Here is a 56,747-nt window from a genome sequence, read left to right as displayed (position 1 = left end):
TGCGCTGGCCCTGCTTCGGAATGTCGCCCAGCTTGGCCATCAGGAGGCCGCCCACGGATTCGACGTCGTCCAGGCCCATTTCCTCGTTGTCGATGTCGATGCCGAGCAGGCGTTCGAGCGAATAGATCGGCAGGCTGGCCTTGCCGATATAAGTGCCGTCGGCCTGCGGCAGCCAGTCGTTTTCGTTCATGCGGAATTCGTCGCGGATTTCGCCGACCATCGCGCCCAGCAGGTTGTCGAGCGTGATGAAGCCGACCGGACGCTTGCCCTTTTCGCCGATCAGCGCGAAGTGGGGCGCGCCGGCGCGGAAACGGCGGAAGATTTCCTGGGCCGGCGTGCGCGCCGAGATCGTCTCGACCGGGCGCAGGTATTGGGTCAGGTCGCTGATGTCCTTGCCCGACTGCTGGGCGAAGAACAGGTCCTTCAGGTGGATCACGCCCAGCACTTCCTCGCCTTCCTCGTCGAAATACGGATAGCGCGAGAAGCGGTTGCGGCGCATGGTGTCGAGGTTTTCCTCGATCGGCAGGTCTTCGTGCAGGGCGATCACTTCGTTGATCGGGCGCATCAGGTCGGACACGGCCATGTCGGAAAACTCGAGCGACTGGGCCAGGATGTGGCGCTCGTCGTGAGTGAATTTTTCCTTGCCGGTGCTGGTATTGGTGCGCAGGATCAGTTTCAGTTCGTCGGTCGAGTAATGCGTGTCATGGCTGCCGGCGCCGGCCAGGCCGGCCAGGCGCAGCACGCCGTTGGCGCTGGCATTGAGCAGCCAGATCGCCGGGTACATCATCCAGTAGAAACCGTACAAAGGCAGCGCGCACCACATCGCGACCACTTCGGGGATCCGGATCGCCAGCGACTTCGGCGCCAGTTCGCCGACCACGATGTGCAGGAAGGAGATGACGCTGAAGGCGACGATGAAGGACACGCCGTGGATCACCTGCGGCGAGGTCACGCCCAGCATGGCGAACACCGGTTCGAGCAGGCTGGCGAAAGCCGGTTCGCCGACCCAGCCGAGGCCGAGGGAGGCGAGGGTGATGCCGAGCTGGCAGGCCGAGAGGTATTCGTCGAGCTGGCCGTGGACCTTGGCCAGGATGCGCCCGCGCAGGCCGCTGGTCTTGGCGATGGCCCGCACGCGGGTCTTGCGCAGCGTGACGATACTGAATTCCGCTGCGACGAAGAAGCCGTTCAGCGCGACGAGGAACAGCGCCAGAACGACAAAAAGAAGATTTTCCATAGAAAGGGAGAGTTGATAAAAGGCATAGCCGATGTGCATTGTACAACTCAACCGCTGCCGGGCATCCTAACGGGACAGGCTTTGCTGCACCGAGGCGAGGATGGCGGCCACCGCCGGGTGCTGGATCTTGCGCTCGTTCGAGATCGCATAGAACTGTTCGCGCACCTGCGGGACCCGGCCGACGATCACCGCCTGCAGCTGTTCGGCCAGGTCGGCCGCCAGCGCCGCCGGCGCGAAGAACAGGCCCAGCCCACGCCGGCCGAAGGTGTTCAGCAGCGCATTGTCCTCGAACTCGCCGACCACGTCCGGATGCACGCCCTGCAACTCGAACCATTCGTCGATCCGGGTGCGCAAGGCGTTATTCCTGGTCGGCAGCAGGAAGGGGGCGCCGTTCAGTTTCTTTGGAAAATCGTCCGCGTAGGCGCCGGCCAGCCGCGCCGTCCCCACCACCGTCATTTCGCTCTCGAACAGCATGTGGCTGAACACGCGCAGGGTGCTGCCGGTGGACAGGGCGCGTTCGGTCAGCACCACGTCGAGCTTGTGCAGGGCGAGTTCGGCCAGCAGGGCGTCGTGCTGGTCTTCGTAGCAGACCAGGCGCACCGGGATCGCCAGCCGGGTAGTGCTCTCGAGCAAACGGAAGGCCGTCAGCTTCGGCAGCGAGTCGGCAATGCCGACCGTCAGGCGGGTGCGCAGGGTGCCGGACCCGTCGAGCGCTTCCTGCATCTGCTCGCCCAATAGAAAGATCTGGTCGGCATATTTATGGGCCACCTCGCCGGCCTCGGACAGCACCAGGCGCCGGCCCTGCTGGGTGAACAAGACCTTGCCGACCGACTGCTCGAGCAGGCTGATCTGGCTGCTGACGGTCTGGACGGCCAGGCCCAGGCGTTCGGCCGCGCGCGTGATGCTGCCTTCCTTGGCGACCACCCAGAAGTAATATAGATGCCGAAAATTCGTGCTGGCGTTTTTCATCTCTTCCGTTTTTCCGAAGTAACTCTTCGATTATCTTCGCTTTTTCAATGGTTGTGCGGGGTATACACTCCGTTGTGGCAAATTTCATATAAAGGAAAAACAACATGAAGCACTTTAGAGGATCCTTCCTCGTCACGGTCGTCTGTCTCTCCCTGGCAGCCTGGTGGGGTTATGAGCACGGCGGCCTGTCCGGCGCGCTGACAGCGCTCGGTATTGCCACCATCCTGTCGGTGATGGAAGTGTCGCTCTCGTTCGACAACGCCGTCGTCAACGCCTCGGTCCTGAAAGGCTGGAACGAATTCTGGCTCAAGCTGTTCCTGGGCCTGGGCATGATCATCGCCGTGTTCGGTATGCGCCTGGTCTTCCCGCTGGTCATCGTCGCCGTGGCGGCCGACCTGGGCATGACCGAGGTCTGGAACCTGGCGCTGAACGATCCGAAGTCGTTCTCCGGCCACCTGACGGCGCACCACGCCGAAGTGGCAGCCTTTGGCGGCATGTTCCTGCTGCTGGTCTTCCTGAACTTCCTGCTCGATGACGAGAAGGAAACCCACTGGCTGGGCAACTTCGAGAAGAAGCTCGGCGCGCTCGGCCGCGTCTCCTCGATCGCGGTGATGGTGTCGCTGGCGGCGCTGCTGTTCGCCTCGACCTTCGTCGACGAAGCGCAGCGGATGATCGTCCTGATCGCCGGTATCTGGGGCATCCTGGTCTATGTCGGCGTGGACATGATCAGTGGCCTGCTCGAGAAGAGCGAGGCCGATGAAAACAGCAACGTGGGCGACATGGTCAAGCGCGGCGGTATCGGCGGTTTCCTGTACCTCGAAGTGCTCGACGCCTCGTTCAGCTTCGACGGTGTGATCGGCGCCTTCGCGATCACCAGCGACGTCGTGATCATCATGCTGGGCCTGGCCATCGGCGCGATGTTCGTGCGTTCGATGACGGTCTACCTGGTCCGCAAGGGCACGCTCGACGAGTTCGTCTACCTGGAGCACGGCGCGCACTATGCGATCGGTATCCTGGCCGTGATCATGCTCGCCAGCATGAAGTTCCACGTGCCCGAGCTGGTGACCGGCCTGACCGGCGTGGCCTTCATTGCCGCGTCGCTGTGGTCGTCGATCCGCTACAAGAAGAAGCATGCGGCGCTGGAAGGGCATGAGAAGCAGATAGCGTAAGCAGCAGGACGTAGGGTGAGCGGCTCTGCCGCTCACGCGTTCAACGGAAGAATGTCATACCGCGAATGATCACCTGCTGGTTGAACGCGTGGGCGGGAAACCCGCCCACCCTACGGGTCACAAAACAGATTTCGTGGGCGTGCATCGCGCGTCCGCATAAAGAACCGCACGGCGAGCGGCAGAACACCAGCTCGCTGCGCGTGGTTAAACAGGTGTTCAACGATACGTCATCCAAATAGGAGATCCACATCATGGCAATCAGTCTGCAAAAAGGCGGCAACGTCAACCTGTCGAAAGAGGCCCCTGGCCTGACCAACCTGAAGGTCGGCCTCGGCTGGGACACGCGCGCCACCGATGGCGCCGCCTTCGACCTCGACGGCGCGGTGTTCATGCTGAACTCGTCCGGCAAGGTCCGTTCGGACGCCGACTTCATCTTCTACAACAACCTGAAGTCGGCCGACGGCTCGGTCGTGCACTCGGGCGACAACAAGACCGGCGAAGGCGCGGGCGACGACGAAACCGTCAGCGTCGACCTGACCAAGGTCCCGGCCGACGTCGACAAGATCGTGCTGGCCGTGACCATTCACGACGCCGAGAGCCGCCGCCAGAACTTCGGCATGGTCGGCAAGGCCTTCATCCGCTGCGTCAACGCCAACGGCGACGCCGAAATCGCCCGCTACGACCTGTCGGAAGACGGCTCGACGGAAGCTGCAATGATCTTCGGCGAGGTGTATCGTAACGGCGCCGACTGGAAGTTCCGCGCCATCGGCCAGGGTTTCCAGGGCGGCCTGGGGCCACTCGCCAAGAACTACGGCGTCAACGTTTAATCACCAGGTCCACGGTCCCCCGACCGGGGACCGTATTCAATCGATAGGAAGCCACTTCAATGCCTACTTTTACCGTGACCGGGGACGTCGATCCCTTCCTGCATGTGTCGATGCGGCAGGGCGAGACCATCTATTGCGAATCCGACGCGATGGTGATGATGGAATCGACCCTCGACCTGAAAGGCAAGATGCGGGGCGGGCTCGGCAGCGCCCTGATGCGCACCTTCGCCAACGGCGAATCGTTCTTCCAGCAGCACATCGAAGCGACGCGCGGAGCCGGCGACTGCCTGCTCTCGCCGACGCTGCCGGGGGCGATGCAGATCGTCGACGTCGGTCCGAACAACTACATCATCAGCGACGGCGCGTTTGTCGCTGCCTCGTCCGGCGTCGAGCTGAAGGTGCGTACCCAGAATATCGGCAACGCGCTCTTCGCCAATAGCGGCGGCTTCTTCGTCACCGAGACCGGTGGCCAGGGGCAGGTGGTGGTGTCGGGTTTCGGTTCGATGTCGATGCTCGAAGTCGAACCGGGCAAGGACGCGATCATCGACAACTCGCACGTCGTGTGCTGGGACAGCACGCTGCGCTACGAGATCTCGATCACGACCGGCACCAGCGGCGGCTTCCTGGGTAACCTGATCAACAGCCAAACCAGCGGCGAGGGCATGGTCCTGCGCTTTTCGGGCAAGGGCAAGGTCTACGTGTGTTCGCGTAACCGTGCCGCCTTCAAAGCCTGGATGCAAACGCCCGCCAAATAAGGAGTCATACAATGTCAGTCAGTCTGCAAAAAGGCCAGAAAATCTCGCTCTCGAAAGAGGGCGGCGGTTCGCTCACCCGTGTCACCATGGGCCTCGGCTGGGACGCCATCAAGTCGAAGGGCTTCCTCGGCTTCGGCGCCAAGACCGAAAGCGTCGACCTCGACGCCTCGGTCGTGATGTTCGACGAATCGAACCGCGTCGTCGACACGGTCTGGTTCCGCCAGCTCAAAAGCAAGGACGGCAGCATCGTGCACACGGGCGACAACCGCACCGGCGCCGGCGATGGCGACGACGAGCAGATCAATGTTGACCTGTCCGCCGTGCCCGGCAACGTCAAGTCGCTCGTGTTCACCGTGAACAGCTTCACGGGCCAGAACTTCTCGCAAGTGCAAAACGCCTACTGCCGCCTGCTCGACGCAAACGGCAACAAGGAAGTGGCGCGCTACGACCTGTCGGTGCAGGGCGCCCACACCGCCCAGGTGATGGCCAAGCTGTACCGCCACAACGGCGAGTGGAAGATGCACGCCATCGGCGAAAACGCGAGCGGCCGCACCTTCGACGACCTGATGCCGTCGATTACGCCGCACCTTTAATCAAGCAGTTGACAAGCAAGTAAGTTAGCCGAACCGGGGATGCGTCCCCGGTTTTTTTTCGTCTTCGTAGGGTGGACGGGTTTCCCGTCCACGCGTTCAAGCAGCGGATGCCTAACCGCGTTTCTACCAGCACCCGTGCGTTGAACGCGTGGACGGCAGAGCCGTCCACCCTACGTCCCCCCGGTTGACGATGTTGATATTTCTTCTTGACATCACCCGTCTTTACATCTACTGTATTAATCAACTAATACAGTAGACACCATGACCACCCACTCCGCCCAGCTGTTCTCGATCACCACCGGCTCCCCCGAGCCGATCTACCGCCAGCTCGTCGAGCAGGTGCGGCGCCTGGTTGCCGCCGGCCAGATGGCGCCCGGCGACGCGCTGCCTTCGGTGCGCGACGTTGCGCAGGCCCTGGCCCTGAACCCGATGACCGTCTCGAAAGCCTGGAACCTGCTCGAGATGGAAGGGCTGCTGGCGCGCCGGCGCGGGCTGGGCATGATGGTTGCCGAGCGCAGCAAGGCCCAGCCTGCCGACCGCGCCGCGCTGCTGCGCCCGACCCTGGAACGCGCCGCCATCGAGGCGCGCCAGCTCGAGCTCGACCCCGACACCGCCGTTTCCCTCTTCATCCAAATCCTGAAGGAACAAGCATGAACACACCGATCGTCGAACTGTCCTCGATCAGCAAGCATTTCGGCAGCGCGCAGGTATTGAACGGCCTCGACTGGCAGGTACGGCCGGGCCAGGTCATCGGCCTGCTGGGCCGCAACGGCGCCGGCAAGTCGACCCTGCTCGAATGCCTGCTCGGGCTGCGCGAAACGGATGGGGGCAGCGTGCGCCTGTTCGGCGAGGACGTCGGCCACCTGCTTGATGCCACCCGCGCCCGGATCGGCTACGTGCCGCAGAAATCGGAGCTGTTCGACTGGCTCACGCCGCGCCAGATGCTCGACTATTTCAAGGCCCTGTATCCGCGCTGGAACGACGCCAAGGTCGACGCGCTGCTGGACCGCTGGGGCTTCGACGGTTTCATGCAGAACAAGGCGATCGGCAAGCTGTCGGGCGGCGAGCAGCAGCGCCTGTCGATCATCCGCGCGCTCGGGCCCGACCCCGAGCTGCTGATCCTCGACGAGCCGGTCGCGAGCCTCGACCCGGTCGGCCGCCGCGAATTCCTGCGCGAGCTGATCGACGGCGTCATCGAGCACGGCACCACGGTCGTGTTCTCGACGCACATCCTGTCCGACCTGGAGCGGGTCGCGCTCGACATCGCCTTCCTGAAGGACGGCCGCATCGCCTTGCAGGGCCAGCTCGACGAGCTGCTCGAAGGCGCGCGCCGCGTGGTCGGCCCCGGCGCCGTGCTCGACGGCCTGACGCTGGCGGGGGAGGTCAGCCGCCAGCGCGGCGCCGACGGCCTGGTGCGCGTCGTCACGCAGGGCGGGGCAGGCCTCGGCGCGCTCGGCGCGCAACCCGGCGTGCGCGTGGAAGCGCTCGGCCTGGAAGACCTGTTCATCGAGGTGACGCAATGAGCGCGCTGCGCGACTACGGCTTGCTGTGGCGCGCCGCGCTGGCGATCCGGCACCCGCGCGCGAACGCCGTGCTGGGTGGGTTCGCCTCGTTCTGCGCGCTTGCCGTCGGCTTGTTGGTGCTGATGCAGACGGGGGATATCGTCGATACCGTGATCAACGGCGCGCGCGCGGCCTGCGCCGTCCTCGTGTTCGGCTGGCTGATGTATTTCATCCCGGGGGCCATCAAGCTCAACACGCCGGCGAACGCGCAGCTGGTGCCGCGCATGCGGCGCCGCCTGGTGCAACTGACGCTGCTGGCCTGGGCCGGCGCGGTGGGCCTGGCCACGCTGCTGGCAGCCGGCACCCCTCTCGGCGCCCGTGTCGTCTTCGTCTTCGTCGGTGTCTGGCTGATCGCGCTGGGCCTGGCGCGCACCGGCCATCCTGCCGGCAAGGCAATCCAGTTCCTCATGCCGATGCTGATCATCCTCGGCAGCTCGGTCTCGCGCGAGGGGCTGGCGCTGCTGGCCGGCGGGCCGCTGTTTGCGGTGGCGGCGCTGCTCGTGCTGGCGCTGGGCGCGTTCACGCTGGAGGTGATGTTCCCGCATGGCGGCGAGCGCCACTACCGGCTGCATGCGGCCCAGAAGCAGGTCAGCGACCAGATGAGCGCCGCGGGACAGTTCAGGAAAGCACGCGTGCCGCGCGTGGGCCGCGCGGTCTACCTGGCCGCCTTCCGGCGCGACCTCGCCCGGCGCAATGCGGGCGCGCTCCTGATGCACCTGCTGGGACCGGCCGTGCACTGGTCCCAGCGCCTGCTGCCGATGGCCTTCCTGGTCGGGATCGCAGCCGGCGCGATGGCAATCGCGCGCCAGGTCGCCAGCGCGGACACGCTCGAGATGATCGCGGCGAACGGCTGGCTCGCCGCCTCGTCGGTCCTGGTGGTCCAGGTGCTCGACCATGAACGCCGTTTGATGCGCCTGTCGTTCACCCGCGGCGAGCAGAGCCTGGTGCGGCTGGTGCCGTCGCTGCCGGGCATCGCCGGTACTTTCAACCGCTACCTGGTGGCGCGCCTGCTGCTGGCCGGCCTGCGCGACTGGGCGACGGTGTCGGTCGCCGTGCTGTGCGTGGTCGCGCTGACCGGTGCGCCGGCCCCGATCATGTGGATGCAGGCGGCGATCTGCTGCCTGACCCTGCCGCTGCTGGCCTCGCCCGTGCGCGACCATGCGCGCCATGCCGGCGCCGAATGGCGCTTCGTGCTCTGGCAGGGCGCCTCGCTGGGCGCCTGCTTCCTGGCCGGTATCGGCGCACAGCGCGTGCTGGGCACGCCGGTGCTGCCGGTCGCCGCGCTCGCATCGGTGGCCCTGGCCGCCGTCTCGGTCGCCTGGCGCTGGCGCCGCCTGGCGGGCGCGCCGCACGCCTTCCCGGTCGGGCGCCTGGCCTGATCAGTGCCCGCGCTTCTGCACCAGCGCGCTGCCGACGCCGTGGCGCCGTCCTTCGCTGACCGCCGTCACCGTGCCGTCCGGGTTGAACACGAGGGCGTTGGCGGCGCCGATCTCCTCGGGCGGGTCTTCCCACTTGTGGCCGAAGGCTTCCAGCGCCCTGGCCTGGGCGCTGCCGGGAAAGCCCGGCTCGACGGACGTTGCCGCGCCATTGCGCTCGGACAGGCGCGGCGCGTTCAGCGCCTGGTCCATCGGCATGCCGAAGTCGATGTGGTTGACGATGGTCTGCAGCACCGTCGTGATGATGGTCGAGCCGCCCGGGCTGCCGATCGTAAACGCCGGTTTGCCGTCCTTGAAGGCGATGGTCGGCGCCATGCTGCTGCGCGGGCGCTTGCCCGCTTCCGGCACGTTCGGGTGCGGGCCTGAAAAGTCGAAATCGGTCATCTCGTTATTGAGCAGGAAGCCGTAGCCCGGCACCACGATGCCGCTGCCGCCCCAGGACTCGATCGTAAACGTGTAGGAGACCACGTTGCCGTCCTTGTCGGAGACGGTGAAGTGGGTCGTGTGCGGGCTTTCCTGGCCCAGCTTGCGCTGGGCGGCACGCGGTTGCGGGCGCAGCGGCACGCTCGGGTCCTGCTGGTAGGCGTACGGATCGCCGGCGGCGACCTGCAGCGTCGCACGCAGTGGATCGATCGTGGCGCGGCGCTCGGTGGCATAGGCTTTCGACAGCAGGCCGGCGACCGGCGCGTCGACATATTCCGGGTCGGCCAGGTAGGCGTTGCGGTCGGCGAAGGCCAGCCGGCTCGCTTCCAGGTACAGGTGTTCGGCCTGGGCGCGCGGCATCGATCCCAGGTCGTAGCCTTCCAGGATGTTCAGCGCTTCGGCGACCGCGATGCCGCCGCTGCTCGGCAGCGGCATGCCGGCGATTTCGTAGCCGCGATAGGTGCTCAGCACCGGCGGGCGGATGCGCGCCTCGTAGTTGGCCAGGTCGGCCAGCGTCATCTTGCCCGGGCGGACCTGGACACCGCTTGCCGCTGGCGGCCGGTTGACGGCGTCGACGATGGCGCGCGCCATCGGCCCTTCGTAGAAGGCGCGCTGGCCGCGCGCGGCGATCTCGCGGTAGGCCTTGGCCATGTCCGGGTTGCGCAGCAGGGTGCCCGGCCTCAATGCCTTGCCCTCATGCAGGTAGAGCGCGCTGGTGCTGCTGAACTGTTGAAATTTTCTTTCATTTTCCTGCGTTAAATGAGAGAAAGTTTCATTAATCTTAAAACCTTTGGTGGCGACCTCGATGGCCGGCGCCAGCACCGTCCTGAACTTCATCGTGCCGTAGCGCTCCAGCGCTTCGTGCCAGCCGCGCACGGTGCCCGGCACGCCGACGGCCGCGCCGCTGGCGATCGCCTTCTGGTAGTCGATCTCCTTGCCGTTCTCGAGGAACACGGTCGGGGTGAACGAGCTCGGGGCCGTTTCGCGGTGGTCGATCGTGACGACGCGCTTGTCCCCGGCCAGGTAGATCACCATGAAGCCGCCGCCGCCGATGCCGCAGCTGAACGGATCGGTCACGCCCAGCGTGGCGGCCGCCGCCACCGCCGCGTCGATCGCGTTGCCGCCCTTGTTCAAGATGGCGAGGGCCGATTGCGAGGCGTGCTCGCTGATGGTGGCGACGGCGCCGCCGCTGCCGCTGGCGACCGGGGTCCTGGCCAGCGCGAGCGGCGCGTGGAGGACGATGGACAGGGTGAGGCCGCAGGCGAGGGCAGTGGTCGATCGTGTCATGGAGGGCGTTCCCGAGCAGGTTGTCTGCCGAGCATAGCAAAAACGCCAAGGCGGCGGCGCAATGCGCGGTCACACAGCGGTCATCGAGCGGTCATACAGCCGTCATATCGCGTCGCTAGACTGGGTTTGTCACTTAACCAACCCTGAGCCACGACAAAATGAAAATGCAGAACATGTTCAAAACGATGATCGCGGGCGCCGCTGCCGCGATGGTGATGTCTTCCTCGTTCGCCGCGGACGTGACCGGCGCGGGTGCAACCTTCCCGTACCCGATCTACGCCAAGTGGGCGGAAATGTACAAGGGCGCCACCGGCAACAGCATGAACTACCAGTCGGTCGGCTCGGGCGCCGGCATCAAGCAGATCAAGGCGAAGACCGTCGACTTCGGCGCCTCCGACATGCCGCTCAAGGCGGCCGAGCTCGACGAAGCGGGCCTGATGCAGTTCCCGGCCATCATGGGCGGCGTGGTCGCCGTGGTCAACGTGGAAGGCGTGAACCCGGGCCAGCTCAAGCTGAGCGGTCCGGTGCTGGCCGACATCTACCTCGGCAAGATCACCAAGTGGAACGCCCAGCCGATCGCCGCCCTGAACCCGGGCGTCAGACTGCCGGACGCCGACATCACCGTCGTGCACCGCGCCGACAGCTCGGGCACCTCCTTCCTGTTCACCGACTACCTGTCGAAAGTGAACCCTGAATTCAAGGACAAGATCGGCGCCGGCACCTCGGTGAAATGGGCGACCGGCATGGGCGGCAAGGGCAACGAGGGCGTGGCCGCCTATGTCCAGCGCGTCAAGGGCTCGATCGGCTACGTCGAGTGGGCCTATGCCAAGAAGAACAAGCTGTCGCACACCCAGTTGCAGAACAGGGAAGGCCAGTTCCTGCAGCCGGACGACGACGCCTTCAAGGCCGCCGCCGCCAACGCCGAATGGACCAGGACGCCGGGCTTCGCCGTGATCCTGACCGATGCCGCCGGCAAGAACGCCTGGCCGATCACGGGCGTGTCCTACATCCTGATGCACAAGGCACAGGCCGACGCGAACAAGGGCAAGGAAGTGGTGAAATTCTTCGACTACGCGTTCAAGAACGGCGCCGCCGCCGCGGCCGAGCTGGACTACGTGCCGATGCCGGCCTCGGTGGTCAAGCTGGTGCAGGGCGCGTGGAAGGCCCAGCTCAAGGACGGCGCGGGCGCAGCGATCTATTGATGCAGGACGGGCGCAAGCCCTTGGGTTAACGGAAGGTAGTTCTTTGCGGCGGTCTTCGGATCGCCGTTTTTTTTGCGGCCCACGAACGGCCGCGGCAAAAAAAAGCGGCCCTCGCAGGGCCGCTGTGCTCTTGTCACGCCTGGCTTACACGAAGGCTGCCAGCGCGCCTTTCATTTTCTTCAAGGCCGCCGATTCGATCTGGCGGATGCGCTCGGCCGACACGCCGAACTCTTCGGCCAGCGTGTGCAGCGTCGCACCCGAGCCGTCGTCGTTCGCCAGCCAGCGCGCCTCGACGATGCGGCGCGAACGCGGGTCGAGCTTGCCCAGCGCCGTTTCCAGGCCTTCGGACTGCAGGCGCGTGACCTGCTCGGCTTCCAGCACCTTGGTCGGCTCCTGCTGGTCCGACGACAGGTAGGCGATCGGCGAGAACTTGTCGTCTTCGTCGTCGGTGGGCGACTCGAGGGCGATGTCGCGGCCCGAGAGGCGGGTTTCCATCTCGATCACTTCTTCGCGCTTGACGTCGAGCATCTTGGCCAGGTCGTCGACCTGGGTCGGCGTCATCGCGTCCAGGCCCACCTTGTTGCTGCGCAGGTTGAAGAACAGCTTGCGCTGGGCCTTGGTCGTGGCGACCTTCACCAGGCGCCAGTTCTTGAGGATGTATTCATGCATCTCGGCCTTGATCCAGTGCATGGCGTACGACACCAGGCGCACGCCCTGGTTCGGGTCGAAACGCTTGACTGCCTTCATCAGGCCGATATTGCCTTCCTGGATCAGGTCGGCGTGCGGCAGGCCGTAGCCGAGGTAGCCGCGCGCAATCGACACCACCAGGCGCAGGTGCGAGAGCACCAGCTTTTGCGCGGCGTCGAGGTCGTTCGCTTCCCGCAGCCGCTTCGCCAGCGAGACTTCTTCCTCATGGGTCAGCATCGGCAGGCGGTTCACGGCGGAAATATACGCGTCGATGTTACCGAGATTGCCGGTGAAACCGAGTCCCAGAGCACGATTGCTGGTTGGAACCAATGCGGATTGTGCGGACATTATATTTTCCTCGTAGAGTAATCTTTCGCTGCATCGTCAACGCTGCCGGGACACCCCGGGGCGGACTGCACGACATCGTGCTGATGCATGGCAAGCCTTGTATACCTTCACTTGAGGACATATATTAGCACTCTCTCAGGGTGAGTGCTAGCGACCCTCCCATAGGAGGAGGACAGTTTAAGTCTGGCTAAAGTATTGCTTTGAAGTATTTAAAAATGATCAGACTTACTGTAGAGCAGACCCTTGCAAATTTGTTGATAGACCTCAAATGTGTGACTTGTCTCGGCGTTTCAAGACCGCAGGTTAAGGGGACAGCGCGCCCGTTTTCTGTTAGGTGGCGCACCGTGGAGGAAGTTCGGCTGCATTGTGCGACAAATTCCCGCGCCGTCGCGGCGTGGACGCCTACAAAGCCTCCTGTTCATTTTCCAAATCCCCAATAAAAAAACGGGTGAGCAAGCTCACCCGTTTCTTCATGCACTGTGCCCTCAGTTCAGGCGCGCCAGATGCCTCTGCACCGACAGCATCGCGCCGATCAGGCCGAGGCCGGCGCTAATCGCCAGCAAGCCCGCCAGTTCCAGCGGCCCGAGTGCCGCCAGCTGGAATTCCGACGCGTACAGGCGCGCAAACTCCGCGATCGACGCGTTCAGCGGCTGCAAGGCCAGCGCCACCGCGCCCAGCGCCACCACGCCGGCGCACAGGCCGAGCAGGGCGCCCGTGTAATAAAACGGACGGTGGATGAAGTTGTCGGTGGCGCCCAGCAGCTTGGACACCGCGATTTCCTCGCGCTGGGTCAGCACTTGCAGGCGGATCGTGTTGAACACGACGGCGATCACCACCACGCCCAGCGTCAGGGCCAGCAGCAGCAGCGCCAGGCGCAGGATGTCGAGCAGGGCGGCGAGGCGCTTGACCCAGTTCGAATCGACCTGCACCGTGTCGACCTGGGGCAGAGCCGCCATCTGCTCGACGATGCCGTCGATGCGCGCCGCGTCGGCGATATTGCTGAAACCCGCGAGCTTCATCACATAGCTGTCGGGCAGCGGATTTTCGCCCAGGGTGTCGAGCGCACCGGACAGGCCGCTGCGCTCCTTCAGGTCGCCCAGCGCCTGCTCGCGCGGCACGAAGACGATGCGGGCCTGGCTGCCCTGCAGGATCTGGCGCAGCTGCGGCTCGATCGCCTGCGCGTCTTCGCGCGAGGCCTCGGGCTTGACGAACAGGCTCACCTCGGGATCGACCGACAATTGCCCCGTCATGGGGCGGACGTTGTCGAGCAGGGTGATGCCCGCGAACGGCAGGGTCAGCGCGACCGCGACCACCAGCACGTTGAACAGGAAGCTGCCCGGCGCCTTGCGCAGGTGCGCGAGCGCGGCGCCGAAGGCGAAGCGGTGGTGGCGGATCCAGGGGCTCATGCCGCACCTCCGGCCTGGCCTTCGACGGTCGGAGCCTGCGGATCCTGCCGAGGGTGCGCGAGGTGCGGGACGAGCTCGCCGTGTTCGAGGCGGATCACGCGCGTCGCGCCCTCGAGCACCTGGTCGTCGTGGGTCGAAATCAGGCAGGTCACGCCCACCGAATTGAAGGCGCGCAGGGCGTCGAGCACCTTGTCGGCCGCCACGCGGTCGAGGTTGGCCGTCGGTTCGTCGGCCAGGATGATCTGGGGCCGGTTGACGATCGCGCGCGAGACCGCCACGCGCTGCTGCTCGCCGCCGGACAGCTCGAGCGGGTGCGCCCTGGCGCGGTCGAGCAGGCCGACCTTGTCGAGGGCGGCGCGGGCGCGCTGCTCGGCCTGCGCCTTGGGCGCGCCCGAGACCAGCAGCGGCATCATCACGTTGGCCAGGATGTCGCGGTCGTGCAGCAGGCGCTGGTCCTGGAAGATCAAACCGAGCTTGCGGCGCAGGAAGGGAATGCTCGGCTTTTTCAGCTTGCCGATGTCCTGGCCGAAGACGATCACGCGCCCGCTGCTGGGGCGCTCGATGGCGGCCACCATTTTCATCAGCGTCGACTTGCCGGCGCCGGACGGGCCGGCCAGGTACACCAGCTCGCCCTTCTCGATGTTCAGGGAGACGTCGCGCAGGGCGGTCGCCTCGGGGGAATACTGCTTGGAGACGGAGTGGAATTCGATCATCTGGCCTTGGCTCTTTTCTCGCTATGTTCTCTCAGCCCAACAGCGCTTCGACGAATTCTTCCGCATTGAACGGCTGCAGGTCGTCCAGCTTTTCGCCGACGCCGATGAAATACACCGGTATCGGACGCGTCCGGGCGATCGCGGCCAGCACGCCGCCCTTGGCGGTGCCGTCGAGCTTGGTAATTACCAGGCCCGTCAGTTGCAGCGCATCGTCGAAGGCCTTCACCTGGGCCAGCGCGTTCTGGCCGGTATTGCCGTCGATGACGAGCAGGGTTTCGTGCGGGGCGCCATCCATGCCCTTGCCGATCACGCGCTTGATCTTCTTGAGTTCTTCCATCAGGTGTAGCTGGGTCGGCAGGCGGCCGGCGGTATCGACCATGACGACGTCGACGCCGCGCGCCTTGCCCGACTGGACCGCATCGAAGGCGACCGCGGCCGGATCGCCCGACTGCTGGGAAATCACGGTGACGTTGTTGCGCTGGCCCCAGACCATCAGCTGCTCCCTGGCGGCGGCGCGGAAGGTGTCGCCGGCGGCCAGCAACACCGACTGGTCGGAGCGCTGCATGTGCTTGGCCAGCTTGCCGATGGTGGTGGTCTTGCCGGCGCCGTTGACGCCGGAAATCATCATCACCAGCGGCTCGTGGCGGCCCAGTTCGAGCGGCTTCTGCAGCGGCTGCAAGAGCTCGATCATCAGTTCCTTGAGCGCGGTCTTGACGGCGGCGGCATCGAGCAGCTTCTCGTCCTTGACCTTGCGGCGCAGGTTGTCCAGCAGAAACTGGGTCGCGTCCATGCCGGCGTCCGACATCAACAGCGCGGACTCGAGTTCCTCGTACAGGTCCTCGTCGATGCGTGCGCCGACGAACAGCAGCGACAGGTTGCTGGAGGTCTTGGACAGGCCGGCCTTCAGGCGCGTCATCCAGGTTTTTTTCTTCTCGGCCTCGGTCGTCGGACGCTCGGCCGTTTCCTCGATGAAGAGCTCGGCCTCGACCGAGGGGGCCGGCGCGGCCGCGGGTGAAGCCGGGGCGGCGGGGGTGGCGGGGACGGGCAGGGCAGGGGCGGACGCGGCCGCGTCGGACCGCGGCGCAGTGTCGACCGGAGCGGTATCGACCGCCGCGGTATCGACCGCCGCGGCTTCCGGAACGGTCGCGGTATCAGGCGCTTTTTTTCTCTTAAAGAAACTAAACATGGATTGAGTGGTGGCGGGTGGTGCATGCACATGCCGGCGGATGAAGCCGGCACGACGAAAAGGGTCGCGCGTATTCTACCAGAGGGCCGTACTGACGATTCGTCAATACCCGGGCGAGCCCGGCGTGCACAAACGCGACAGTTCCGCCGCCAGGCTCGTGCTCTTCAAGAGGGCGGGCGCAGCGCATGTCGTGCACCTTACGTGCACGCTGGCAGCCCGGGCCCAAGGGCGCTAGATTGGGTTGTCCCCGGCAGATCGACGACAGGATTGCAGATGAAACTTCCACGATTTTTCCGGCGCCTGATCGGCGCCGACAAACCCGGCGGCGCCGCGCTGGGCAACGCCGTCGTCTGGATCTTCATTGCCCTCGTGGCCTTGTTCCTGACCGAGCAGCACAGCCTGTTCGACGGTCCGGTGCCGCTGCCGGCGGAGCTGGGGCTGGAGCCGGCATATCCGCACTGAGCCGTGCTCAGCCGTGCTCAGGACTGCACCTTCTTCCACCAGCCGCCGCGCTTTTCCGGCTGCACGGCCTGGGGCGCCTGCGCCTGCGCGTGCTCGGGTTCGAGGCGCCAGGCGCCGTACGGATTATTGAACAGGGAGTCGGGGCCGTAGTCGCGCGCCGGCACCTTCCGCAGGCGGTAGACCGGCGCGCCCGCGCTGACCGAAAAGGTATGGCCATCCGCGAGCAGCGGCGCCTGTTCCAGCAGGTAGCGCGTGAAGGTGCGCAGCATGTCGGCCGCGGCAGCCTGGTCGACGGCGGTGGTCATCGCATCGGGCAGGCCGAAATTGTGCATCCCGCACGAAAACACGTCCTTGCCCGTCACATACACGACCAGCGCGCGGTGCGCCGTCAGCTGCTCCAGTCCGAAGCACATGTCGAGCCAGTAGGCCGGGCCATGGGCGATGCCGGTACTTTCCACCTTCACGCCCAGGCCGCCGGCCTCGACCAGCGCGCCGGCGGCGCGCATCATCGCCTCGGCTGCTGCGCGCGAGCCGCCCTTGCCGGCGAGGTAGATCACGCAGTCGTGATCGGCCACCGCCGCCATCGCGCTCGACGCCGCCCAATGGGGCCCGGCCTTGGCGAAGGCGGCCGCCAGGTCCGGATCGGAACCTTCGAGCAGGAGGTCGCAGGCAAAGCCGTCGAGCGTATCGCGCAGGACGCCGCCGTCGAGCAGGTAACCGGTGTCGCTGGCGGCGATGCTCTCCGCCAGCTCGGCGCGGTCGCGCCATGGCCCGGGAATACAGAGGACCAGGTCCGGGGTGTCGTTCACGGTAGTACGTCTCCTTGTTTTTTATGACCCATGCGCTTGCCTGTGCGCCGCGTGCCGCGTGATCCCGGCGGTGCGCCGATCAGCATAGCCGGTTCCATCGGGTCTCGCCGTTCGAATGGAAGCGCGGCCCTTGCAGCAGGTGCCATGCTATGCAGGGTGGGCAGCCAGGGGCAGCGTGTACGCGGCCGTGGCGGCGCCGATCGGCCTGCGCTGCCAGCCCTGCATCGCATAAAAACGGTCGGCCCTGGTATGCGCGCCCGTCTCGAGCCGGGCCGATGCATGGCCCAGTTCTGCAATCCAGTCGACCGCCAGGCCCAGCAAGCGCTTGCCCAAGCCTTGTCCTTCGTTCCCCGGCCGCACGAACAGCGCCCAGATCGATCCATCGGCCCGGGCGGCATAACAGAACGCGACGATCTCACCGCCCGACTCCGCCACCCAGCCGCGTCCCGCCGCCTCCAGGTAATCCTCGTACATGGCGGCGGTCACCCGGCCTGGGTCGGACAGCATGTTTTCGGTGACGGACAGGCGGATGCGCGACATGGCGGGGATGTCGGCATGGACTGCCCGGCGAAAAACCGGCGGGCGATCAGGCGCCATGGCGGCGGCAACACATGAGAATCGGGGCCTTCATCGTTTCTCCTGGAGGAAACCGATGAGTATAGTGAATCGGATGCCGCAAAAATGCGTCAAAAGTCACATGCTGGAAACGACGAGGCCCCTGGCATGCAGGGGCCCCGCGCATCGAACCATCCGTCCTCAGCCCGCTTGCGCCGCCTCGGCCGCCTTGCGCATCGCCTCCAGCGTCGCGTTCGGCGTGATCAGGTTGCCGTCGTAGCGCAGTTCGATCAGGGCCGGCAGCTGCTTGCCGTTCGCGTGGGCCAGCGCCCGCGCCAAAGCCGGCGCAAAATCGGCGGTCTTTTCCACGATCTCGCCGTGCCCGCCGTAGGCGCGCGCCAGCGCCGCGAAGTCCGGATTGCGCAGCGTGGTGCCGGAGACGCGGCCCGGATAGGTTTTTTCCTGGTGCATGCGGATGGTGCCGAACATGCTGTTGTTGAAGACGATGATGACCACGCCGGCGCCGTATTGCACGGCGGTCGCCAGTTCCTGCCCGGTCATCATGAATTCGCCGTCGCCGGCAAAGGTGACCACCGTGCGCCCAGGCGCGGCGATCTTGGCCGCCACCCCGGACGGCACCGCATAGCCCATTGCGCCGCTGGTCGGGGCCAGCTGGGTGCGCAGGCCGCCATAGATCCAGAAGCGGTGCGCCCACGAGGCATAGTTGCCGGCGCCGTTGGTGACGATGGTGTCGCGCGGCAGGGCCGCTTGCAGGTCCTGCACCACCTGCCACAGGTCGAGCGGAGCGACGGACGGATCGGCGTCCTTGAAGATCGGCGGCTGCTCCTGCCAGGCCGCCAGTTCCGCCTTCGCTTCGGCCACGCTGCCGCGCCAGGCGCTGGAGTCGACCGGCGCCATCGCCGCCAGCATACTGGTGGCCTGCGGCGCGCCGCTGGCGATCATCAGGTCGGCCTGGTAGACGCTGCCCAGTTCCTCCGGATCGGGGTGGATGTGGACCAGGCGCTGGCTCGGCCTGGGGACGGCCAGCAGGGTGTAGCCGCCGGTCGTCATCTCGCCCAGGCGCGGGCCGATGGCGATGACCAGGTCGGCGTTTTTCAGGCGTGCAGCCAGCTTCGGGTTGATGCCGATGCCGACGTCGCCGATGTAGTTCGGGTGGGCGTTGTCGATCAGGTCCTGGAAGCGGAAGGCGCAGGCCACCGGCAGGGCATTGGCTTCGGCGAAGCGTTGGAGGTCGGCGCAGGCCTGCGCGTTCCAGGTGCCGCCGCCGAGCAGCACCAGCGGGCGCTGGGCCTCGGCCAGCATGGCGCGCAGCGACGCGACCTGGGCGCTCGAGGGCGCGGCCTGCACCGGCACATGGCAGCGGGTGTCAAGCACTTGCGCGGTGTCGACCAGCATGTCCTCGGGCAGGGCCAGCACCACCGGGCCCGGGCGGCCGCTGGTGGCGACCTGGAAGGCGCGCGCGATGTATTCCGGGATGCGGTCGGCGCGGTCGATCTGCGCCACCCATTTCGCCATCTCGCCGAACATGCGGCGGTAGTCGATTTCCTGGAAGGCTTCGCGGTCGGCGAAGTCGGTGCCGACCTGGCCGATGAACAGGATCATGGGCGTGGAATCCTGGTAGGCCGTGTGCACGCCGATCGAGGCGTTGGTGGCGCCGGGGCCGCGCGTGACGAAACAGATGCCCGGCTTGCCGGTGAGCTTGCCGTAGGCCTCGGCCATGAACGCCGCGCCCCCTTCCTGGCGGTTGATGACGAAGCGGATCTGCGAATCGTGCAGCGCGTCGAGCACGTCGAGATAGCTTTCGCCGGGCACGCCGAAGGCGGTGTCGACACCGTGGACGTGCAGCGCGTCGACCAGGATCTGGCCGCCGGTACGGGAAGGGTGCGTCATGTTTCTGTCATCCTCATGGTTGCAGCCGGGCCGCGCCAGGCATCGAGGCATTCTATGTGAGCGCTGCTGCCGAGGCTTTTGAAATGGCGACACGAAATTTCAGAAACGGCAAGCCGCCACTTTCGATGCGGGCGCCAGGCCCGCATCGGTTACAATGCACCCCGTGAAGCAGGCCAGACAGCCGCTGGCTGGCACTGCAAGGTGCCGGCGGGAGGAAGGTCCGGACTCCATAGAGCAGGGTGACGGTTAACGGCCGTCCGCCGAAAGCCCGGTGCAAGCCGGGTATAAGGCGAGGAATAGGGCCACAGAGACGAGCGTATTAAGTTACGGTGAAACGCGGTAACCTCCACTCGGAGCAATTCCAAATAGGCACGCGTTGATGTTGCTCGCGGAGCGTGCGGGTAGGAAGCTTGAGCGCCGGAGTAATTCGGCGCCTAGAGGAATGGCTGTCATAGGGGCGTCCCGCAAGGGAGACCACTACACAGAATCCGGCCTATCGGCCTGCTTTACACTGAATTTCGATTGCCCGGCGCGGCGTGCGGATGACTTGGGTGCACACTAGGCTACAATCCCTGGGGTAGACCGCACGTTGGCCGCTCCCGGAGACCTCGATGCCGCAATACATCCTCGCCCTCGACCAGGGAACGACCAGTTCCCGCGCCATCCTGTTCGACCGCCAGGGCCAGGTGTTCGCCTGCGCCCAGCAGGAATTTCCCCAGCATTTTCCGCAGCCCGGATGGGTCGAGCACGATGCGCTCGACATCTGGGACAGCCAGCTCGCCTGCGCGCGCCGGGTGCTGCGCGAGGCCGGGGTGGCCGCGCGCCAGGTGGCCGCCGTCGGGATTGCCAACCAGCGCGAAACGACCGTGGTCTGGGACCGGGCCACGGGCCTGCCGGTGGCGCGCGCCATCGTCTGGCAGGACCGCCGCACCGCCGGCGCCTGCGACCGCCTGCGCGAGGCGGGCCATGCGCGCACGATTCAACGCAGCACCGGCCTCGAACTCGACGCCTATTTTTCCGCCACCAAGCTGCAATGGCTGCTCGAGAACCTGCCCGGTGCGCGCGAACGGGCCGAGCGCGGCGAACTCTGTTTCGGCACGGTCGACAGCTGGCTCGCCTTCCAGCTGTGCGGGCGCCACGTGACCGACGTCGGCAACGCTTCGCGCACCATGCTCTATAACATCCACTCGATGCGCTGGGACCCGGCGCTGCTCGAGCTGTTCGGGGTGCCGGCCGCGATGCTGCCGGAAGTGGTGAAGAGCTCGGAGCTGGTCGGCCAGGTGCGCCCGGAATGGTTGGGGGCCGCGATTCCCCTGTCCGGCATCGCCGGCGACCAGCAGGCCGCCACCTTCGGCCAGGCCTGCTACGACAAGGGCATGGTGAAAAATACCTATGGCACCGGCTGCTTCATGTTGATGCACGCCGGGTATGTGCCGCCGGTCTCGCGCAACCGCTTGCTGGCCACCGTCGGCTGGAAGATCGACGGCCGCACCGACTACCTGCTCGAGGGCAGCGTGTTCATGGGCGGCGCCACCGTGCAGTGGCTGCGCGACGGGCTCGGCATCATCAAGGAGTCGAGCGAGGTCGAGGCGCTCGCCACCTCGGTGCCGGATGCCGGCGGGGTGATGCTGGTGCCGGCCTTTGCCGGCCTGGGCGCGCCGCACTGGGACCCGTATGCGCGCGGCACCATCGTCGGCATGACGCGCGGGACCACGGCCGCGCACATCGCCCGCGCGGCGGTCGAGGCGATCGCCTACCAGAGCGCGGAACTGCTGGCGGCGATGCAGAAGGACGCCGCCTGTCCCGTCAAGGAAGTGCGCGCCGACGGCGGCGCGGCCCGCAACGACCTGCTCATGCAGTTCCAGGCCGACCTGCTCGGGGTGCCGGTGGTGCGCCCGCTGGTGACCGAGACGACGGCGCTCGGCGCGGCCTATCTCGCCGGGCTGGCCCAGGGTTTCTGGAGCTCGCGCGAGGAAGTCGCTACCCTCTGGCGCCCGCAGCGCCGCTTCGAACCGGCGATGGCCCCTGAGCGGCGCGCCGAACTGCGCGGGCGCTGGGCGCGCGCGGTCGAGCATGCCAAGGGCTGGGCCGAACATTGATCGACATGAACGGGAGCGGCATGGCAGTGGCGATTCCAGCGGTGGACGCGTGGGTGTACTGGGTCTTGTTCGGCATGGCGCTGCTGGTCTGCGCGGCGCCCTTGCTGGTCCTGCGCCGCGATGGGCCGGCGCGCACCTGGCGCAACGTGGCCTTGTCGGCGCTGTTGATCCTGCCGGTGATGGGCGCGCTGGGCTACACGATTTCCGACAATGACTTGCGCGTCGAAGGCGGCAGGATCGTCCTGCGGGCCGCGCATTTTTACGAGCAGAACCGGGCGCTGGCCGACTTCGACCTGGCCCGCGCCCGAGCCGGCAGCTACGCCTCGATCGGCGAGGCCCGGCTCGGGGTGCGCCGCAACGGCGTCGGCTTGCCGGGCTATGCGGCGGGGCGCTTTTCCGGTCCCGGCAAATCGGTGATCTTTGCGCTGCTGACCGACCGCAGCCAGGTGGTGTATCTGCCCGCGCGTACCGGGCCCGACCTGCTGTTCAGCGTCGAGGAGCCGGAGCGCTTCCTGGCGGCCCTGCGCGCGGACGGTCATTAGGCTTCCTTTTCGACGCAGGCCAAGTGCGGGAATATCGAAAATAATGAGGGAATCTCGAATAGTCTTTTTATATGAATTCTCTCCATTTATTTCCGAGTCCTAAAAACAACTGTTGATGCCATTTTCTATTTTGTTTTTTGCAATTCTCCGTGATATGTTGCTAGCCGCTAATGGAACGCCGGCTTTTATTTTATAAACCGCGTTCCATGCGGAGACATTACATTCACTGAGAGAGAAAAAATGAAAAAGGGATTGGCGTGGGCGGTAACGGGTGTTCTGGTGGCCGGTTGCGGCGGCGGGGGAGGCGACGGCCCGGCGCCGACCCCTCCGGTAGGGGCACAGCCTGCGCCGGTGGCGCCGGCGCCACCGCCAGCACCGCCAGCACCGCCGTCGCCACCGCCGCCTCCGCCGCCGCCAACGGTCAGCCTGTTGTCGGGAACGGTGACCCGCCACGTCGCAGCCGATACGGGTATTGCGATGGAGGTCGTCATCAAACCGGACTTCACGCCGGCCGGCACCCTGTATGCCAGCGCTGCTGCTGCCGACGGCGCCCAGCTCGTCCCTGCGGAGGCAGTCAAAGTTACCCCGAACGGCGACGGCAGCTATACGCTTGACATGAACACCATCCCGAACGGGACCGTGGGCACCTATGCGGGCGAATGGACGGTCAAGCTGTGCAGCGACCAGACCTGTGCCACTCCGCAAACAGTGCCGTCGATTAAGGTCCCGTATGCAATCACGGTCGCGGCCGCCGGCAACGCCTGGCCGGGCGACAAGATCACGCCGCTGGCGCCATGGACCGACGTGCCCGACTGGACCACCTTCCAGGGTAATGCTTCGCACACTGGCCATGTGCCCGTCACGCTCAACCCGGACAAGTTCACGCTGCGCTGGAAGAGCGGCAGCATCTATTCGACGGCGTTTCACAGCACGCCGCTGCCGTCGACACTGGCTGCAGCGAATGGCCTGTTCTACGCGTCGAAGGACAAGAAACTCGAGGCCCGCAAGGAACTCGACGGCAGCGTCGTCTGGAGCTATGACGTCAGCACCCTCGCGTATCCATCGCTCAATCCTGCAGCGGTGGCAAACGGCGTCGTCTATATGGCGGCCGGCCAGCAGTCGTCGACCTTCATGTTCGCATTCGACGCAGCCACCGGCAGCGTCGTCTTCAAGTCACCGATGAGCTCGCAATGGGAGCAATACCTGGCGCCGGTCGTATACGACAACGCGATCTATACCAATTCCGGCAGCTATGGCGGCCTGTATGCCTTCAAGTCGACGGGCGAACTCATGTTCACCGGTAGTGTCGCCCAGTATGCCAAGTGGTCGCCCGCGGTCGATGCGAACTCGGTCTATGTATTCGTCAACAGTACGCTGACCGTCTTCGATCGCAAGACCGGCACCCAGCGCAGCCGGATCCAGGACACGACGCAGAGCAATTTCACCGGCTACGAGGTCAATGGTTCGCCAGTGCTCACGTCGCCGGGCACCGTGATCGCCGCCGATTACAGCAGCACGGCGTGGACTTACTCCACCAGCGTCAATGCGCTGCTTAAATTCAACGTGGACAAGGGATATCTCGACTGGCGCGTACCCGGCGCCTACTCGACGACGCCAGCCTACGCCAACGGGGTCATTTACGCGCCGAACAAGCTCCCTTACCGTCTCGAGGCGCGCGCCGAAAGCGATGCGGCGCTGCGCTGGTCATGGACGCCGCCGATCGCCGGCGAAACCAGCTGGAATGCGGAACCTGTCGTGACCAACAACCTGGTGTTCGTCAGTACGGACAAGAACACCTATGCGCTGGACCTGCGCACCGGCAAGGCGGTATGGAGCTACCCGCTGTCCGGCCGCCTGGCCATCACGCGCAGCGGTATCCTCTACATCCAGTCGGCAGAAGCGCTGGTTGCCGTGAACGTGAAGTAAGGACGGCCAGCGGGACCGGCCGGCCGGGGCAGCGCAGGCTGCCCTTTTTTATTTCTCGACGATCTCGAGGTCGAATTCGTCGACCCCGGCCACTTCGCCATGCACCCGGTCGCCCGGCTGGAGCGCGCCGACCCCGCCTGGGGTGCCGGTGAAGATCAAATCCCCCGGCGCCAGCGTCACCAGGCGCGACAGGTGGCTGATGATGTCGGCGATCGGCCAGATCATCTCGTCGAGCGCGCCGTCCTGGCGCGGCTCGCCATTGACCGTCATGCGGATGCAGGCGTCCTCCGAGGGATGGCCGAAGCTGCTCACCGGGCGCAGCGGGGTGCAGGGCGCCGAGGCATCGAAGCCCTTGGCCATGTCCCATGGCCTGCCGCTCTCCTTGGCCACGGTCTGCAGATCGCGCCGGGTCAGGTCGATGCCCACCCCATAGCCCCACACCTTGGCCAGCGCCTCGTCCGCCGGAATGTCGGCGCCGCCCGAGCGCAGCGCCACCACCAGTTCGATTTCGTGGTGCAGGTCGCGCGTCGCCGGAGGGTAGGGCAGCGCGCCTTCGGCCGGGACCACGGCGTCGGCCGGCTTCATGAAGAAGAAGGGCGGTTCGCGCTCCGGGTCGCTGCCCATTTCGCGCGCGTGCGTGGCGTAGTTGCGGCCGACGCAGAACACACGGCGGATCGGGAAACGCAGGTTGCTGCCGAAGACGGCCAGCGAGGGCGTGGCAGGGGGCGTGAAGGCGAATTCGCTCATGGGGCTCTCGTGTTGTCAAAGTGCTCCCATTCTAGCGCCGGACCTTATCCGGTGGAGCGCATCAAAACCCGATCCGTCCCTTGCCCGCCGCCGGCCTGAAGCGCAGGTCGTCGAGCCTGACGTGCGCGCGCCCGTCGGCCACCGCGTAACCCAGGCTGTCGAGCAGGGTTTTCCGTAAATCGCGCGGCGACACCCCGGCCAGGCGCTCGAGCACCGCGTCGGCCAGGCGGGCGTCGAAGCCGGCGAGGTTGAGCTCGGCCAGCAGCGACGCATACATGCGCTGGGCGATGCCCGCCGCCTGCGCCGGCGTAGGCGCCGGCACCTCGTACACCGCCATCCGGTTGAGCAGGGGCGCCGGGATGCCCTCGGTCGAATTGGCCGTCAGCACCCAGAAGATCTGGCTGGCGTCGATCTCGACGTCGATGAATTCGTCGCGGAAGGCGCGCGCCGTTTCCGGCTCCAGCAGTTGATACAGCGCGGCCAGCGGATCGGACTGCGAGGAGCCGCTCGCCTTTTCCACTTCGTCGAGCACCACCACCGGGTTGGCATACTGGCCGCGCACCAGGCGCTCGGCGACCTTGCCGCATTTCGCGCCGCGCCAGCTGGCCGAGCTGCCGGTGATGACGAAGCCGGCCGACAGCGCATTCATGCTGATGAGCTCGCACTCGGTGCCGAGCGCCCGTGCCAGGCGCCGGGCGAAATGGGTCTTGCCGACCCCGGGGCCGCCCAGCAGCAGGACCGGCATCACATTGAACCCCTTGTTGCCGGCATGGGCCAGGCGCAGGTAACGCGCCAGGTCATCCAGCACGGCGTCGAAATTCGGGCATTCCTCGAACAGGGGATCGAGCGCGTCGAGGGAAGAGGGCGTGGTGACGAAGCGTTCCGGTCCGGCGCCCAGCATGCGTTCGTAAAACGCATCGAGCTCGGGCGAGCGCCCCCGGCTGCGATCGAGCGCTTCCTGCACGTCGAGCAGGTCGTAGACGGCACGGGTTCGGGCGATGGTCAGGCTCACGGCAGGTCTCCATTGCAATTCCAGCTTGCGTGGAAATCCTAACCCGACACGCATGAATGTGCAATTTTAGGCTGTGCAGTGTTGAGCGCGGCGGGGTCGCCCGCAACGGCCTCGTAAAGACAAATTTTTTCTTAAATGCAAGGTGTCGCTTGCACGCCCCAGATGAGGTAGCACATTCAGTGTTTCAGCTAAGTGCTTAATTTTCTAGGGTATTTTGTCTTGACGCAGCTTGAGGGAAGCGTGCTAAGTCCTTCATTTCATTAGCAAAATTCGGGTTTTTCCTACTGGAATTCGCTTGACCAGTAACAACGCTTCCTCTAAAGTGGGAAACAGTGTGAAAAAGTGCAGTTTTGTGGGAGAAGTTCAGGTCTCCCGGGCGCGCAAAACAACCAACTGATAACTTCTCCCAAGCTAGGTACCTACGTGTTTCAAGGCGCGTCAGCGATCAATCTCGATGCGAAAGGCCGGATGTCAATACCGGCAAAGCATCGTGACGCCCTCGCGCTGCAATGCGAAGGCCGCCTCACGCTTACCCGCCACCCGCACGGCTGCCTCCTGTTCTTTCCACGCCCGGTCTGGGAAACCCACCGCGACCAGATCGCGGCCTGGCCGATGTCTGCCCGTGCGTGGCAGCGCATTTTCCTCGGTAACGCCTGCGATGTCGAGCTCGACAGCGCCGGCCGCGTCCTGATCTCGCCCGAATTGCGCTCCGCCGTCGGCCTGGAAAAAGAAGTGATGATGCTCGGTATGGGCACCCACTTCGAAATCTGGGACGCCGCCAAGCTGGCCGCCGACGAAGCCGCAGCCGTGGCCGGCGGCATGCCCGATGTACTCTCCAATTTCTCTTTCTGAGGCACCGATGACGATTGCCAAACCGGTGCCAGAGTTGCTGCATCGCACGGTGCTGCTTGACGAAGCGGTCGACGGACTCGACCTGGCCGGCCCGCGCGCCGACGGTATTTATATAGACGGCACCTTCGGCCGCGGCGGCCACAGCCGCCTGATCCTGTCGCGCCTGGGCGCCCAGGGCCGCCTGATCGCCTTCGACAAGGACCTGCAGGCCATCGCCACGGCCGGGCAGATCGCCGACCCACGTTTTTCGATCGTCCATGACAGCTTCGCCACGATGGGCGCGCAGTTGGCGGCGCTGGGCATCGCCCGCGTCGACGGCATCCTGCTCGACCTGGGCATCTCGTCGCCGCAGGTGGACGACGCCGCGCGCGGCTTCAGCTTCCGCAACGACGGCCCGCTCGACATGCGGATGGACACGACCCGAGGAATCTCGGCCGCCGAATGGATTGCCACGGCGACCGAACAACAACTGGAAAAGGTAATACGCGATTATGGGGAAGAACGGTTTGCTTTTCAGATTGCAAAGGCGATTGTTGCTCGCCGGGCAGTCGAACCAATTTCAAGCACACGACAGCTTGCCGCAATCGTGGCAGACGCGGTCAAGACTCGGGAAAAGGGCAAGGATCCGGCCACCCGCACCTTTCAGGCTGTCCGGATTTTCATCAATAAAGAGCTTGAGGACCTCGAGGCTGGGCTGAATGCCGCCTACGCGATGCTCAGTCTCGGCGCGCGCATGTCTATCATCAGTTTCCATTCGCTCGAAGACCGCATGGTCAAGCAATTCCTGGCCAGTAAAGCCAAGGTGCCGCAGCCGGACCGCCGCCTGCCGATCCGCGCCGTCGACCTGCCGCAGCCGCAGATGAAGCTGATCGCCAAGATCAAGCCGTCCGAGGCGGAAGTCTCGAGCAACCCGCGCGCCCGCTCGGCGGTGCTGCGCGTGGCCGAACGCTTGAAAGACGCGGCTCGATGAGTAGCAACAAGCTCAACATCATGCTGGCGGCCGGCCTGATCGCCTGCGGCCTGACCCTGGTTAACGCGCGCTACCAGGTGCGCCACCTGACCACCGAGCTCGAACGGCTGCAGAGCCAGACGCGCCAGCTCGACATCGACTGGGCCCAGCTGCAGCTGGACCAGTCCACCCTCGGCAAGAACGAGCGCATCGAACAGATCGCTCGTACCGAACTGAACATGACGCCGCTCACGCCGGCCCGCACCCAGTACCTGACCGAGGGCGCGCCATGAAGCGCGACAAGCCGTTCAGTGGCAACAACGGCAGCGGCCGCGTCGCCGCGTCGAAAGGCATGGCTTTCTCGAAGAGCCCGGTGCTGGCCGTGCGCCTGCCCGACTGGCGTTCGCGCGTGATGCTGTTCGTGCTGTTCGCCGCCTTTGCCGCGCTCGGCGTGCGCGCCGTCTGGCTGCAGGCGATGTCGACCGGCTTCCTGCAAAAGCAGGGCAAGAGCCGCTACGAGCGCACGCTCGACATGCCGGCCACGCGCGGCAAGATCATGGACCGCAACGGCCAGGTGCTGGCCTCTTCGCTGCCGGTGAAAGCCGTGTGGGCGCTGCCCGAGGACGTGCTGGCCTCGCCGCCCGAAAAGATCACCGAACTGGCGCGCCTGCTCGAGATGCCGGAACAGGAGCTGCGCAAGAAGCTCGACTCGGACCGCACCTTCGTCTACCTCAAGCGCCAGGTCGAGATGGACATCATCGCCAAGATCGAGAAGCTCAAGATCAACGGCATCGACACCCGCAAGGAATACAAGCGCTTTTACCCGCAGGGCGAAGTCATGACCCACATGGTCGGCTTCACCAACGTCGAAGACGTCGGCCAGGAGGGCATGGAGCTGGCCCAGCAGAAGACGCTGGTCGGCACCCCCGGCAGCCGCCGCGTGATCAAGGACCGCCTCGGGCGCGTGGTCGAGGACCTCGGCATCGTGCGCGTGCCGCACGACGGCAAGGACTTGACCCTGTCTGTCGACAGCAAGCTGCAATACATCGCATTCACCAGCGTCAAGAACGCGGTCGAGAAGTTCAACGCCGAAGCCGGCGGCGCCGTCGTGCTCGACGTGCACACGGGCGAGGTGCTGGCCATGGCCAACTACCCGACCTATAACCCGAACGACCGCAAGAAGCTCACCGGCGCCCAGCTGCGCAACCGCGTGATCACCGACACCTTCGAGCCCGGCTCGACGATCAAGCCGCTGACCGTGGCGCTCGGCCTGGAAACGAAGCGCATCACCCCGGATACCGTGTTCGACACCGGCGCCGGCCGCATGGTCGTCGGCGGCCGCCCGATCCGCGACATGCACCCGAAGCCCATGCTGACCACCAGCGGCATCATCCAGAAGTCGTCGAACATCGGCGTCGTCAAGATCGCGCAGCTGATCCCGCCGCAGCAGATGTGGGAGCTGTACACCAAGGTGGGCTATGGCCAGGCGCCGCGCTTCGGCTTCCCCGGCCCGACCGCCGGCCGCGTGCGTCCGTGGAAATCCTGGAAGCCGATCGAATACGCGAACATGGCCTTCGGCCACGGCCTGTCGGTGTCGCTGCTGCAGATGGCGCGTTCCTACATGATCTTCGCGCGTAACGGCGACATCATCCCGCTGTCGTTCGTGAAGGTCGACGCCGAGCCGGTCGGCCAGCAGGTGATCTCGCCGAAGACGGCTGCCCAGGTGCGCACGATGCTCGAATCCGTGGTCCGTCCGGGCGGCACCGCCACCCGCGCCCAGGTGCCCGGCTACCGCGTGGGCGGCAAGACCGGCACCGCCGAGAAACTGGTCAACGGCCGTTATTCGCGTACCGACAACATCGGTTACTTCGTCGGCATCGCGCCGATGTCCAAGCCCCGTTTCATCATCGCAGTCATGATCGACAACCCGCGCGGCGCGCTGAGAACAGGCGGAAGCGTCGCGGCGCCGACCGCCGCGGACCTCGCTGCGAATGCGCTGCGGGCGGCGAACGTCCCGCCGGATTCGTCGGTCACCGACATCATCATTGCCGATGAGCCACTCGAGGAGAGCCCGTGATGGCGCACACTATGCACGACATTTGCCAATGGATTGTTGCCGCCGCACCGGGCGGCAAACTCGTTTCCGACTCGCGCCAGGTCACGCCCGGCGACGTCTTCTTCGCCTATCCGGGCGACGCCGGCGATGGCCGCCGCTATATTCAAGCCGCGGTCGACGCCGGCGCCGCCGCCGTGGTCTATGACGACACCGACTTCGCCTGGGATGACGGCCTGGCGCTGCCGCACCTGGCCGTGCCCGGCCTGAAACCGAAGGCCGGGCCGATCGCGCACGCCTGTCTCGGCCAGCCCGACCTCGACATGTTCACCGTCGGCGTCACCGGCACCAACGGCAAGACCTCCTGCGCCTACTGGCTCGGCCAGGCGTTCGCGAAACTGGGCGAGACCGCCGCCGTCATCGGCACCCTCGGGGTCGGCATGTTCAAGCCGCGCGACGGCCGCGACGGCGCCGAGTTCATCGAGACCGGCTACACCACGCCCGACGCGGTGCTGCTGGCCAGCCGCCTGTCGGCCGTGCGCGAAGCCGGCGCCCGCTCGCTCGCGATCGAAGTCTCGTCGATCGGGCTGGAGCAGGGCAGGACCGCCGGCATGCATTTCGACGTCGCGATCTTTACCAACCTGACGCGCGACCACCTCGACTACCACGGCGACATGGCCAGCTACGAAGCGGCCAAGGCGAAACTGTTCGCCTGGCCGGAACTCAGGCACGCCGTCATCAACCTCGACGACCCGGCCGGCGCGCGCCTTGTCGCGCAACTGCGCGACAAGGCAAGCGCCGGGTTGTCCTCCGACTTGTCGATCACCGGCTACACCCTGAACGATGCGGCCGGCCAGCCCGAGATCGAGGGCGTCACCATCCTGCGCGCCACCCACAAGCGCAGCCGCCCGGCGGGCGCCGAATTCCAGCTCGAATCGACCCTCGGCAACGCCCTGGTGAAGACCCAGCTGGTCGGCCACTTCAACATCAGCAATGCGCTGGCCGTGCTGGGCGCGCTGCTGGCCAAGGGCGCGCCGCTCAAGCAGGCGGTCGAGGCGATCGAGACGCTGGTGCCGGCCCCGGGCCGCATGCAGCAGCTCGGCGGCCAGGACGCGCCGCTGATCGTGATCGACTACGCGCACACGCCGGACGCGCTGGAAAAGACGCTGGACGCGCTGCGCCAGGTGGCCGAAGAGCGCCACGGCCAGCTGTGGTGCGTGTTCGGCTGCGGCGGCGACCGCGACCCGGGCAAGCGCCCGCAGATGGGCGCCGTCGCCCAGGCGGCGGACCAGGTGATCGTCACCAGCGACAACCCGCGCAGCGAAGAACCGGGCGCGATCGTCGAACAGATCGTGGCCGGCATGGACCAGCAGCACCCGCGTTCGCGCGTGCAGGCCATCGAAGACCGCGCCACCGCCATCCTGTCGGCCGTGAAGAATGCCGCCAAACAGGACGTGATCCTGCTGGCGGGGAAGGGCCATGAGCCCTACCAGGAAATCAAGGGCAAGAAGATGCCGTTTTCCGACGCCGACCACGCCGCGCTGGCCCTGAGCGCGCGGCTTACCATGATGAGGACTCACTGATGCGCGGCTCGCTCGCACAATTGCAGACATATGTCGAAGGCAGCAGCGTCACCGCCGATGCCGTGTTCGACAGTGTCTCGACCGACAGCCGCACGGCGAAAGCCGGCGCGCTGTTCGTCGCATTGCGCGGCGAAACCTTCGATGCCCACGACTTCCTGGCGCAGGTCGCCGCCAACGGCGCCGCAGCCGTGGTGGCCGAGCGCCTGCCCGAAGGCTGGACCCTGCCGGCGCTGGTGGTGCCGGACACCCTGGCCGCCCTGGGCCGCATCGCCAACAGCTGGCGCCGCCAGTACGACATTCCCGTGATCGGCGTCACCGGCAGCAACGGCAAGACCACCGTCAAGGAAATGATCGCCGCGATCCTGGCCGCCGCCTTCGGGCTTGACGCGCGCCTGGCCACGCAGGGCAACCTGAACAACGAGATCGGCGTGCCGCTGACGCTGATGCGCCTCGACGCCGCGCATCGCGCGGCCGTGGTCGAACTGGGCATGAACCATCCGGGCGAGATCGCGCGCCTGGCCGCGATCGCCCAGCCAACCGTCGCCCTGGTCAACAACGCCCAGCGCGAGCACCAGGAATTCATGCACACCGTGGAAGCGGTGGCGCAGGAAAACGGTTCGGTCTTCGCCGCGCTCCCGCCCGATGGCGTGGCCGTCTACCCGGGCGACGACACCTATACCGGCCTGTGGCAGGGACTGGCGGCGCACTGCCGCAGCCTGACCTTCGGCCTGCATGACAGCTGCGACGTGCGCGCAAGCTGGACCAGTTCCGGATTCGGTAACAATTTGAAAGTGACGGCCCCAGGCGCCAGTTTCGAGGTGAAACTGGCCGCAGCCGGCGAGCACAACGTGCGCAACGCGCTGGCGGCGATCGCCTGCGCCCTGGCGGCCGGCATCGCCCCGGGCACGATCGTGCGCGGGCTGGAAGGTTTCGCACCGGTCGGCGGGCGCCTGCAACGCAAGCAGGCAGCCAACGGCGCGACCGTCATCGACGACACCTACAACGCCAACCCGGATTCGATGCGCGCCGCGATCGACGTGCTGGCGGCCTATCCGGCGCCGCGTTTCCTCGTCATCGGCGACATGGGCGAAGTCGGCACGCAGGGCCGCGAGTTCACCGAGGAGATCGGCGCCTACGCGCAGGCGCGCGGCATCGAGACGGTGCTGGCGACGGGCGAGCTGTCGCGCCACCTCGCGAACAGCGGCGCGCAATATTTCGAGCAGTTTGAAGCATTATTGGCAGCACTGGACAAGCAACTGGGCGGCAATTCTGATGCAACTGTGTTGGTGAAGGGCTCGCGCTTCATGAAGATGGAACGCGTGGTCAATCACCTGATTGGTTCCACAAACACTGGCAAGGACGCCCACTAACTATGCTTCTCTGGCTTGCACAATTTTTGCAGGACTATATCGGTCCGATGCGTGTCTTTAACTTCATTACCTTCCGCGCCGTGGGCGCCACGATCACCGCGATCGCGCTGGGCCTGTTCACCGGTCCGGCCGTGATCCGCAAGCTGACCGAGATGAAGGTCGGACAGGCAGTGCGCACCCAGGGTCCGCAGACCCACCTGAAAAAACACGGCACCCCGACCATGGGCGGGGTGCTGATCCTCATTTCGATCGCTCTTTCGACCCTGCTCTGGTGCGACCTGTCGAACCGCCTGATCTGGCCGGTGCTGGTCGTCACGCTCGGCTTCGGCGCCGTCGGCTGGGTCGACGACTACCGCAAGGTGGTCTACCAGGACCCGGAAGGCATGCGCTCGCGCGAAAAATACTTCTGGATGTCGCTGATCGGCATCGCCGCCTCGCTGTACCTCGCGTTCTCGGTCTCGGCGCCGACGCCGTGGGAAGTCGGCCAGCTGTTCTGGGCCTGGGTGCAGTCCGGCTTCTCGCTCGACCTGCCGCCGAAAGCCGACCTGATCGTCCCGTTCTTCAAGACCATCAGCTACCCGCTGGGCGTGTGGGGCTTCATCGCGCTGACCTATTGCGTCATCGTCGGCTCCTCGAACGCGGTCAACTTCACCGACGGCCTCGATGGCCTGGCGATCATGCCGACCGTGATGGTGGGGGCGGCGCTGGGCCTGTTCGCTTATCTCACCGGTAACGCCGCGTTCGCGAAATACCTGTTCATCCCGCACATCGCCGGCGCCGGCGAACTGCTGATCTTCTGCGGCGCGATGGGCGGCGCGGGCCTGGCCTTCCTCTGGTTTAACGCCCACCCGGCGCAGATGTTCATGGGCGACGTCGGCGCGCTCGCCCTCGGTGGCGCGCTCGGCACCATCGCCGTCATCGTGCGCCAGGAAATCGTCCTGTTCATCATGGGCGGCGTGTTCGTCGCCGAGACGCTGTCCGTGATTATCCAGGTCACCTGGTTCAAGTACACCAAGAAGCGCTACGGCGCGGGGCGCCGCGTGTTCCTGATGGCGCCGCTGCACCACCATTTCGAACAAAAGGGCTGGAAGGAGACCAAGGTCGTGGTCCGCTTCTGGATCATCACGATGGTCCTGGTCCTGGTCGGCCTGTCCACGTTGAAACTGCGGTAATCGAATGAACTACGAAGGCAAACTCGCACTGGTATTGGGGCTCGGGGAATCCGGGCTGGCGATGGCGCAATGGTTATCCCGTTGCGGCGCGCGCGTGCGCGTGGCCGATACGCGTAGCGAGCCGCAGCGCCTGCCGGCGCTGCGCACCGCCGTGCCGGATGCCGAGTTCGTGGCCGGCGACGCTGGCAGCAACTTCGCTGCTGCCTTGGTGGAAGGCGTCGACTTCGTCGCCGTCAGCCCGGGCCTGGCGCCGAACAAGGAACTGGCGCAGGTCACCCCGGCCGCCCGGGAAAAGAACATCCCCGTCTGGGGCGAGATCGAACTGTTCGCCCAGGCCCTGGCCGCTTTGAAAGCGGAGCAGGGATATGCGCCGAAAGTGATCGCGATCACCGGCACCAACGGCAAGACCACGGTGACGAGCCTGACCGGCCTGCTGTGCCGTCGCGCCGGGTTTGAGACCCGCGTGGCCGGCAACATCAGCCCGGCCGCGCTCGACGTGCTGCGCGAGGCGCTGGCGGAGGACAAACTGCCGCAGGCCTGGGTGCTCGAGCTCTCGAGCTTCCAGCTGCATACGACCTTCAGCCTGAACCCGGACGCGGCCACGGTCCTGAACATCACCCAGGACCACCTCGACTGGCACGGCGACATGGCCGCCTATGCGGCGGACAAGGCGCGCATCTTCGGCGCCGACACGGTCCGCGTGCTGAACCGCGACGATACGGTCGTGATGGGCATGGCCGCGCCCGGCGCGACCTGCACGACCTTCGGCACCGACGAGCCGGATGCGCCGCACGCCATGGGCCTGGTCAACGAGCGCGGCGTGCTGTGGCTCGCCACCGCCGTGGCCGAGGAAGTCGTCGAGAAAAAACTTAAAAAAGGAGAGGTCGCGCCGCCTGTCGAGATCACGGTGAACCGCCTGATGCCGGCCGACGCATTGAAAATCCGCGGCCTGCACAATGCCTCGAATGCGCTGGCCGCGCTGGCCCTGTGCCGCGCCGCCGGCCTGCCGCTCGCGCCCCTGCTGCACGGCCTGCGCGAGTATGCGGGCGAGCCGCACCGCGTCGAACTGGTCGCCACCATCGACGATGTCGACTACTACGACGACAGCAAGGGCACGAATGTCGGCGCCACGGTTGCCGCCTTGCTTGGCCTCGGCAAAGCCTTTGTCGGCGACAACCAGCAAATCGTGCTGATCGCCGGCGGCGACGGCAAGGGCCAGGATTTCGCGCCGCTGGCCGAACCGGTTTCGCGTTATGTGCGCGCGGCGCTGTTGATCGGCAAGGATGCCGCGGCCGTGCGCGCCGCCATCGAGCCGTCGGGCGTGCCGTGCTTCGACCTGGATGACCTGCCGCAGGCGGTGCGCCGCGCCGCGGGCCTGGCGCGCGCGGGAGACTGCGTGCTGCTGTCGCCGGCCTGCGCCAGCCTCGACATGTTCACCAACTACGCGCACCGCGCGCAGGTGTTCGTCGATACCGTGCGCGAGATCGCGCTCGACAAGGGACTGGAGATCTGATGGCCTTCCAGCTGCCCTTCAAGTTTTCCGGTTCCGCCGCCGATGCGGTCGCCGAGCGCGCGCGCCCGTCGAAGATGATGGACTACGACCAGCCGCTGGTCTGGATCACGCTGATCCTGATGCTGTTCGGAATGGTGATGGTGTATTCGGCCTCGATCGGGCTGCCCGATTCGCCCAAGTTCACCAACCTGCAGGGCCGCCATGAGTACTTCCTGTACCGCCAGGCCGCCTTCATCGCGGCCGCGATCGTGGCCGGGTATGTCGCTTTCCGCTTCCCGGTCGCCTTCTGGCAAAAAATGGCGCCGCTGATGTTCGTCGGCACCCTGATCCTGCTGGTCCTGGTGCTCATTCCCGGCATCGGCGTGGTGGTCAACGGCGCGCGGCGCTGGCTGTCGCTCAAGCTGTTCCAGGTGCAGCCGTCGGAAATCATGAAGATCGTCGTCGTGCTGTACGCCGCCGACTTCACGGTGCGCAAGCAGCAGTACATGCACAAGCTGACCAAGGGCTTCATGCCGATGGCTTTTGCCGTCGGCGTGGTCGGCATGCTGCTCCTGCTCGAGCCCGACCTCGGCGCCTTCGGCGTGATCGTCTGCATCGCCATGGGCATCCTGTTCCTGGGCGGCTTCAACATGATCTGGTTCGGCGGCATCGGCGCCATCCTGATCGTGGTGTTCTCGTCCATCATCGCGCTGTCGCCGTTCCGCCGCGCGCGCATGTTCGCCTACCTCGACCCGTGGCAGGAAGACAATGCGCTCGACAAGGCCTACCAGCTGACGCACTCGCTGATCGCCTTTGGCCGCGGCGAGATCGCCGGTGTCGGCCTGGGCAACAGCGTGGAAAAACTGCACTACCTGCCGGAAGCGCACACCGACTTCATCATGGCCGTGATCGGCGAGGAGCTGGGCCTGATCGGCGTCCTGATCACGCTGACGATGTTCTACTGGCTCGTGAAACGCGCCTTCGACATCGGCCGCCAGGCGATCGCCCTCGACCAGTTCTTCGCCGGCCTGACGGCGAAAGGCATCGGCATCTGGATCGGCGTGCAGACCTTCATCAACATGGGCGTGAACCTGGGCCTGCTGCCGACGAAAGGCCTGACCCTGCCGCTGATGAGTTATGGCGGTTCGGGCGTCCTGATCAACTGCGTGGGTCTTGCGATCCTGCTGCGCGTCGACTACGAAAATCGCGTCCTGATGCGGGGAGGGCGGATTTGAAGCCTGTGAAAAAAAATAAGCTGATGATCATGGCGGCCGGCACCGGCGGCCACATCTTCCCCGGCGTGGCGATCGCCCAGACCATGCGCGAGCGCGGCTGGGAAGTCTCCTGGCTGGGCACCGCGCACGGCATGGAGCGCGAATTCGTGCCGAAACACGGCATCCCGATGGACAGCATCGATTTCTCTGGCCTGCGCGGCAAGGGCGTAAAACATACCGTCACCGGCGTGTTCAAGATGGCCGCCTCGTTCGCCGCCTGCCTGCGCTATCTCGGCCAAAGGAAACCCGACGTCGTGCTGGGCATGGGCGGCTACGTCACCGTGCCGGGCGGGATGATGGCGCGCATGCGCGGCATTCCGCTGGCCCTGGTGAATGCCGACGCCGCGCTGCTGTTGTCGAACAAGACACTGGCGCCGATGGCCTCACGCGTGCTGTTCGGTTTCCCGGCCGACTTCGGCGCCGCCGCCGGCAAGGCCGTCGTCACCGGCAATCCGGTGCGCCAGGCGATCCTCGACCTGCCGGCACCAGCCGAACGTTTCGCTGGCCGCAGCGGCCCGCTGCGGGTGCTGGTCGTGGGCGGCAGCCTGGGCGCCAAGGTGCTCAACGACAGCGTGCCGGCGGCCCTGGCCCTGATCGACGCCAATGTGCGCCCGATCGTGACCCACCAGTCAGGCAAGAAGAACATCGACGCCTTGCGCGCGGCCTATGCCGCGGCCGGCGTCGAGGCGAAGGTGGTCGATTTCATCGACGACATGGCGTCCGCCTATGCCGACGCGGATTTGGTAATCTGCCGCGCCGGCGCGATCACGGTGTCGGAGCTGACCGCCGCCGGCGTGGCCAGCGTGCTGGTGCCGTTTGTCGCCAGCACCACCAGCCACCAGCGCGACAACGCGGTCTGGATGGACAAGCAGGGCGCGGCGCTGCACCTGCCGCAGGGGGAACTGTCCCCGCAGCGGGTGGCCCAGCTGCTGCAGTCGACCAGCCGCGCGCACTGCCTGGCGATGGCGCAGGCGGCGCAAGGCGTCGGCAAGCGCGACGCGAATCAGCAAATAGCACATGTGCTCGAACAACTGGCGAACAAATAAATGAAACACAAGATCAAGCACATCCACTTCGTAGGCATCGGCGGCAGCGGCATGAGCGGCATCGCCGAAGTGCTGCTCAACCTCGGCTACAAGGTGTCGGGCTCCGACCTGTCGAGCAATGCCGCCAGCAAGCGCCTGAAGGACCTGGGCGCGCGCGTCTACCTGGGCCACGCGGGCGACAACATCGACGGCGCCGACGCCGTCGTCACCTCGACCGCCGTCAACGAAGCGAACCCGGAAGTGAAGGCCGCGCGCGCCGCGCAGATTCCCGTGGTGCCGCGCGCGATCATGCTGGGCGAACTGATGCGCCTGAAGCGCGGCATCGCCATTGCCGGCACCCACGGCAAGACCACGACCACCAGCCTGGTGGCATCGGTATTGGCCCAGGGCGGGCTGGACCCCACTTTCGTCATCGGCGGGCGCCTCAACAGCGCCGGCGCCAATGCCAAGCTCGGCACGGGCGACTACATCGTCGCCGAGGCCGACGAGTCGGACGCCTCCTTCCTGAACCTGTCGCCGATGATCGAGGTCATCACCAACATCGACGCCGACCACATGGAGACCTACGAGCACGACTTCGACAAGCTCAAGGCCGCGTTCGTGCACTTCACCCACCGCCTGCCGTTCTACGGCCGCGTGATGATGTGCATCGACGACCGCCACGTGCGTTCGATCCTGCCGCAGGTGACCAAGCCGGTGACGACCTACGGTTTCTCGGAGGACGCGCAAGTGCGCGCGCTGGACGCCTACGCGGACGGCGTCCACATGCACTTCACGGTGCGCCAGGCCGGCTACCCCGACACCAAGTTCGTGCTGAACCAGCCCGGCATGCACAACGTCCTGAACGCCTGCTCGGCGATCGCCATTGCGCGCGAGATCGGCATCGCGGACGAGGCGACCGCCCAGGGCCTGCTCGAGTTCCGCGGCGTCGGCCGCCGCTTCACCCGCTACGGCGAGGTGGCCCTGCAAGGGGGCGGCAGCTTCACCCTGGTCGACGATTTCGGCCACCACCCGGTCGAGACCGAGGTGACGCTGGCCGCCGCGCGCGCCGCCTACCCGGGCCGGCGCCTGGTGCTGGCCTTCCAGCCGCACCGCTACAGCCGCACGCGCGACCTGTTCGAGGACTTCGTCAAGGTGCTGGCCGCGCCGGACGTGCTGCTGCTGGCCGACGTCTACTCGGCCGGAGAGACGCCGATCGTCGCCGCCGACGGGCGCGCGCTGGCGCACTCGCTGCGCGCCGGCGGCAAGGTCGAGCCGATCTTCGTCGAAACCATCGCCGAGATGCCGGACGCGATCCGCCGCGTCGCGAAAGACGGCGACGTCGTGCTGACCATGGGCGCCGGCTCGATCAGCGGCGTACCGCAAAAATTAACCGAGCAACCCACTTCGCAATCAAAGGTTTCATCGTGAGCGACACCATTACCAATTTCGGCAAGGTCGGCGTCCTGTTCGGCGGCCGCTCGGCCGAGCGCGACGTCTCCATCATGTCCGGCACCGGCGTGCTGCAGGCCCTGCAAAGCCGTGGCATCGACGCCCATGGCTTCGATCCGGCCGAGCGCTCGCTGGCGGAACTGGCCGCGGAAAAATTCGACTGCGTCTTCATCGCGCTGCACGGCCGCTACGGCGAAGACGGCAGCCTGCAGGGCGCGCTCGAGCAGCTCGGCATTCCGTATACCGGCAGCGGCGTGATGGCCTCGTCGGTCGGCATGGACAAGATCACGACCAAGATCATCTGGCTGTCGAAAGGCATCCCGACCCCGCGCTACGCGACCGTGGCCCCGGGCGACGACCTCGACGCCGTCGTGCGTGACCTCGGCCTGCCGCTGATCGTCAAGCCGCCGCTCGAAGGCTCGACCATCGGCATCACGAAAGTGGAGCAGGCCGAACAGTTCGAGGCGGCCGTGGCGCTGGCCGCGGGCTTCGACGAGACCGTGCTGGCCGAGGAATTCGTCACCGGCCGCGAGTTCACCGTCGCCGTGCTCGGCACCGGCAAGCACGCGCGCGCGCTGCCGATCGTCGAGATCGTGGCACCGCAGGGCAACTACGACTACCAGAACAAGTACTTCACCGACGACACCCAGTACCACTGCCCGGCGGACCTGCCGCCTGAACTGACCGAAGAGATCCAGCGCCACGCCGTGAACGCCTACCGCGCGCTCGGCTGCGAGGGCTGGGGCCGGGTCGACGTGCTGGTGCGCGAGCGCGACATGCGGCCGTTCCTGCTCGAGGTGAATACCTCGCCCGGCATGACCGGCCACTCGCTGGTGCCGATGGCGGCGCGCGCGGTCGGCATCGGCTATGAAGACCTGTGCATCGAGATCCTGCGCTCGGCGCGCTGCAAGATGGTAAAGGCACAAGGCTAAGCATATGTGGCATGACGTACGCTCCCTCAACGCCGCCGCCAGCGCCCTGCTGGCGGCGACGCTGCTGGCTGCGATCGCCTCAAGCGTGTGGTGGTTCTCGCAGCGGCCCATGTTTACGCTGCGCGAAGTGCGTGTCGAAAGCCTGTACGGCATGCAGCTCAAGCACGTGAACGAACTGACGGTGAGGAACAGCGTGCTCGGCAAGCTGCGCGGGAATTTCTTCACGACCGACCTGGACCAGGTGCGCACCGATTTCGAGGCCGTGCCCTGGGTGCGCCGCGCAACGGTGCGCCGCGAATGGCCGGACCGCCTGATCGTCGAGGTCGAGGAACACGAGCCGCTCGGCACCTGGGGCGAAGGGCGCTTGCTGTCGGTGAAGGGCGATGTCTTCACCGCCAACCTGGCCGAGGCCGACGACGACCACGAGCTGCCTGCCTTCGTCGGACCGGCCGGCAGCGAAAAGGAAGTGCTGGCGCGCTTTGCCGAACTGCGCGCCTGGTTCGCGCCGGTCAAGCTGGTGCCGCAGGAACTGTCGCTGTCCTCGCGCTACGCCTGGACGGTCAAGCTGGACAACGGCATGAGCGTGGAACTGGGACGCGAGCCGAACAAGAACACCATCCGGGCGCGCGTGCAGCGCCTGGTCGCGGTCTATCCGCAGCTGGTCGCCCGGCTGCAGGAAGGCCGCATCGATACCATCGACATGCGCTATCCGAACGGGCTGGCGCTGTCTTCCGCGGCCTTGACGGTGCCCGCGGATGCCACCAAGCCTGTGAAGGCCGCGGCGAAAAAGAAAACTCCTACTAACAAGACAACAAAGAACATCTAAAGCAGGCGAGCAATGACAAAAGACGCGAAAAACCTGATCGTCGGCCTCGACATCGGCACCTCGAAGGTGGTGGCGGTCGTGGCCGAAGTGATGTCCGACGGACGCCACGAGGTGATCGGCCTCGGTCAGCACGAGTCGAGGGGATTGAAGAAGGGCGTCGTGGTCAACATCGAGGCCACGGTCGAATCGATCCAGCGCGCGTTAGAAGAGGCCGAGCTGATGGCCGACTGCAAGATCCGCAACGTGTATGCGGGCATCGCCGGCAGCCATATCCGCTCCTTCAATTCGAGCGGCATGGTGGCGATCAAGGACAAGGAAGTCACCGGCACCGACGTCGCCCGCGTGATCGAGACGGCCAAGGCCGTCAACATCCCGACCGACCAGCAGCTGCTGCATACGGTGCCGCAGGAGTTCATCGTCGACAACCAGGAAGACGTGCGCGAGCCGATCGGCATGAGCGGCATCCGCCTGGAAGTGCGGGTGCACATCGTCACCGGCGCCGTCTCGGCGGTGCAGAACATCGTCAAGTGCGTGCGCCGCTGCGGCCTGGAAGTGTCGGACCTGATCCTGCAGCCGATGGCCTCGGCCGACGCGGTGCTGACGAACGACGAAAAAGAGCTGGGCGTGGTCCTGATCGATATCGGCGGCGGCACCACCGACATCGCCGTGTTCTCGGACGGCGCGATCCGCCACACGGCCGTGATCCCGATCGCCGGCGACCAGATCACCAGCGACATCGCGATGGCGCTGCGCACGCCGACCGGCGAAGCCGAGGAAATCAAGCTGCGTTACGGCGTGGCGAAGCAGGTATTGGCCGATCCGGGCGAGACCCTGGAAGTGCCGGGCCTGGGCGACCGCGGCCCGCGCGCGCTGTCGCGCCAGGCGCTGGCTGCCGTGATCGAGCCGCGCGTCGAGGAACTGTTCGCGATGGTGCACCAGGTGGTGCGCGAGTCCGGCTACGAAGGCGTGCTCTCGTCGGGCGTGGTCCTCACGGGCGGCACCTCGATGATGCCGGGCATGATCGAAATGGCCGAAGACATGTTCTTGAAACCAACCCGGCTGGGCACGCCGGACTACCGCGGCCAGCTGGCCGACGTGGTCCGCAGCCCGCGCTATGCGACGGTGTTGGGACTGTTATTGGAAGCAAAAAAGCAGTATTTGCGGGGCCACATTGTGACGCGTCAGGATGGCTCGGTAAAGGCGGTGTGGCAGCGCATGAAGGAATGGTTTTTAGGGAATTTCTAAGCAGTAACTAGACGTAGCTAATAACGTATTTGTTTCGGTACAAACGATAAAATTTTTTTAAATACTAAGCAGTACCCATGCCCCAGTCCTGATAGGCTTATGAGGTTTGGCGCTTGGGTCCGGCACTTTCAAATTAGGAGTTACATCATGGAGTTCGATATGGTCGATAACGCAGCACTGGGAACGGTGATCAAGGTCGTCGGCGTGGGTGGTGCAGGCGGCAACGCCGTGCAGCACATGATCAACAAAGGTGTTTCGGGCGTCGAATTTATCGCCGCCAACACCGATGCCCAGGCGCTGGCTGCGTCGAGCGCGAACAACATCATCCAGATCGGCGAGTCGGGCCTCGGCGCCGGCATGCGCCCGGAAATCGGCCGCCAGCTGGCCGAGCAGACCCGCTCGCGCATCGAAGACTCGCTGCGCGGCGCGCACATGGTCTTCATCGCCGCCGGCATGGGCGGCGGCACCGGCACCGGCGCCGCCCCGATCGTGGCCGAAGTGGCCAAGACCATGGGCGCCCTGACGGTTGCCGTGGTTTCCAAGCCGTTCTCCTACGAAGGCCAGAAGTGCATGGACATCGCCGAGGCGGGCCTGGACGAACTGACCAAGCACGTCGACTCGCTGATCATCATCCTCAACGAGAAGCTCGAAGAGATCTACGAAGACGAGTCGATGATCGACTGGATGAAGCACGCCGACGACGTCCTCAACAACGCCGTGGCCGGTATCGCCGAAATCATCAACGTGCCGGGTCACATCAACGTCGACTTCAACGACGTGAAGACCATCATGAGCGAGCAGGGCAAGGCCATGATGGGCACCGCGACCGCATCGGGCGTGGACCGCGCGCGCATCGCCGCCGAGCAGGCCGTGGCTTCGCCGCTGCTCGACGGTATCGACCTGTCGGGCGCCAAGGGCGTGCTGGTCAACGTGACCGCCAGCCGCGGCCTGAAGGGCAAGGAGATCAAGGAAGTCATGGCCGCCGTGCGCGCCTTTGCCGCTCCCGACGCATCGATCGCCCAGGGCATCGCCTACGACGACGCCATGGGCGACGAGATCCGCGTGACGGTGGTCGCGACGGGCCTGGGCAAGAACAAGAAGATGCAGCTGGTGCAGCCGCAGCAGGTGATGCGCACCGGTACCTACAACGCGCCGATGATGGCGGGCGCCACCTCGATGACCGCCGGCGTGACCCAGGGCCACGCCAGCGTCGGCGGCGACGGCATGAAGCAGCCGGCCGTGTGGCGCCGCGAGCAGGCATCCGAGCAGGTGCGCGCGATGCAGAACAACGGTGTCGAGACCTACGACATTCCGGCCTTCCTGCGCAAGCAAGCCGACTAAGTTTTATACGGTTCGGCTCGAAAACCGGGATCGGGGCGCAGGCTCCGGTCCCGGTTTTTTTATGGCTCGGCGCGCCGGGTTCCGTAGGGTGGACGGGTTCCCCGTCCACGCGTTCAAGCGGCGGGTGATCATGCGCCGACATGTCGGGCCGATGTTGAACGCGTGGACGGCAGAGCCGTCCACCCTACCGGAACGCCGGTCCTTCGTGCAAGCTTGTTGCGTCTCAGGCATACTTGCAGGATTCCCAACATAACCCTGAAGGAGTACTGCATGACCATCACCATTGGCGACCGCCTGCCGGAAGGCACCCTGGCCGAATTCATCGAGACCGAAACCGAAGGCTGCACGCTGGGCCCGAACGTGTTCCAGGTAGCCGACCTGGCAAAGGGCAAGAAGATCGCGATCTTCGGCCTGCCGGGCGCCTTTACGCCGACCTGCTCGGCCAAGCACGTGCCGGGTTACGTGCAGCATGCCGACGCGTTGAAGGCCAAGGGTGTCGACGAAATCTGGTGCATCTCGGTCAACGACGCCTTCGTCATGGGCGCCTGGGGCCGCGAGCAGAAGTCGACCGGCATCGTGCGCATGATGGCCGACGGTAACGCCGCCTTCACCAAGGCCCTCGGCCTGGACGCCGACTTCTCGAAGCACGGCATGGGCACCCGCTCGAAGCGCTACTCGATGCTGGTCGAAGACGGCGTCGTCAAGCAGCTGAACGTGGAGCAGGGCGGCGGCTTCGAAGTCTCGAACGCCGAAACGATGCTCGCGCAAGTGGGCTGAAACCGAGCTAGGTTCAGCCACCGTCATTCCAACGGCGCTGCGGCGCCGTTTTTCGTCTGTATGTAATGAGCAATTCCGTAAGAAAAATCAGCGGCAACCTGCGCAGCATCTACGCGATGCTGATCGCCGTCTTCATGTTCTCGCTGATGGACACGGCGATGAAGCTGCTGGCCGGGCATTATCCGGCGATGCAGGTCGCGGCCCTGCGTTCGCTGTCGTCTTTGCCGCTGGTCTGCGCCTGGGTCGCCTGGCGCGGCGGCTTCGCCACCATGCTGCGGGTGCGCTGGTCGCTGCAGGTGCTGCGCGCGGTGGTCGGCATTGCGATGCTGGCCCTGTTCGCGTATGGCCTGAAAAAACTCTCGCTGGCCGAAGCCTATTCGATCTTTTTCATTGCGCCGGCCCTGATCACGGCCCTGTCCGTGTTCGTATTGAAGGAAAAAGTGAACCTGGCGCGCTGGATCGCGATTGCCGTCGGCCTGGGCGGGGTGCTGGTCGTGCTGCGCCCGGAAGGCGGCGGCTTCCTGACCCTGGGCGGGCTGGCCATCCTCGGTTCGGCCGTGTGTTACGCGATCTCCGCGATCGGCGCGCGGGTGCTGGCGCGGACCGACAGCAGCGCCCAGATCATGTTCTGGCTGATGCTGATGATGGCGATTGGCGCCACCGCGCTGGCGCTGCCGTCCTGGGTGACGGTCGATCCGGCGCACGTCTGGCTGCTGCTGGGCCTGGCCGTGAGCGGCTTTTTCGGCCAGCTAGCCATCACCGAGGCGTTCAGCCACGGCGAGGCTTCGGTGGTCGCGCCCTTCGAATATTCGGCGCTGGCCTGGGGCGTGGCGATCGACTGGATGCTGTGGCAGACCCTGCCCGACGAATACACCCTGGTCGGCGCGGCGATCATCATCGGCAGCGGCATGTATCTGATCCGCCACGAAAAGACGCACGCAGAAGCCGAGCATCCGTAGGCCCATGCCACGGGCGCCCCGTGCGGCGGCTGGGTTGCCATGGTGCAAGGAGCGGGCTCGGCACCGTTTTTCCGTCGCATATATAATCGCCCCATGCTCAAACAACGAACCATCAAAGAACTGGTGCGCACGACCGGCGTCGGCCTGCACTCGGGCCGCAAGGTCGAACTCACGCTGCGTCCGGCCGCGCCGGACACGGGCATCGTGTTCCGCCGCGTCGACCTCGACCCGGTCGTCGAATTCCCGTCGAGCGCCGACGTCGTGGGCGACACCCGCATGGCCTCGGTCCTGATCAAGAACGACGCGCGCGTCTCCACCGTCGAACACCTGATGTCGGCCTGCGCAGGGCTCGGCATCGACAACCTGTACATCGAAGTCACGGCCGAAGAGATCCCGATCATGGACGGCTCGGCCTCGTCCTTCGTGTTCCTGCTGCAGCAGGCGGGCGTCGAGGACCAGCCGGCGCCGAAGAAATTTATTCGCGTGCTCAAGGAAGTCGAAGTGCGCCAAGGCACCGGCAACAACGAAAAGTGGGCGCGTTTGAAACCCCATGATGGTTTCAAGCTCGACTTCTTCATCGAATTCAACCACCCGGCGGTGGACGGCACGATGCAGAACGCCTCGGTCGATTTTGCCCACGTTTCGTACGTGCACGACGTGGCGCGCGCGCGCACCTTCGGCTTCATGCAGGACGTCGAAAGCCTGCGCGGCATGGGCCTGGCCAGGGGCGGCTCGCTCGAAAACGCGATCGTGATGGACGAATACCGCATCCTGAACGCGGACGGCCTGCGCTACGACGACGAGTTCGTGCGCCACAAGATTCTGGACGCGATCGGCGACCTGTACCTGGTCGGGCACCCGCTGCTGGCGGCCTACGAGGCGCACAAGTCGGGCCACGCGCTCAACAACGACCTGCTGCGCGCCTTGCTGGCGCGGCCGGATGCCTACGAGATCGTGTCCTTCGACGGGATCGAGGGCGCGCCGGCCTCGTATGTGCGGCAGATGCAGAACGAGTGGGCCCTGACCTGATCGCGTAGGGTGGGCGGCTTTGCCGCTCACGCGTTCAAATGACGCCTGAAATTCTTGCGCGGATGAACTTGCTCTGGTTGAACGCGTGGACGGCAAAGCCGTCCACCCTACGTCCCTTCGATCGAATGTGCGGTGTTATCCCTACCGCCGCTTGGCCGCGAGCCGCCTGATCGCCGCCACCAGCGCCGCATTCTGCGGCGTCTCCGGCAAGCGCTCTCCCAGCTCCTCGAAGGCGTCGACCGCGGTCGGCGGCAATTCGAGCACACGCGTCTCGACCCGTTCCGGCATCGCCCGCGTCACCTGCACCTTCAGCCGCGTCGAACTTACTTGCCAGCCGCGCGCGAGCAGGGTGCCTTGCAACTTCGGCAGCTGCTGCTTCAGGCGCGCCGCCACCGCCGAACTGGGCACGGCCAGCACCAATACCCCATCCTGGAAGGACAGCACGTCGCAGTTGCCCGCCACCGCAGGCAGCGCCAGGCCGACGTCGCGCTGCAGGTCGGCCATGCGCAGCGCGGTCGGCAGCAGGCTCGCCATGCGTTCGTTCGAACGCAGGAAGCTCGTTGCTTCGAACGAGGTCGGGCGGTTGCGGGTGCCGTAGATGTGCATCGGAGTCGGAACGGAAGGGTCAAGGGAAGGGGAAGCGCAAGTGCGCAACATACCACAAGCGGCCGGGCGGGGCGTCAATCCTGTCGTATCGATGCAATTTGATAACATTCTTTCGTGCACGACACTTGTTATCAGGCGTGTCACCCCCAAGTGTGGCCGCATCGCATGATAAAATCACTCGCTTTATGCTTCCGTCAGTCGTTAGGGGAGTTCGAAAAACCGTAGCGAGCGTGACCGCCCTGGCAGCCTGAATCGCCGGGCCAGCGCGGCAGGTTGATCGAGGTCTCCTTAGGTAGGTATCTTCTTGATATCATCCCTGGCTCTTTTTGCGGCGTCTTTTTAAGAAACTTAGCATGTCATTACTGACCCAGATTTTCGGTAGCCGCAACCAGCGGCTGCTCAAGCAATATCAAAAAACCGTGCGTCAGATCAACGCGCTCGAGCCGCAAATGGAGGCGCTGTCCGACGCCGACCTTCAGGCAAAGACTCCCGAATTCAAGGCGCGCCTGGCCAAGGGCGAAACGCTCGACGACATCCTGCCGGAAGCGTTTGCCGTCTGCCGCGAAGCTGCCAAGCGCGTCCTCAAGATGCGCCACTTCGACGTGCAGATGATCGGCGGCATGGTCCTGCACCAGGGCAAGATCGCCGAGATGGGCACGGGTGAAGGTAAGACCCTGATGGCAACCCTGCCGGTCTACCTGAATGCACTGGCCGGCAAGGGCGTGCACGTCATTACCGTCAACGATTACCTGGCGCAGCGCGACGCCGATTCGATGGGCCGCCTGTACGGCTGGCTGGGCCTGTCGACGGGCGTGAACCTGTCGCAGATGGACCACGACACCAAGCAGGCCGCTTACGGCTCGGACATCACCTACGGCACCAATAACGAGTTCGGCTTCGACTACCTGCGCGACAACATGGTCTACGAAGCGCGCGAGCGCGTGCAGCGCGGCCTGAACTTCGCCGTGGTCGACGAAGTCGACTCGATCCTGATCGACGAGGCGCGGACCCCGCTGATCATCTCCGGTCAGGCCGAGAACCATACCGATCTGTACCACCGCCTGAACGAACTGCCGCCGCTGCTGGTCCAGCAGATCGGCGAGGAAACCCCGGACGGCAAGGGCGTCATCGAAGTCCCGGGCGACTACCTGAAGGACGAAAAGGCGCACACGGTGCTGCTGACCGAAGCCGGTCACGAAAACGCCGAGGCCATCCTCACCAAGATGGGCCTGCTGCCGGAAGGCGCCTCGCTCTACGACGCCGCCAACATCACGCTGATCCACCACCTGTACGCGGCGCTGCGCGCCCACGTGCTGTACCACAAGGACCAGCACTACGTGGTGCAGAACGGCGAAGTCGTGATCGTCGACGAATTCACCGGCCGCCTGATGACGGGCCGCCGCTGGTCCGACGGCCTGCACCAGGCCGTGGAAGCCAAGGAAGGCGTGCGTATCCAGAACGAGAACCAGACCCTGGCCTCGATCACCTTCCAGAACTACTTCCGCATGTACACCAAGCTGTCCGGCATGACCGGTACCGCCGACACGGAAGCCTACGAATTCCAGGAAATCTACGGCCTCGAGACGGTGGTGATCCCGCCGAACAAGCCATCCCAGCGCAAGGACCGCCAGGACCAGGTCTACAAGTCGTCGCAGGAAAAGTACAACGCGATGCTGCTCGACATCCAGGATTGCTACGAGCGCGGCCAGCCGGTGCTGGTCGGCACCACCTCGATCGAGAACTCGGAACTGTTGTCCGGCATCCTGACCGGCGCCGGCCTGCCGCACAACGTCCTCAACGCCAAGCAGCACGCCCGCGAAGCGGAAATCATCGCCCAGGCAGGCCGCCCGAAGATGATCACGATCGCCACCAACATGGCCGGCCGCGGTACCGATATCGTCCTCGGCGGCAATGTCGAGAAGCAGATCCAGATCATCGAGGCCAACAACGAGCTGTCGGAAGCGGAAAAAGCGGCCCAGTCGCAGCAGCTGCGCGACGAATGGCAATCGCTGCACGACCACGTGGTCGCCGCCGGCGGCCTGCACATCGTCGGCACCGAGCGCCACGAATCGCGCCGCGTCGACAACCAGCTGCGCGGCCGTTCGGGCCGCCAGGGCGACCCGGGCTCCTCGCGCTTCTACCTGTGCCTGGATGACACGCTGCTGCGCATCTTCGCCGGCGACCGCGTGCGCGCGATCATGGAACGCCTCAAAATGCCGGAAGGCGAGCCGATCGAGGCGGGCATCGTCAGCCGTTCGATCGAGACCGCCCAGCGCAAGGTCGAAGCGCGCAACTTCGACATCCGGAAGCAGTTACTGGAGTATGACGACGTCGCCAACGACCAGCGCAAGGTGATCTACAGCCAGCGTAACGAACTGCTGGAAGCGGCCGACATCTCGGAACTGATCGCTTCGCTGCGCACCGGCGCCTTCACCGACGTGGTGCGCACCTATGTGCCGGCCGAGTCGGTCGAAGAGCAATGGGACGTGAAGGGACTGCAGACCACGCTCAGCGCCGAGTGGGCGCTGGATGTGCCGCTCGAGCAGATGCTGGTCGACGAGCCGAACCTGAACGACGACGACATCCTGGAGAAGGTGCTGGCCGCGGCCGAGGCCTCGTACGACGCCAAGATCGCCATCGTCGGCAAGGAATCCTTCGGCGGCTTCGAGCGCAACGTCATGCTGCAAAGCGTCGATACCCACTGGCGCGAGCACCTGGCCGCGCTGGACCACCTGCGCCAGGGCATCCACCTGCGCGGCTACGCCCAGAAGAACCCGAAGCAGGAATACAAGCGCGAAGCCTTCGAGCTGTTCGGCAGCATGCTGGACCAGATCAAGAACGAAGTAATCCGTACCATCATGACGGTACGCATCCAGTCGCGCGAAGAAGTCGAGGCGGCGGAAGCGGCGATGGCGGCGCAGGCCGCGCAGCTGGAAAACCTGAACTTCCAGCATTCCGAGTTCAACCCTTCGGCCGCACCCGAGGAACTGCTGGCGCCGGTCGCGACGCCATCCGCCACCCCGGTGGCCGCGGAAGACCACAGCACCTACCTCGGCATGAAGGTCGGCCGCAACGACCCTTGCCCTTGCGGCAGCGGCAAGAAGTTCAAGCAGTGCCACGGCAAGCTGGCGTAAGCCGGCCGCTGTAAAACAGAAAGGCGTCCCGCGGGACGCCTTTTTTATTCGATTCCGTAGGGTGGGTGGCTCCACCTGCGGCGGCGGCGAACCCGAACGTCAACGCCGCCCACGCGTCCAACCAGCGGAAGATGCGTCGCGGTGTTTCACCGTGTGCTTGAACGCGTGGGCGGCGTTGAAGCAGCGTGTGCGCGCACCTCCGGGTGGAGCCGTCCACCCTACCTTCCTCCGGCAAACATGCCAGCCGGCGCAAACCGGCGGACATGTTCCCGCGCTTACCAAGCCATCTTGTTCCAGGTATTGTCGCCCACGATCCCATCCACCCCCAGCCCTTTCGCCGACTGGAAGCTGCGCACCGCGCTATAGGTGCCGGAGCCGAAAATGCCGTCCACCACCAGGCCGTAGCCGCTTTCGTTGAGCTGGCTCTGCACGGCGCGCACCTTCGCGCCCGAGTCGCCCTGCTGGGTGACGATGGTCAGCGCCGGCCAGGTGGCGTTGCCGACGATGCCGTCGGCGCCCAGGCCGCGCGAGGACTGGAAATTCTTTACCGCGTTCTGGGTGGCGGTGTCGAAGCTGGCGTTGACGGTCAGCGAATAGCCCCATTGCTGCAGCAGGTACTGGATGGTGCGTACCCGTTCGCCCGTGTTGCCGTACTGGACCACGGGCCAGCTGAGCGCCGCATCGCTGCCGCCGCCGCCGCTGGTGCCGCCCGCGACCAGCGTCTTATAGCGCGGCCAGTCCCAGCCCGAGCCGGGATCGGTATGGCTCTGGCTGGCGTAGTTGACGTGGCCCTTGACGTTGTAGAGCGAGTCGGACGGTACCGCGTTCCAGCCGCTGCTGCCGTCGTACACCTTCTGCGACAATCCGCGCGAGGCGAGGATGTCGCGCGTCAGCGCGGCCGAGGCGTTGTACATGGCGCTGGTGTACCAGGTCGCCGGCGCGTTGACGTAGCCCTCGTGCTCGATGCCGATGGTGTAGCCGTTCGAATTGCCGACGTGCCAGGCCTTGTCGGCCTCGCGCACCATCTGCGTGACCTGGCCGTCCGAGGAGCGGATCACATAGTGGGCGCTGACGCCGGCGCTGCAGTTCTGGAACCACGAGATCGAGCCCGCGTACGAGCCTTGCGTGGTGTGGACCGTGACGTGGCTGACCGCCACCGTGCGCGACGAGTAGTTGCAGCTGGCGGCCGGGTTCCAGATCGCCGGCGGATAGTCGGTCGAGGCGGCCGCGGGGAGGGCCTGCAGGCCGAGGGCGGCCAGGGCCAGGCTGGCGAGCAGGCCTTTCGTATTCTTTTTCATGGATGGCTCTCCCTTATTTGTTCTTGGCAGGTGCGTCGACGAAGTCGGGCGCCGAGATCTTCGGATCGGGCACGCCCGTCTCGACCGTGATGCGGCGCGCGGACAGCTTCTTCAGCTTGTCCTTGCCGTAGACTTTTTCCATCTCCACATGGCGCTGGCCGATCTGGTAGCCGCTGTCCTCCCGGCCCTGGCGGATCGCGGTCAGGATTTCATAGGTATAGATCTGGGCAATTTCCGGTTGCGGGATGCCGGAATAGCGCGCTACCGCGCCTTCCCAGTCCTCCAGCGGGAAGGCCCGGGTCTTGCGCGCGCCGTACTGGGCGAGCAAGGCGGCGGCGGCGCGGATGTTGCTGCGCACGTCCGTGATGACGACAGCCGGCGACACCCGGATCAAGGCCGCACCTTGCGTCAGCGAGGTGCCGAAATACGTGTCGTTACGCAGGCCCATGATGCCGTAGCTTGGCGGCATGCCATGGTGCGGATCGGGCTCGATTTCGATCTGCGGCTCGCCGTTCTTCTTGAGCTGTCCTTTCGGCACATGCGAGATCCAGCGGGTTTCGGCGTAGGCAATCGATTCGAGCAGTTCGACCGGCACGTCGAACTCTTTCGAGGCCTCCAGGAAGTAGTGCTTGTAGAGCTTGGCGGACGCGGTCAGCTGGCGCGGCTGGCCGTCCGCGAACGCGGCGGGCGCGGCTGCGAGGCCTGCGCACAGCGCTGCACACAGCGCAGCGAGCAGCGGCGCCTTGGTGGTGAGTTTCATTTCCGTCTCCTGATGTTTTGCTTTATATAAGCCTGTGGAGGCCACAGGCGCGCACCCGGCAGCAGCTTGAACACCACCGCGCCAAGCCCGATCCAGTATAGGTACGTTTCCTGCGCGCACAATTGCAGTGGTGTATTTTTAACACTATCTGAACGGCAGTTGACAATTGGGTCACGATGGTGTCGGCAGGATCTTTATTGCGGCTGGGCCGGAGTGGAACTGCCTGCATCGGCAATGGGGCGCACGCCGCGCCGGTTCCCGTGCGTGCGCAGTACAATATCGGATTCGACAATCTTTCCTAGAGACCACCATGGCCGTGAATTCCCCCCTGCCCGTCGCCGCCGACCTGAAACCGGTCCCCGGCATCGAGATCGGTTTTGCCCAAGCCGGCATCAAGAAGCCCAACCGCAAGGATTTGCTGGTGATGCGTCTGGCCGATGGCGCCACCGTTGCCGGCGTCTTCACCCTGAACCGTTTCTGCGCGGCTCCCGTGCAGGTCAGCAAGGCCAACCTGGCGGCCGTGACCAAGGGCGCTGCCCCGATCCGCGCGCTGGTGGTCAATACCGGCAATGCCAACGCCGGCACCGGCGAAACCGGCCTGGCCAATGCCCAGGCCACCTGCGCCGAAGTGGCGCGCCTGCTCGGTTGCGAAGCGGGCCAGGTGCTGCCGTTCTCGACCGGCGTGATCCTCGAGCAGCTGCCAATCCAGAAGATCGTCGCCGGCCTGCCGGAAGCGGTCGCCAACCTGAAGCTTGATAACTGGTTCAACGCGGCCGAAGCGATCATGACCACCGACACCCAGCCGAAGGCGGCCTCGAAGACGGTGACGATCGGCGGCCACACGGTCACCATGACCGGCATCAGCAAGGGCGCGGGCATGATCAAGCCGAACATGGCGACCATGCTGGGCTACCTGGCTTTCGATGCGAAAGTGGCGCAGCCGGTGCTGGACGAACTGGTGAAGTATGCGGCCGACCGCTCCTTCAACAGCATCACCATCGACGGCGACACCTCGACCAACGACTCCTTCATGCTGGTCGCCACCGGCGCCGGCAGCCTGGAGATCAAGCAGGCCAGCGGCGCCGACTACGAGGCGCTGCGCGACGCGGTCACCGATATCTCGCGCAACCTGGCGCAGCAGATCATCCGCGACGGCGAAGGCGCCACCAAGTTCATCACCATCACGGTGGAAGAGGGCCGTTCGCTGGAAGAGTGCCGCAAGATCGCCTACGCGATCGCCCACTCGCCGCTGGTGAAAACCGCCTTCTTCGCGTCGGACCCGAACCTGGGCCGCATCCTGGCCGCCGTCGGCTATGCCGGCGTGGACGACCTCGACGTCACCAGGCTCGACCTGTACCTGGACGACGTGCTGGTCGCCAAGGCCGGCGGGCGCAACCCGGATTACCAAGAAGCGGACGGCCAGCGCGTCATGAAGCAGGCCGAAATCCTGGTGCGCGTCACCCTCGGCCGCGGCGACGCCAGCGCCACCGTCTGGACCTGCGACCTGTCGCACGACTACGTCAGCATCAACGCGGACTACCGCTCCTGAACCCGTGACGCCGCTCGAACAGTTCCTGCAGCGCGCCGAGGGCTTGCTGGCGCGGGTCGAGGCGGTGCTGCCGCCGGCCAGCCCGCGCGAGCCGGACTGGCAGCGCGCGACCGCCTTCCGCTGGCGCCGCCGGGCCGGCGCCGCGCACGGCACCGGCTACCTGCAGCCGGTGCTGCATGCGGCCACCATCGGCTTCGACGACCTGCAGCACGTCGAGGCGCAAAAGCGCGCAATCGAGCAGAACACGCGCCAGTTCGTGGCGCGCCGTCCGGCCAACAACGTGCTGCTGACGGGCGCGCGCGGCACCGGCAAGTCTTCCCTCATCAAGGCCTGCCTGAACGGTTTTGCGGACCAGGGCCTGCGCCTGATCGAAGTCGACAAGGCGGATCTCGCCGACCTGCCCGACATCGTCGACCTGGTCGCCGCCCGCCCGGAGCGCTTCGTCGTCTTTTGCGACGACCTCTCGTTCGAGGAAGGGGAGGCCGGCTACAAGGCGCTGAAGGTGGCGCTCGACGGCAGCATCGCCACGCCTTCCGACAACGTGCTGATCTATGCGACCTCGAACCGGCGCCACCTGATGCCCGAAAAAATGTCGGACAACGCAGGCTATGGCCACAGCGAGGACGGCGAGCTGCACCCGGGCGAAGCGGTCGAAGAAAAGATTTCGCTGTCGGAGCGTTTCGGGCTGTGGCTGTCGTTCTACCCGTTCCGCCAGGACGATTACCTCGGCATCGTGGCGCACTGGCTGGCCAGCTTCGGCTGCACCCCGCAGCAGATCGAGGCCGCGCGTGGGCAAGCCCTGCAATGGGCGCTGGGGCGCGGCTCGCGTTCCGGCCGCGTCGCCTGGCAATTCGCCAAGGATTACGCCGGCAAGCTCGCCTGATCGCGCGGTACGGTGTGTGCGTATCGAAACGATATTTCGACATCGCGGTCGTGCCATATTACCCATGCATTGGGGTTATTCCCTCCATTCAATTTCGCACCTGCCGGCGCAACAGCAGCCATGCCTTGCAGATCAGGCTGGCGTACAATATCGGATTTTCCGGACAAGTCAGCCATGCAGGAAGCGAAGGCCCGGCCGATCGATGTAGCGGTCGGCATCTTGATGCGCCCGAACGGCGACGTGCTGCTCGGCCAGCGCCCGGCGGGCAAGCCGTATGCGGGCTACTGGGAATTCCCCGGCGGTAAAGTCGAGCGCGGCGAAGACATCTTCGTCGCCCTGCAGCGCGAATTCGTCGAGGAACTGGGCGTGCACATCGTCAGCGCCGAGCAATGGTGCTGCGTCGAGCACGTCTACGAGCACGCCCATGTGCGGCTCCATTTTTATATCAGCCGCGACTGGCGCGGCGAACCGCAAAGCCTGGAGGGCCAGGCCTTTGCGTGGCAAGGAACAGTCGGCGTTACCCCGCTGCTGCCCGCCACCATCCCCTTGCTCGAGTGGCTCGACCAGCTGCGCTTTGCAAGGTAAAAGCAGTCAATCAATCTGTTGAAGGATCCCTGTGAAAATCATCGTCTTGGGTAGTGGTGTCATCGGCACCACCACGGCTTACTACCTGGCCCGGGCCGGGCACGACGTCACCGTCATCGACCGCCAGGCGGCCGCCGGCATGGAAACCAGCTATGGCAACGCGGGCGAGATCTCGCCCGGCTATGCATCGCCCTGGGCCGGTCCCGGCGTGCCGGCGAAAGCCGTCAAGTGGCTGATGATGCAGCACAGCCCGCTGGTGGTGCGTCCGAAACTCGACCCCAACCAATGGCGCTGGATGCTGCAGATGCTGGCCAACTGCAACCACAAGAGCTACGCGATCAACAAGGGCCGCATGGTGCGCCTGGCCGAGTACAGCCGCGACGTGCTGGTCCAGCTGCGTGCCGACACCGGCATCAGCTACGACGAGCGCAGCCAGGGCACCCTGCAGCTGTTCCGCACCCAGAAGCAGCTCGACGGCGCCGCGACCGACATCGCCGTGCTGGAGCAGTACGGCGTGCCGTACAAGGTGCTCGATCCGGCCGGCTGCGAAGCCTACGAACCGGCGCTGGCCAAGGTCCGCGGCAAGTTCGTCGGCGGCCTGCTGCTGCCGAACGACGAAACCGGCGACTGCTTCAAGTTCACCCAGCGCCTGGCCGAGATGGCCAAGGAACTGGGCGTGAAATTCCGTCATGGCGTCGAGATCCGGCGCCTGGCCGTCGAAGGCGACAAGGTCACCGGCGTGGTCACCTCGCAGGGCGAGCTGAAGGCCGATTCCTTCGTGCTGGCGCTGGGCAGCTACTCGCCCTTCATCCTGAAACAGATCGGCATCAAGATTCCCGTCTACCCGGTCAAGGGCTATTCGATCACGGTGCCGATCACGGACGCCTCCGGCGCGCCGGAATCGACCGTCATGGACGAGACCTTCAAGGTGGCGATCACGCGCCTGGGCGAGCGCATCCGCGTCGGCGGCACCGCCGAACTGGCGGGCTACGACCTGAGCCTGCACCAGGCGCGCCGCGACACCCTGGAACACTCGGTCACCGACCTGTTCCCGCAGGGCGGCGACGTCTCGAAGGCGGAATTCTGGTGCGGCCTGCGCCCGATGACGCCGGACGGCACCCCGGTGGTCGGCCCGACCCCGTTCCGCAACCTGTTCCTGAACACCGGCCACGGCACGCTGGGCTGGACCATGGCCTGCGGCTCGGGCCGCGTGCTGGCCGACATGGTCTCGGGCCGCCAGCCGGAGATCGGCCTGGAAGGCTTGTTCATGGACCGCTACGGTCCCGTCAACAAGCCGGTGCTGGTGCCGGGCGGGATCAGCGTCACGGCATGATGTGATTGCCCGGCGCATGCGTCGTCGGGATGTATGCAGCAGGACGTAGGGTGGGCGGCTATACCCTTCAGCAAGCGCTTACGCAGCGTGAATGCCGCCCACGCGTTCAGGCGCTTGTGGAAACCTCGCGACAGCTCATCCGGCGGTTGAACGCGTGGGCGGCGCAGGCGTTGCCTCTGTTCCCGTCGCCGGTTATAGCCGCCCACCCTACAGGTCAGATCATCGATTGCGGCGAGTGCACGCGCTTGGCGCGCATGTCAGTGCGGCGCTCGCTTGGCGATTCGGCATCTTGCCAAGCCGTGTTGACTATTACACGCCGTACCGCGTGCCCACGAGTGTGTTCAGCACAGGGACATAGGTAACACCTGGCTAGGGACATAGGTAACACATGTGGTTTCATTCTAGCCG

General features: G+C 65.6%; 51 protein-coding genes and 1 other RNA gene (1 of these 52 running past the window's edge). 36 read left to right on the top strand and 16 right to left on the bottom strand.

Going from position 1 to position 56,747, the window contains the following annotated elements:
* Together ACFPAH_RS22895 and nhaR are read right to left on the bottom strand one after the other, a co-directional pair.
* On the bottom strand, positions 1-1,234 hold the 5' portion of the coding sequence (locus tag ACFPAH_RS22895) for a hemolysin family protein (protein WP_379749943.1). The gene continues 110 nt to the left of window position 1, outside the view; only the first 1,234 of its 1,344 coding nucleotides appear in the window; it begins with the start codon at positions 1,232-1,234; its stop codon lies off the left edge, out of view.
* Positions 1,235-1,300: 66 nt separating this feature from the next.
* On the bottom strand, positions 1,301-2,203 hold the full coding sequence (nhaR, locus tag ACFPAH_RS22890) for a transcriptional activator NhaR (RefSeq protein ID WP_379749941.1): 903 nt from the start codon (positions 2,201-2,203) through the stop codon (positions 1,301-1,303).
* Between the two features lie 104 nt (positions 2,204-2,307).
* Here nhaR and ACFPAH_RS22885 point away from each other — a divergent pair, with 104 nt between their 5' ends.
* Positions 2,308-3,372 carry a DUF475 domain-containing protein gene (locus ACFPAH_RS22885; RefSeq protein WP_379749939.1) on the top strand — a complete coding sequence of 355 codons (1,065 nt, stop codon included), beginning with the start codon at positions 2,308-2,310 and terminating at the stop codon, positions 3,370-3,372.
* Positions 3,373-3,412: 40 nt separating this feature from the next.
* Here the strand turns inward: ACFPAH_RS22885 and ACFPAH_RS22880 are convergent, their stop codons facing one another.
* On the bottom strand, positions 3,413-3,625 hold the full coding sequence (locus ACFPAH_RS22880) for a hypothetical protein (RefSeq protein WP_379749937.1): 213 nt from the start codon (positions 3,623-3,625) through the stop codon (positions 3,413-3,415).
* On the opposite strand from ACFPAH_RS22880, the gene ACFPAH_RS22875 reads away from it, so the two are divergent.
* From ACFPAH_RS22875 to ACFPAH_RS22850, 6 genes are all read left to right on the top strand, one after another.
* Positions 3,624-4,199 (top strand): TerD family protein, encoded by a 576-nt coding sequence (locus ACFPAH_RS22875; protein ID WP_379749935.1) that lies wholly within the window; start codon positions 3,624-3,626, stop codon positions 4,197-4,199. The genes ACFPAH_RS22880 and ACFPAH_RS22875 overlap by 2 nt on opposite strands.
* A 59-nt stretch (positions 4,200-4,258) precedes the next feature.
* Complete coding sequence (locus ACFPAH_RS22870) at positions 4,259-4,954, top strand: TIGR00266 family protein (RefSeq protein ID WP_379749933.1); 696 nt, start codon at positions 4,259-4,261, stop codon at positions 4,952-4,954.
* A gap of 11 nt (positions 4,955-4,965) precedes the next feature.
* On the top strand, positions 4,966-5,547 hold the full coding sequence (locus ACFPAH_RS22865) for a TerD family protein (RefSeq protein ID WP_379749931.1): 582 nt from the start codon (positions 4,966-4,968) through the stop codon (positions 5,545-5,547).
* A gap of 261 nt (positions 5,548-5,808) precedes the next feature.
* On the top strand, positions 5,809-6,201 hold the full coding sequence (locus tag ACFPAH_RS22860) for a GntR family transcriptional regulator (protein WP_379749929.1): 393 nt from the start codon (positions 5,809-5,811) through the stop codon (positions 6,199-6,201).
* Positions 6,198-7,070 carry an ABC transporter ATP-binding protein gene (locus ACFPAH_RS22855; protein WP_379749927.1) on the top strand — a complete coding sequence of 291 codons (873 nt, stop codon included), beginning with the start codon at positions 6,198-6,200 and terminating at the stop codon, positions 7,068-7,070. Before ACFPAH_RS22860 ends, ACFPAH_RS22855 begins: the two co-directional genes overlap by 4 nt.
* Positions 7,067-8,488: a hypothetical protein gene (locus ACFPAH_RS22850; RefSeq protein ID WP_379749925.1), complete on the top strand. Its 1,422-nt coding sequence runs from the start codon at positions 7,067-7,069 to the stop codon at positions 8,486-8,488. Before ACFPAH_RS22855 ends, ACFPAH_RS22850 begins: the two co-directional genes overlap by 4 nt.
* On the opposite strand, the gene ggt is transcribed toward ACFPAH_RS22850, so the two are convergent.
* Positions 8,489-10,255 carry a gamma-glutamyltransferase gene (gene ggt, locus ACFPAH_RS22845; RefSeq protein WP_379749923.1) on the bottom strand — a complete coding sequence of 589 codons (1,767 nt, stop codon included), beginning with the start codon at positions 10,253-10,255 and terminating at the stop codon, positions 8,489-8,491.
* Positions 10,256-10,428: 173 nt separating this feature from the next.
* Between ggt and pstS the strand changes: the two genes are divergently transcribed.
* Positions 10,429-11,457 (top strand): phosphate ABC transporter substrate-binding protein PstS, encoded by a 1,029-nt coding sequence (gene pstS, locus ACFPAH_RS22840; RefSeq protein ID WP_379750003.1) that lies wholly within the window; start codon positions 10,429-10,431, stop codon positions 11,455-11,457.
* A gap of 144 nt (positions 11,458-11,601) precedes the next feature.
* Here pstS and rpoH read toward each other — a convergent pair whose 3' ends face one another.
* The 4 genes from rpoH to ftsY form a co-directional block, all read right to left on the bottom strand.
* A complete protein-coding gene (gene rpoH / locus ACFPAH_RS22835; protein ID WP_379749921.1) occupies positions 11,602-12,492 on the bottom strand; it encodes an RNA polymerase sigma factor RpoH in 891 nt (296 codons plus the stop codon).
* A 485-nt stretch (positions 12,493-12,977) separates the two neighbouring features.
* A complete protein-coding gene (gene ftsX, locus ACFPAH_RS22830) occupies positions 12,978-13,898 on the bottom strand; it encodes a permease-like cell division protein FtsX (RefSeq protein ID WP_379749919.1) in 921 nt (306 codons plus the stop codon).
* Positions 13,895-14,611 (bottom strand): cell division ATP-binding protein FtsE, encoded by a 717-nt coding sequence (locus ACFPAH_RS22825; RefSeq protein WP_379749917.1) that lies wholly within the window; start codon positions 14,609-14,611, stop codon positions 13,895-13,897. Before ACFPAH_RS22825 ends, ftsX begins: the two co-directional genes overlap by 4 nt.
* A gap of 31 nt (positions 14,612-14,642) precedes the next feature.
* On the bottom strand, positions 14,643-15,797 hold the full coding sequence (gene ftsY, locus ACFPAH_RS22820) for a signal recognition particle-docking protein FtsY (RefSeq protein WP_379749915.1): 1,155 nt from the start codon (positions 15,795-15,797) through the stop codon (positions 14,643-14,645).
* A gap of 273 nt (positions 15,798-16,070) precedes the next feature.
* Between ftsY and ACFPAH_RS22815 the strand changes: the two genes are divergently transcribed.
* A complete protein-coding gene (locus ACFPAH_RS22815; RefSeq protein WP_379749913.1) occupies positions 16,071-16,259 on the top strand; it encodes a hypothetical protein in 189 nt (62 codons plus the stop codon).
* Positions 16,260-16,276: 17 nt separating this feature from the next.
* Here ACFPAH_RS22815 and ACFPAH_RS22810 read toward each other — a convergent pair whose 3' ends face one another.
* The 3 genes from ACFPAH_RS22810 to ACFPAH_RS22800 all read right to left on the bottom strand — a co-directional run bounded on the left by ACFPAH_RS22810 (position 16,277) and on the right by ACFPAH_RS22800 (position 19,534).
* On the bottom strand, positions 16,277-17,068 hold the full coding sequence (locus tag ACFPAH_RS22810; RefSeq protein ID WP_379749911.1) for a DUF4261 domain-containing protein: 792 nt from the start codon (positions 17,066-17,068) through the stop codon (positions 16,277-16,279).
* Between the two features lie 147 nt (positions 17,069-17,215).
* A complete protein-coding gene (locus ACFPAH_RS22805; RefSeq protein WP_379749909.1) occupies positions 17,216-17,608 on the bottom strand; it encodes a GNAT family N-acetyltransferase in 393 nt (130 codons plus the stop codon).
* 216 nt (positions 17,609-17,824) lie between these two features.
* On the bottom strand, positions 17,825-19,534 hold the full coding sequence (locus tag ACFPAH_RS22800) for a thiamine pyrophosphate-binding protein (RefSeq protein ID WP_379749907.1): 1,710 nt from the start codon (positions 19,532-19,534) through the stop codon (positions 17,825-17,827).
* 165 nt (positions 19,535-19,699) lie between these two features.
* Between ACFPAH_RS22800 and rnpB the strand changes: the two genes are divergently transcribed.
* From rnpB to ACFPAH_RS22780, 4 genes are all read left to right on the top strand, one after another.
* Positions 19,700-20,046: RNase P RNA component class A (rnpB, locus tag ACFPAH_RS22795), an RNA gene on the top strand.
* A 99-nt stretch (positions 20,047-20,145) separates the two neighbouring features.
* Complete coding sequence (gene glpK, locus ACFPAH_RS22790; protein WP_379749905.1) at positions 20,146-21,633, top strand: glycerol kinase GlpK; 1,488 nt, start codon at positions 20,146-20,148, stop codon at positions 21,631-21,633.
* Positions 21,630-22,175 (top strand): PH domain-containing protein, encoded by a 546-nt coding sequence (locus ACFPAH_RS22785; RefSeq protein ID WP_379749903.1) that lies wholly within the window; start codon positions 21,630-21,632, stop codon positions 22,173-22,175. The genes glpK and ACFPAH_RS22785 overlap by 4 nt, the downstream gene beginning before the upstream one ends.
* Before the next feature lie 441 nt (positions 22,176-22,616).
* Positions 22,617-24,101 (top strand): PQQ-binding-like beta-propeller repeat protein, encoded by a 1,485-nt coding sequence (locus ACFPAH_RS22780; protein WP_379749901.1) that lies wholly within the window; start codon positions 22,617-22,619, stop codon positions 24,099-24,101.
* 48 nt (positions 24,102-24,149) lie between these two features.
* Here the strand turns inward: ACFPAH_RS22780 and ACFPAH_RS22775 are convergent, their stop codons facing one another.
* A complete protein-coding gene (locus ACFPAH_RS22775) occupies positions 24,150-24,848 on the bottom strand; it encodes a fumarylacetoacetate hydrolase family protein (RefSeq protein WP_379749899.1) in 699 nt (232 codons plus the stop codon).
* A 61-nt stretch (positions 24,849-24,909) separates the two neighbouring features.
* Positions 24,910-25,860: an AAA family ATPase gene (locus ACFPAH_RS22770; protein WP_379749897.1), complete on the bottom strand. Its 951-nt coding sequence runs from the start codon at positions 25,858-25,860 to the stop codon at positions 24,910-24,912.
* 423 nt (positions 25,861-26,283) lie between these two features.
* On the opposite strand from ACFPAH_RS22770, the gene mraZ reads away from it, so the two are divergent.
* The 18 genes from mraZ (at position 26,284) to lpxC (ending at position 46,191) form a co-directional block, all read left to right on the top strand.
* Positions 26,284-26,712 (top strand): division/cell wall cluster transcriptional repressor MraZ, encoded by a 429-nt coding sequence (gene mraZ / locus ACFPAH_RS22765; protein ID WP_379749895.1) that lies wholly within the window; start codon positions 26,284-26,286, stop codon positions 26,710-26,712.
* Positions 26,699-27,682 carry a 16S rRNA (cytosine(1402)-N(4))-methyltransferase RsmH gene (gene rsmH / locus ACFPAH_RS22760; RefSeq protein ID WP_379750001.1) on the top strand — a complete coding sequence of 328 codons (984 nt, stop codon included), beginning with the start codon at positions 26,699-26,701 and terminating at the stop codon, positions 27,680-27,682. The genes mraZ and rsmH overlap by 14 nt, the downstream gene beginning before the upstream one ends.
* The gene (gene ftsL / locus ACFPAH_RS22755) at positions 27,679-27,954 is read left to right on the top strand and encodes a cell division protein FtsL (protein ID WP_379749893.1); all 276 of its coding nucleotides are present in this window, start codon (positions 27,679-27,681) and stop codon (positions 27,952-27,954) included. Before rsmH ends, ftsL begins: the two co-directional genes overlap by 4 nt.
* Entirely contained in the window at positions 27,951-29,738 is a 1,788-nt protein-coding gene (locus ACFPAH_RS22750) for a peptidoglycan D,D-transpeptidase FtsI family protein (RefSeq protein ID WP_379749891.1), read from the top strand. The genes ftsL and ACFPAH_RS22750 overlap by 4 nt, the downstream gene beginning before the upstream one ends.
* Entirely contained in the window at positions 29,738-31,297 is a 1,560-nt protein-coding gene (locus tag ACFPAH_RS22745) for a UDP-N-acetylmuramoyl-L-alanyl-D-glutamate--2,6-diaminopimelate ligase (protein WP_379749999.1), read from the top strand. The genes ACFPAH_RS22750 and ACFPAH_RS22745 overlap by 1 nt, the downstream gene beginning before the upstream one ends.
* Positions 31,297-32,667: a UDP-N-acetylmuramoyl-tripeptide--D-alanyl-D-alanine ligase gene (locus tag ACFPAH_RS22740; protein WP_379749889.1), complete on the top strand. Its 1,371-nt coding sequence runs from the start codon at positions 31,297-31,299 to the stop codon at positions 32,665-32,667. Before ACFPAH_RS22745 ends, ACFPAH_RS22740 begins: the two co-directional genes overlap by 1 nt.
* 2 nt (positions 32,668-32,669) lie before the next feature.
* The gene (gene mraY / locus ACFPAH_RS22735) at positions 32,670-33,839 is read left to right on the top strand and encodes a phospho-N-acetylmuramoyl-pentapeptide-transferase (protein WP_379749887.1); all 1,170 of its coding nucleotides are present in this window, start codon (positions 32,670-32,672) and stop codon (positions 33,837-33,839) included.
* Between the two features lie 4 nt (positions 33,840-33,843).
* Positions 33,844-35,352: a UDP-N-acetylmuramoyl-L-alanine--D-glutamate ligase gene (murD, locus tag ACFPAH_RS22730; RefSeq protein ID WP_379749885.1), complete on the top strand. Its 1,509-nt coding sequence runs from the start codon at positions 33,844-33,846 to the stop codon at positions 35,350-35,352.
* Positions 35,352-36,566, top strand: a complete 1,215-nt coding sequence (gene ftsW / locus ACFPAH_RS22725) for a putative lipid II flippase FtsW (protein WP_379749883.1) — start codon at positions 35,352-35,354, stop codon at positions 36,564-36,566. Before murD ends, ftsW begins: the two co-directional genes overlap by 1 nt.
* Positions 36,563-37,651: an undecaprenyldiphospho-muramoylpentapeptide beta-N-acetylglucosaminyltransferase gene (murG, locus tag ACFPAH_RS22720; protein WP_379749881.1), complete on the top strand. Its 1,089-nt coding sequence runs from the start codon at positions 36,563-36,565 to the stop codon at positions 37,649-37,651. Before ftsW ends, murG begins: the two co-directional genes overlap by 4 nt.
* The gene (gene murC, locus ACFPAH_RS22715) at positions 37,652-39,061 is read left to right on the top strand and encodes a UDP-N-acetylmuramate--L-alanine ligase (protein WP_379749879.1); all 1,410 of its coding nucleotides are present in this window, start codon (positions 37,652-37,654) and stop codon (positions 39,059-39,061) included.
* On the top strand, positions 39,058-40,014 hold the full coding sequence (locus ACFPAH_RS22710; RefSeq protein WP_379749877.1) for a D-alanine--D-alanine ligase: 957 nt from the start codon (positions 39,058-39,060) through the stop codon (positions 40,012-40,014). The genes murC and ACFPAH_RS22710 overlap by 4 nt, the downstream gene beginning before the upstream one ends.
* Before the next feature lie 4 nt (positions 40,015-40,018).
* Positions 40,019-40,840, top strand: coding sequence for a cell division protein FtsQ/DivIB (locus ACFPAH_RS22705; RefSeq protein WP_379749875.1), 822 nt, complete (start codon positions 40,019-40,021; stop codon positions 40,838-40,840).
* Positions 40,841-40,852: 12 nt separating this feature from the next.
* Entirely contained in the window at positions 40,853-42,085 is a 1,233-nt protein-coding gene (gene ftsA / locus ACFPAH_RS22700) for a cell division protein FtsA (protein WP_379749873.1), read from the top strand.
* 147 nt (positions 42,086-42,232) lie between these two features.
* Positions 42,233-43,426 (top strand): cell division protein FtsZ, encoded by a 1,194-nt coding sequence (gene ftsZ / locus ACFPAH_RS22695; protein WP_379749871.1) that lies wholly within the window; start codon positions 42,233-42,235, stop codon positions 43,424-43,426.
* A 270-nt stretch (positions 43,427-43,696) separates the two neighbouring features.
* Complete coding sequence (locus tag ACFPAH_RS22690) at positions 43,697-44,203, top strand: peroxiredoxin (RefSeq protein WP_379749869.1); 507 nt, start codon at positions 43,697-43,699, stop codon at positions 44,201-44,203.
* Positions 44,204-44,319: 116 nt separating this feature from the next.
* A complete protein-coding gene (locus ACFPAH_RS22685; RefSeq protein WP_379749997.1) occupies positions 44,320-45,162 on the top strand; it encodes a DMT family transporter in 843 nt (280 codons plus the stop codon).
* A 93-nt stretch (positions 45,163-45,255) separates the two neighbouring features.
* On the top strand, positions 45,256-46,191 hold the full coding sequence (gene lpxC, locus ACFPAH_RS22680) for a UDP-3-O-acyl-N-acetylglucosamine deacetylase (protein WP_379749867.1): 936 nt from the start codon (positions 45,256-45,258) through the stop codon (positions 46,189-46,191).
* Positions 46,192-46,332: 141 nt separating this feature from the next.
* Here lpxC and ACFPAH_RS22675 read toward each other — a convergent pair whose 3' ends face one another.
* Positions 46,333-46,797: a DciA family protein gene (locus ACFPAH_RS22675; RefSeq protein WP_379749865.1), complete on the bottom strand. Its 465-nt coding sequence runs from the start codon at positions 46,795-46,797 to the stop codon at positions 46,333-46,335.
* A 353-nt stretch (positions 46,798-47,150) separates the two neighbouring features.
* On the opposite strand from ACFPAH_RS22675, the gene secA reads away from it, so the two are divergent.
* On the top strand, positions 47,151-49,931 hold the full coding sequence (gene secA / locus ACFPAH_RS22670) for a preprotein translocase subunit SecA (protein ID WP_379749863.1): 2,781 nt from the start codon (positions 47,151-47,153) through the stop codon (positions 49,929-49,931).
* 275 nt (positions 49,932-50,206) lie between these two features.
* Here the strand turns inward: secA and ACFPAH_RS22665 are convergent, their stop codons facing one another.
* On the bottom strand, positions 50,207-51,229 hold the full coding sequence (locus ACFPAH_RS22665) for a peptidoglycan-binding protein (RefSeq protein WP_379749861.1): 1,023 nt from the start codon (positions 51,227-51,229) through the stop codon (positions 50,207-50,209).
* Between the two features lie 13 nt (positions 51,230-51,242).
* Positions 51,243-51,989, bottom strand: a complete 747-nt coding sequence (locus ACFPAH_RS22660) for a hypothetical protein (protein WP_379749859.1) — start codon at positions 51,987-51,989, stop codon at positions 51,243-51,245.
* A gap of 310 nt (positions 51,990-52,299) precedes the next feature.
* Here ACFPAH_RS22660 and argJ point away from each other — a divergent pair, with 310 nt between their 5' ends.
* The 4 genes from argJ to ACFPAH_RS22640 all read left to right on the top strand — a co-directional run bounded on the left by argJ (position 52,300) and on the right by ACFPAH_RS22640 (position 56,339).
* Positions 52,300-53,538 carry a bifunctional glutamate N-acetyltransferase/amino-acid acetyltransferase ArgJ gene (argJ, locus tag ACFPAH_RS22655; protein WP_379749857.1) on the top strand — a complete coding sequence of 413 codons (1,239 nt, stop codon included), beginning with the start codon at positions 52,300-52,302 and terminating at the stop codon, positions 53,536-53,538.
* A gap of 4 nt (positions 53,539-53,542) precedes the next feature.
* Positions 53,543-54,421, top strand: coding sequence for an ATP-binding protein (locus tag ACFPAH_RS22650; protein ID WP_379749855.1), 879 nt, complete (start codon positions 53,543-53,545; stop codon positions 54,419-54,421).
* Positions 54,422-54,595: 174 nt separating this feature from the next.
* Entirely contained in the window at positions 54,596-55,006 is a 411-nt protein-coding gene (locus ACFPAH_RS22645) for an NUDIX domain-containing protein (protein WP_379749853.1), read from the top strand.
* A gap of 31 nt (positions 55,007-55,037) precedes the next feature.
* The gene (locus ACFPAH_RS22640) at positions 55,038-56,339 is read left to right on the top strand and encodes a D-amino acid dehydrogenase (RefSeq protein WP_379749851.1); all 1,302 of its coding nucleotides are present in this window, start codon (positions 55,038-55,040) and stop codon (positions 56,337-56,339) included.
* Positions 56,340-56,747 lie beyond the last annotated feature (408 nt).

This window comes from Massilia sp. GCM10023247 (genome assembly GCF_042653325.1).
GTDB lineage: Bacteria > Pseudomonadota > Gammaproteobacteria > Burkholderiales > Burkholderiaceae_D > Telluria.
Note: the sequence above shows the minus strand (reverse complement) of the source record. Positions and strands in the feature narration are given on the sequence as shown.

What these genes read in the sequence shown, in the direction of transcription:
- nhaR (WP_379749941.1), bottom strand. Translation starts at nt 2,203, where the DNA reads ATGAAAAACGCCAGCACGAATTTTCGGCATCTATATTACTTCTGGGTG.
- ACFPAH_RS22885 (WP_379749939.1), top strand. Translation starts at nt 2,308, where the DNA reads ATGAAGCACTTTAGAGGATCCTTCCTCGTCACGGTCGTCTGTCTCTCC.
- ACFPAH_RS22875 (WP_379749935.1), top strand. Translation starts at nt 3,624, where the DNA reads ATGGCAATCAGTCTGCAAAAAGGCGGCAACGTCAACCTGTCGAAAGAG.
- ACFPAH_RS22880 (WP_379749937.1), bottom strand. Translation starts at nt 3,625, where the DNA reads ATGATGTGGATCTCCTATTTGGATGACGTATCGTTGAACACCTGTTTA.
- ACFPAH_RS22870 (WP_379749933.1), top strand. Translation starts at nt 4,259, where the DNA reads ATGCCTACTTTTACCGTGACCGGGGACGTCGATCCCTTCCTGCATGTG.
- ACFPAH_RS22865 (WP_379749931.1), top strand. Translation starts at nt 4,966, where the DNA reads ATGTCAGTCAGTCTGCAAAAAGGCCAGAAAATCTCGCTCTCGAAAGAG.
- ACFPAH_RS22860 (WP_379749929.1), top strand. Translation starts at nt 5,809, where the DNA reads ATGACCACCCACTCCGCCCAGCTGTTCTCGATCACCACCGGCTCCCCC.
- ACFPAH_RS22855 (WP_379749927.1), top strand. Translation starts at nt 6,198, where the DNA reads ATGAACACACCGATCGTCGAACTGTCCTCGATCAGCAAGCATTTCGGC.
- ACFPAH_RS22850 (WP_379749925.1), top strand. Translation starts at nt 7,067, where the DNA reads ATGAGCGCGCTGCGCGACTACGGCTTGCTGTGGCGCGCCGCGCTGGCG.
- ggt (WP_379749923.1), bottom strand. Translation starts at nt 10,255, where the DNA reads ATGACACGATCGACCACTGCCCTCGCCTGCGGCCTCACCCTGTCCATC.
- pstS (WP_379750003.1), top strand. Translation starts at nt 10,429, where the DNA reads ATGTTCAAAACGATGATCGCGGGCGCCGCTGCCGCGATGGTGATGTCT.
- rpoH (WP_379749921.1), bottom strand. Translation starts at nt 12,492, where the DNA reads ATGTCCGCACAATCCGCATTGGTTCCAACCAGCAATCGTGCTCTGGGA.
- ftsX (WP_379749919.1), bottom strand. Translation starts at nt 13,898, where the DNA reads ATGAGCCCCTGGATCCGCCACCACCGCTTCGCCTTCGGCGCCGCGCTC.
- ACFPAH_RS22825 (WP_379749917.1), bottom strand. Translation starts at nt 14,611, where the DNA reads ATGATCGAATTCCACTCCGTCTCCAAGCAGTATTCCCCCGAGGCGACC.
- ftsY (WP_379749915.1), bottom strand. Translation starts at nt 15,797, where the DNA reads ATGTTTAGTTTCTTTAAGAGAAAAAAAGCGCCTGATACCGCGACCGTT.
- ACFPAH_RS22815 (WP_379749913.1), top strand. Translation starts at nt 16,071, where the DNA reads ATGAAACTTCCACGATTTTTCCGGCGCCTGATCGGCGCCGACAAACCC.
- ACFPAH_RS22805 (WP_379749909.1), bottom strand. Translation starts at nt 17,608, where the DNA reads ATGTCGCGCATCCGCCTGTCCGTCACCGAAAACATGCTGTCCGACCCA.
- ACFPAH_RS22800 (WP_379749907.1), bottom strand. Translation starts at nt 19,534, where the DNA reads ATGACGCACCCTTCCCGTACCGGCGGCCAGATCCTGGTCGACGCGCTG.
- glpK (WP_379749905.1), top strand. Translation starts at nt 20,146, where the DNA reads ATGCCGCAATACATCCTCGCCCTCGACCAGGGAACGACCAGTTCCCGC.
- ACFPAH_RS22775 (WP_379749899.1), bottom strand. Translation starts at nt 24,848, where the DNA reads ATGAGCGAATTCGCCTTCACGCCCCCTGCCACGCCCTCGCTGGCCGTC.
- ftsL (WP_379749893.1), top strand. Translation starts at nt 27,679, where the DNA reads ATGAGTAGCAACAAGCTCAACATCATGCTGGCGGCCGGCCTGATCGCC.
- ACFPAH_RS22750 (WP_379749891.1), top strand. Translation starts at nt 27,951, where the DNA reads ATGAAGCGCGACAAGCCGTTCAGTGGCAACAACGGCAGCGGCCGCGTC.
- ACFPAH_RS22745 (WP_379749999.1), top strand. Translation starts at nt 29,738, where the DNA reads ATGGCGCACACTATGCACGACATTTGCCAATGGATTGTTGCCGCCGCA.
- ACFPAH_RS22740 (WP_379749889.1), top strand. Translation starts at nt 31,297, where the DNA reads ATGCGCGGCTCGCTCGCACAATTGCAGACATATGTCGAAGGCAGCAGC.
- mraY (WP_379749887.1), top strand. Translation starts at nt 32,670, where the DNA reads ATGCTTCTCTGGCTTGCACAATTTTTGCAGGACTATATCGGTCCGATG.
- murD (WP_379749885.1), top strand. Translation starts at nt 33,844, where the DNA reads ATGAACTACGAAGGCAAACTCGCACTGGTATTGGGGCTCGGGGAATCC.
- ftsW (WP_379749883.1), top strand. Translation starts at nt 35,352, where the DNA reads ATGGCCTTCCAGCTGCCCTTCAAGTTTTCCGGTTCCGCCGCCGATGCG.
- murC (WP_379749879.1), top strand. Translation starts at nt 37,652, where the DNA reads ATGAAACACAAGATCAAGCACATCCACTTCGTAGGCATCGGCGGCAGC.
- ACFPAH_RS22705 (WP_379749875.1), top strand. Translation starts at nt 40,019, where the DNA reads ATGTGGCATGACGTACGCTCCCTCAACGCCGCCGCCAGCGCCCTGCTG.
- ftsA (WP_379749873.1), top strand. Translation starts at nt 40,853, where the DNA reads ATGACAAAAGACGCGAAAAACCTGATCGTCGGCCTCGACATCGGCACC.
- ftsZ (WP_379749871.1), top strand. Translation starts at nt 42,233, where the DNA reads ATGGAGTTCGATATGGTCGATAACGCAGCACTGGGAACGGTGATCAAG.
- ACFPAH_RS22690 (WP_379749869.1), top strand. Translation starts at nt 43,697, where the DNA reads ATGACCATCACCATTGGCGACCGCCTGCCGGAAGGCACCCTGGCCGAA.
- ACFPAH_RS22685 (WP_379749997.1), top strand. Translation starts at nt 44,320, where the DNA reads ATGCTGATCGCCGTCTTCATGTTCTCGCTGATGGACACGGCGATGAAG.
- lpxC (WP_379749867.1), top strand. Translation starts at nt 45,256, where the DNA reads ATGCTCAAACAACGAACCATCAAAGAACTGGTGCGCACGACCGGCGTC.
- ACFPAH_RS22675 (WP_379749865.1), bottom strand. Translation starts at nt 46,797, where the DNA reads ATGCACATCTACGGCACCCGCAACCGCCCGACCTCGTTCGAAGCAACG.
- secA (WP_379749863.1), top strand. Translation starts at nt 47,151, where the DNA reads ATGTCATTACTGACCCAGATTTTCGGTAGCCGCAACCAGCGGCTGCTC.
- ACFPAH_RS22665 (WP_379749861.1), bottom strand. Translation starts at nt 51,229, where the DNA reads ATGAAAAAGAATACGAAAGGCCTGCTCGCCAGCCTGGCCCTGGCCGCC.
- ACFPAH_RS22660 (WP_379749859.1), bottom strand. Translation starts at nt 51,989, where the DNA reads ATGAAACTCACCACCAAGGCGCCGCTGCTCGCTGCGCTGTGTGCAGCG.
- argJ (WP_379749857.1), top strand. Translation starts at nt 52,300, where the DNA reads ATGGCCGTGAATTCCCCCCTGCCCGTCGCCGCCGACCTGAAACCGGTC.
- ACFPAH_RS22645 (WP_379749853.1), top strand. Translation starts at nt 54,596, where the DNA reads ATGCAGGAAGCGAAGGCCCGGCCGATCGATGTAGCGGTCGGCATCTTG.